General features: G+C 68.4%; 55 protein-coding genes. 25 read left to right on the forward strand and 30 right to left on the reverse strand.

Annotated features, from left to right (window positions below; genetic code table 11):
- Positions 1–144: 144 nt before the first annotated feature.
- Positions 145–1,071, reverse strand: a complete 927-nt coding sequence (locus tag BFF94_RS11485) for an AraC family transcriptional regulator (protein ID WP_128842958.1) — start codon at positions 1,069–1,071, stop codon at positions 145–147.
- Between the two features lie 466 nt (positions 1,072–1,537).
- Here BFF94_RS11485 and BFF94_RS11490 point away from each other — a divergent pair, with 466 nt between their 5' ends.
- From BFF94_RS11490 to BFF94_RS11515, 6 genes are all read left to right on the forward strand, one after another.
- Positions 1,538–1,999, forward strand: coding sequence for a (2Fe-2S)-binding protein (locus BFF94_RS11490; RefSeq protein WP_122947639.1), 462 nt, complete (start codon positions 1,538–1,540; stop codon positions 1,997–1,999).
- A 2-nt stretch (positions 2,000–2,001) separates the two neighbouring features.
- Entirely contained in the window at positions 2,002–4,212 is a 2,211-nt protein-coding gene (locus BFF94_RS11495) for a xanthine dehydrogenase family protein molybdopterin-binding subunit (RefSeq protein WP_219139344.1), read from the forward strand.
- Between the two features lie 455 nt (positions 4,213–4,667).
- Complete coding sequence (locus tag BFF94_RS11500; protein ID WP_128842959.1) at positions 4,668–5,066, forward strand: winged helix-turn-helix domain-containing protein; 399 nt, start codon at positions 4,668–4,670, stop codon at positions 5,064–5,066.
- Between the two features lie 318 nt (positions 5,067–5,384).
- On the forward strand, positions 5,385–6,539 hold the full coding sequence (gene sctQ, locus BFF94_RS11505; protein ID WP_219139345.1) for a type III secretion system cytoplasmic ring protein SctQ: 1,155 nt from the start codon (positions 5,385–5,387) through the stop codon (positions 6,537–6,539).
- Between the two features lie 3 nt (positions 6,540–6,542).
- Complete coding sequence (sctR, locus tag BFF94_RS11510) at positions 6,543–7,217, forward strand: type III secretion system export apparatus subunit SctR (RefSeq protein WP_128849306.1); 675 nt, start codon at positions 6,543–6,545, stop codon at positions 7,215–7,217.
- Positions 7,214–8,008, forward strand: coding sequence for a lytic transglycosylase domain-containing protein (locus BFF94_RS11515; RefSeq protein ID WP_219139346.1), 795 nt, complete (start codon positions 7,214–7,216; stop codon positions 8,006–8,008). Before sctR ends, BFF94_RS11515 begins: the two co-directional genes overlap by 4 nt.
- Positions 8,009–8,110: 102 nt before the next feature.
- On the opposite strand, the gene asnB is transcribed toward BFF94_RS11515, so the two are convergent.
- The 15 genes from asnB to BFF94_RS11590 all read right to left on the reverse strand — a co-directional run bounded on the left by asnB (position 8,111) and on the right by BFF94_RS11590 (position 24,505).
- Positions 8,111–10,078, reverse strand: coding sequence for an asparagine synthase (glutamine-hydrolyzing) (asnB, locus tag BFF94_RS11520; RefSeq protein WP_219139347.1), 1,968 nt, complete (start codon positions 10,076–10,078; stop codon positions 8,111–8,113).
- A 269-nt stretch (positions 10,079–10,347) separates the two neighbouring features.
- Entirely contained in the window at positions 10,348–11,379 is a 1,032-nt protein-coding gene (locus tag BFF94_RS11525; RefSeq protein WP_219139348.1) for an EscU/YscU/HrcU family type III secretion system export apparatus switch protein, read from the reverse strand.
- Between the two features lie 16 nt (positions 11,380–11,395).
- Complete coding sequence (gene sctT, locus BFF94_RS11530; RefSeq protein ID WP_128847181.1) at positions 11,396–12,205, reverse strand: type III secretion system export apparatus subunit SctT; 810 nt, start codon at positions 12,203–12,205, stop codon at positions 11,396–11,398.
- A complete protein-coding gene (locus BFF94_RS11535) occupies positions 12,199–12,897 on the reverse strand; it encodes a hypothetical protein (protein ID WP_219139349.1) in 699 nt (232 codons plus the stop codon). Before BFF94_RS11535 ends, sctT begins: the two co-directional genes overlap by 7 nt.
- Positions 12,890–14,269, reverse strand: a complete 1,380-nt coding sequence (locus tag BFF94_RS11540) for a FliI/YscN family ATPase (protein WP_219139350.1) — start codon at positions 14,267–14,269, stop codon at positions 12,890–12,892. Before BFF94_RS11540 ends, BFF94_RS11535 begins: the two co-directional genes overlap by 8 nt.
- Positions 14,266–14,895, reverse strand: coding sequence for a type III secretion system stator protein SctL (gene sctL, locus BFF94_RS11545; protein WP_027781117.1), 630 nt, complete (start codon positions 14,893–14,895; stop codon positions 14,266–14,268). The genes BFF94_RS11540 and sctL overlap by 4 nt, the downstream gene beginning before the upstream one ends.
- Positions 14,877–15,617, reverse strand: a complete 741-nt coding sequence (locus BFF94_RS11550; RefSeq protein ID WP_219139351.1) for a SctK family type III secretion system sorting platform protein — start codon at positions 15,615–15,617, stop codon at positions 14,877–14,879. Before BFF94_RS11550 ends, sctL begins: the two co-directional genes overlap by 19 nt.
- A complete protein-coding gene (gene sctJ / locus BFF94_RS11555) occupies positions 15,614–16,501 on the reverse strand; it encodes a type III secretion system inner membrane ring lipoprotein SctJ (RefSeq protein ID WP_219139352.1) in 888 nt (295 codons plus the stop codon). The genes BFF94_RS11550 and sctJ overlap by 4 nt, the downstream gene beginning before the upstream one ends.
- A 52-nt stretch (positions 16,502–16,553) precedes the next feature.
- Entirely contained in the window at positions 16,554–17,030 is a 477-nt protein-coding gene (locus BFF94_RS11560) for a hypothetical protein (protein WP_219139353.1), read from the reverse strand.
- Positions 17,031–17,181: 151 nt separating this feature from the next.
- Positions 17,182–17,394 (reverse strand): hypothetical protein, encoded by a 213-nt coding sequence (locus BFF94_RS11565; protein WP_034180511.1) that lies wholly within the window; start codon positions 17,392–17,394, stop codon positions 17,182–17,184.
- Between the two features lie 141 nt (positions 17,395–17,535).
- Positions 17,536–18,903, reverse strand: coding sequence for a type III secretion system inner membrane ring subunit SctD (gene sctD, locus BFF94_RS11570; RefSeq protein ID WP_219139354.1), 1,368 nt, complete (start codon positions 18,901–18,903; stop codon positions 17,536–17,538).
- The gene (sctC, locus tag BFF94_RS11575; protein ID WP_128843445.1) at positions 18,884–20,929 is read right to left on the reverse strand and encodes a type III secretion system outer membrane ring subunit SctC; all 2,046 of its coding nucleotides are present in this window, start codon (positions 20,927–20,929) and stop codon (positions 18,884–18,886) included. Before sctC ends, sctD begins: the two co-directional genes overlap by 20 nt.
- Complete coding sequence (gene sctS / locus BFF94_RS11580) at positions 20,929–21,207, reverse strand: type III secretion system export apparatus subunit SctS (protein WP_128843446.1); 279 nt, start codon at positions 21,205–21,207, stop codon at positions 20,929–20,931. Before sctS ends, sctC begins: the two co-directional genes overlap by 1 nt.
- Complete coding sequence (gene sctV / locus BFF94_RS11585; RefSeq protein ID WP_128843447.1) at positions 21,204–23,420, reverse strand: type III secretion system export apparatus subunit SctV; 2,217 nt, start codon at positions 23,418–23,420, stop codon at positions 21,204–21,206. The genes sctS and sctV overlap by 4 nt, the downstream gene beginning before the upstream one ends.
- Before the next feature lie 251 nt (positions 23,421–23,671).
- Positions 23,672–24,505, reverse strand: a complete 834-nt coding sequence (locus BFF94_RS11590; RefSeq protein WP_219139355.1) for a helix-turn-helix transcriptional regulator — start codon at positions 24,503–24,505, stop codon at positions 23,672–23,674.
- 283 nt (positions 24,506–24,788) lie between these two features.
- Between BFF94_RS11590 and BFF94_RS11595 the strand changes: the two genes are divergently transcribed.
- A complete protein-coding gene (locus BFF94_RS11595) occupies positions 24,789–25,694 on the forward strand; it encodes a helix-turn-helix transcriptional regulator (protein ID WP_128843449.1) in 906 nt (301 codons plus the stop codon).
- 123 nt (positions 25,695–25,817) lie between these two features.
- Here BFF94_RS11595 and BFF94_RS11600 read toward each other — a convergent pair whose 3' ends face one another.
- Both BFF94_RS11600 and BFF94_RS11605 read right to left on the reverse strand, forming a co-directional pair.
- Positions 25,818–27,464, reverse strand: coding sequence for an Nramp family divalent metal transporter (locus tag BFF94_RS11600; RefSeq protein WP_128843450.1), 1,647 nt, complete (start codon positions 27,462–27,464; stop codon positions 25,818–25,820).
- A 117-nt stretch (positions 27,465–27,581) separates the two neighbouring features.
- Positions 27,582–27,719: a hypothetical protein gene (locus tag BFF94_RS11605; RefSeq protein WP_164497738.1), complete on the reverse strand. Its 138-nt coding sequence runs from the start codon at positions 27,717–27,719 to the stop codon at positions 27,582–27,584.
- Positions 27,720–28,776: 1,057 nt separating this feature from the next.
- Here BFF94_RS11605 and BFF94_RS11610 point away from each other — a divergent pair.
- Together BFF94_RS11610 and BFF94_RS11615 are read left to right on the forward strand one after the other, a co-directional pair.
- Positions 28,777–29,046, forward strand: coding sequence for a hypothetical protein (locus BFF94_RS11610; protein WP_219139356.1), 270 nt, complete (start codon positions 28,777–28,779; stop codon positions 29,044–29,046).
- Between the two features lie 86 nt (positions 29,047–29,132).
- Positions 29,133–30,617 carry a carbohydrate porin gene (locus BFF94_RS11615; RefSeq protein WP_219139357.1) on the forward strand — a complete coding sequence of 495 codons (1,485 nt, stop codon included), beginning with the start codon at positions 29,133–29,135 and terminating at the stop codon, positions 30,615–30,617.
- A gap of 96 nt (positions 30,618–30,713) precedes the next feature.
- On the opposite strand, the gene treA is transcribed toward BFF94_RS11615, so the two are convergent.
- Positions 30,714–32,429: an alpha,alpha-trehalase TreA gene (gene treA / locus BFF94_RS11620; protein ID WP_128845145.1), complete on the reverse strand. Its 1,716-nt coding sequence runs from the start codon at positions 32,427–32,429 to the stop codon at positions 30,714–30,716.
- Positions 32,426–32,815 carry a hypothetical protein gene (locus BFF94_RS11625; RefSeq protein WP_219139411.1) on the reverse strand — a complete coding sequence of 130 codons (390 nt, stop codon included), beginning with the start codon at positions 32,813–32,815 and terminating at the stop codon, positions 32,426–32,428. The genes treA and BFF94_RS11625 overlap by 4 nt, the downstream gene beginning before the upstream one ends.
- On the opposite strand from BFF94_RS11625, the gene BFF94_RS11630 reads away from it, so the two are divergent.
- Together BFF94_RS11630 and BFF94_RS11635 are read left to right on the forward strand one after the other, a co-directional pair.
- A complete protein-coding gene (locus BFF94_RS11630; RefSeq protein WP_128845147.1) occupies positions 32,766–34,154 on the forward strand; it encodes an MFS transporter in 1,389 nt (462 codons plus the stop codon). The genes BFF94_RS11625 and BFF94_RS11630 overlap by 50 nt on opposite strands.
- A gap of 380 nt (positions 34,155–34,534) precedes the next feature.
- Positions 34,535–35,746 (forward strand): winged helix-turn-helix domain-containing protein, encoded by a 1,212-nt coding sequence (locus BFF94_RS11635; RefSeq protein WP_128845149.1) that lies wholly within the window; start codon positions 34,535–34,537, stop codon positions 35,744–35,746.
- Positions 35,747–36,086: 340 nt separating this feature from the next.
- Here the strand turns inward: BFF94_RS11635 and fabI are convergent, their stop codons facing one another.
- Genes fabI through BFF94_RS11655 form a run of 4 tightly spaced genes read right to left on the reverse strand, consistent with a single transcriptional unit; the run spans position 36,087 to position 40,197 of the window.
- Positions 36,087–36,848, reverse strand: a complete 762-nt coding sequence (gene fabI / locus BFF94_RS11640) for an enoyl-ACP reductase FabI (protein ID WP_219139358.1) — start codon at positions 36,846–36,848, stop codon at positions 36,087–36,089.
- A 28-nt stretch (positions 36,849–36,876) separates the two neighbouring features.
- Positions 36,877–37,998, reverse strand: a complete 1,122-nt coding sequence (locus BFF94_RS11645; RefSeq protein ID WP_128848010.1) for an alpha/beta fold hydrolase — start codon at positions 37,996–37,998, stop codon at positions 36,877–36,879.
- An 11-nt stretch (positions 37,999–38,009) separates the two neighbouring features.
- Positions 38,010–39,215, reverse strand: coding sequence for an acetate/propionate family kinase (locus tag BFF94_RS11650; RefSeq protein WP_219139359.1), 1,206 nt, complete (start codon positions 39,213–39,215; stop codon positions 38,010–38,012).
- 10 nt (positions 39,216–39,225) lie between these two features.
- Entirely contained in the window at positions 39,226–40,197 is a 972-nt protein-coding gene (locus tag BFF94_RS11655) for a phosphate acetyltransferase (RefSeq protein ID WP_219139360.1), read from the reverse strand.
- A 147-nt stretch (positions 40,198–40,344) separates the two neighbouring features.
- Between BFF94_RS11655 and atpG the strand changes: the two genes are divergently transcribed.
- Both atpG and atpC read left to right on the forward strand, forming a co-directional pair.
- Positions 40,345–41,214, forward strand: coding sequence for an ATP synthase F1 subunit gamma (atpG, locus tag BFF94_RS11660; RefSeq protein WP_219139361.1), 870 nt, complete (start codon positions 40,345–40,347; stop codon positions 41,212–41,214).
- A gap of 10 nt (positions 41,215–41,224) precedes the next feature.
- Entirely contained in the window at positions 41,225–41,683 is a 459-nt protein-coding gene (gene atpC / locus BFF94_RS11665; protein ID WP_128849672.1) for an ATP synthase F1 subunit epsilon, read from the forward strand.
- A gap of 23 nt (positions 41,684–41,706) precedes the next feature.
- Here atpC and BFF94_RS11670 read toward each other — a convergent pair whose 3' ends face one another.
- Positions 41,707–41,925, reverse strand: a complete 219-nt coding sequence (locus BFF94_RS11670; protein ID WP_006480837.1) for a DUF1653 domain-containing protein — start codon at positions 41,923–41,925, stop codon at positions 41,707–41,709.
- A 57-nt stretch (positions 41,926–41,982) separates the two neighbouring features.
- Entirely contained in the window at positions 41,983–42,426 is a 444-nt protein-coding gene (locus BFF94_RS11675; protein ID WP_128849674.1) for a GNAT family N-acetyltransferase, read from the reverse strand.
- 224 nt (positions 42,427–42,650) lie between these two features.
- On the opposite strand from BFF94_RS11675, the gene BFF94_RS11680 reads away from it, so the two are divergent.
- The 5 genes from BFF94_RS11680 (at position 42,651) to BFF94_RS11700 (ending at position 45,049) form a co-directional block, all read left to right on the forward strand.
- Positions 42,651–42,911, forward strand: a complete 261-nt coding sequence (locus BFF94_RS11680; RefSeq protein ID WP_011547275.1) for a type II toxin-antitoxin system Phd/YefM family antitoxin — start codon at positions 42,651–42,653, stop codon at positions 42,909–42,911.
- On the forward strand, positions 42,908–43,174 hold the full coding sequence (locus BFF94_RS11685; protein WP_011354451.1) for a Txe/YoeB family addiction module toxin: 267 nt from the start codon (positions 42,908–42,910) through the stop codon (positions 43,172–43,174). The genes BFF94_RS11680 and BFF94_RS11685 overlap by 4 nt, the downstream gene beginning before the upstream one ends.
- Positions 43,175–43,232: 58 nt before the next feature.
- Positions 43,233–43,430: a hypothetical protein gene (locus BFF94_RS11690; protein ID WP_128849676.1), complete on the forward strand. Its 198-nt coding sequence runs from the start codon at positions 43,233–43,235 to the stop codon at positions 43,428–43,430.
- A 17-nt stretch (positions 43,431–43,447) separates the two neighbouring features.
- Positions 43,448–44,071: an HAD hydrolase-like protein gene (locus BFF94_RS11695; protein ID WP_128849678.1), complete on the forward strand. Its 624-nt coding sequence runs from the start codon at positions 43,448–43,450 to the stop codon at positions 44,069–44,071.
- A 408-nt stretch (positions 44,072–44,479) separates the two neighbouring features.
- A complete protein-coding gene (locus tag BFF94_RS11700; protein WP_128849681.1) occupies positions 44,480–45,049 on the forward strand; it encodes a DUF4142 domain-containing protein in 570 nt (189 codons plus the stop codon).
- A 97-nt stretch (positions 45,050–45,146) separates the two neighbouring features.
- Here the strand turns inward: BFF94_RS11700 and BFF94_RS11705 are convergent, their stop codons facing one another.
- A complete protein-coding gene (locus BFF94_RS11705; RefSeq protein WP_128849682.1) occupies positions 45,147–45,746 on the reverse strand; it encodes a GNAT family N-acetyltransferase in 600 nt (199 codons plus the stop codon).
- A gap of 56 nt (positions 45,747–45,802) precedes the next feature.
- Complete coding sequence (locus BFF94_RS11710) at positions 45,803–46,717, reverse strand: LysR family transcriptional regulator (protein WP_128849684.1); 915 nt, start codon at positions 46,715–46,717, stop codon at positions 45,803–45,805.
- 108 nt (positions 46,718–46,825) lie between these two features.
- Between BFF94_RS11710 and lysA the strand changes: the two genes are divergently transcribed.
- Positions 46,826–48,064: a diaminopimelate decarboxylase gene (gene lysA / locus BFF94_RS11715; protein WP_128849687.1), complete on the forward strand. Its 1,239-nt coding sequence runs from the start codon at positions 46,826–46,828 to the stop codon at positions 48,062–48,064.
- A 265-nt stretch (positions 48,065–48,329) separates the two neighbouring features.
- Here the strand turns inward: lysA and BFF94_RS11720 are convergent, their stop codons facing one another.
- The gene (locus tag BFF94_RS11720; protein WP_128849689.1) at positions 48,330–48,551 is read right to left on the reverse strand and encodes a hypothetical protein; all 222 of its coding nucleotides are present in this window, start codon (positions 48,549–48,551) and stop codon (positions 48,330–48,332) included.
- A gap of 164 nt (positions 48,552–48,715) precedes the next feature.
- On the opposite strand from BFF94_RS11720, the gene BFF94_RS11725 reads away from it, so the two are divergent.
- The 5 genes from BFF94_RS11725 (at position 48,716) to BFF94_RS11745 (ending at position 52,663) form a co-directional block, all read left to right on the forward strand.
- Positions 48,716–49,516 carry a transporter substrate-binding domain-containing protein gene (locus tag BFF94_RS11725; RefSeq protein ID WP_128849692.1) on the forward strand — a complete coding sequence of 267 codons (801 nt, stop codon included), beginning with the start codon at positions 48,716–48,718 and terminating at the stop codon, positions 49,514–49,516.
- 67 nt (positions 49,517–49,583) lie between these two features.
- A complete protein-coding gene (locus tag BFF94_RS11730; protein WP_128849695.1) occupies positions 49,584–50,243 on the forward strand; it encodes an amino acid ABC transporter permease in 660 nt (219 codons plus the stop codon).
- Positions 50,244–50,285: 42 nt separating this feature from the next.
- Complete coding sequence (locus tag BFF94_RS11735; protein ID WP_128849698.1) at positions 50,286–51,011, forward strand: amino acid ABC transporter ATP-binding protein; 726 nt, start codon at positions 50,286–50,288, stop codon at positions 51,009–51,011.
- A 50-nt stretch (positions 51,012–51,061) separates the two neighbouring features.
- Complete coding sequence (metC, locus tag BFF94_RS11740; RefSeq protein WP_219139362.1) at positions 51,062–52,243, forward strand: cystathionine beta-lyase; 1,182 nt, start codon at positions 51,062–51,064, stop codon at positions 52,241–52,243.
- Positions 52,244–52,318: 75 nt separating this feature from the next.
- Positions 52,319–52,663, forward strand: a complete 345-nt coding sequence (locus BFF94_RS11745; protein WP_128849701.1) for a DUF3088 domain-containing protein — start codon at positions 52,319–52,321, stop codon at positions 52,661–52,663.
- A 291-nt stretch (positions 52,664–52,954) separates the two neighbouring features.
- Here the strand turns inward: BFF94_RS11745 and BFF94_RS11750 are convergent, their stop codons facing one another.
- A complete protein-coding gene (locus BFF94_RS11750) occupies positions 52,955–53,842 on the reverse strand; it encodes a DMT family transporter (RefSeq protein ID WP_128849703.1) in 888 nt (295 codons plus the stop codon).
- Positions 53,843–53,969: 127 nt separating this feature from the next.
- Between BFF94_RS11750 and BFF94_RS11755 the strand changes: the two genes are divergently transcribed.
- The gene (locus BFF94_RS11755) at positions 53,970–55,445 is read left to right on the forward strand and encodes an aminotransferase-like domain-containing protein (protein WP_128849706.1); all 1,476 of its coding nucleotides are present in this window, start codon (positions 53,970–53,972) and stop codon (positions 55,443–55,445) included.
- Positions 55,446–55,560 lie beyond the last annotated feature (115 nt).

The following is a 55,560-nucleotide window of genomic DNA, read 5'->3' on the forward strand; positions in this document are numbered from 1 at the left end:
ATTCCAGCGGCGCTGTGGCGCTATCCGCTGCTGAAGGCCGTGGTCTATTCCAACGCCATCGATACGCCCGGCGCACGATGTGCCGGACTGGTGGATCGCGCCGGCGTTCCTGCAGACGACGGTCGTCTGACGGCCGGCGGCGCGTCAGCCGAGCAATTCCTTTTTCCGCAGGTGCACGACGTCGCGCATCGGCGGCGCGCCGAACAGCCGGCTGTATTCGCGGCTGAACTGCGATGCGCTTTCGTAGCCGACGACGGCAGCCACCGACCCGACGTCGCCGCCCTGCCGCAGCAGCAGCAGCCGCCGCGCCTCGTGCAACCGCAGCTGCTTCTGGTACTGCAGCGGGCTCAGCGTCGTCACGTGCTTGAAATGATGGTGCAGCGACGACACGCTCATGTTGACCGCCTGCGCGAGCGACTCGACGCGCATCGGCTCCGTGAAGTGATCGCGGATCCATTCGATCGCGCGCGCGATCCGGTGCGTCTGGCTGCCCGCGATGGCCATGTGCCGCAGCCGCGTGCCCTGCCCGCTCGTCATCAGCCGGTACAGCAATTCCTTTTCGATCAGCGGTGCGACGACCGGAATATCGGCCGGCGTATCGAGCAGCCGCAACAGCCGCAGCGCGGCGTCGAGCAGCGGCGGCGTCAGCTCGGCGAGCGCGATCCCCTCGCCTTCCGGGCCCGCGTCGGGCTCGGGTAGCCGCATCTCGGCCGCGAGTTCGACGATGCGCTGCGGATCGAGCGTCAGCGACAGGCACAAATAGGGCGCATCCGGCGACGCGTGCGTCACGCGCGACAGGATCGGCAAGTCGATCGACGTAATCAGGCAATTCTGCGTGTCGTATTCATAAGCCTGGCCGGCCACGATCACGCGCTTCGCGCCCTGCGCGGCGATCACGAGCGCGGCCCGCGACACGCCGCAGCCGAGATCGACCGGGCGCGTGTGCCGATGCAGCATCAGGCCCGGCACGGCCGTCGAATGCGAGCCGTCCGCCGGTGCGAAACGGCCGATCAGCGACGCCAGTTCGCGCCGCCCGGATTCGCGCGACGCCACGATATCGGTCATGTCCATGACGCATCCTCGATTGATTTCCCCATGTCGCGGGAGCATAGCGAAACCGCCTGCGGCGTGCCGGGGATTTGCAGGATTGTTCAATAAATTTGCAGGATTGGGTAGACGCAAAAACCGACGTCTCGCGCACACTCAGGGCCTGCTCACGCTCATAGCGGGCTTGCGAACGTGCGTTGCCGGTCGTAGTGCAAGGAGAGAGGAGCGCCGTTTGGCCGCGCCAAACAAGCGACGATCGACGCCGCAATACGGCCGGCAACGCACGTTCCCCTGTTTGGAAAAATTCATTCGTGGGGCTGGTCCCCAGAAGGGCCGATCGCGGCGTCATGCTCCTCGCGAATACGTCGAGTATTCGCTTCGTCGCATTCCTTGCGCTCGGCCCTTCTGGGGACCAGCGCAAGCCCGCTATGAGCGTGAGCAGACCCTGTAACCGGGCGCATGCCGGGTTTTCCCCACGGAGACAATCACAATGCCTACCTCGTTTGTCCTGAACGGCAAGAACGTCACGCTCGACGCCGATCCGTCGATGCCCGTCCTCTGGGCGATTCGCGAACACGCGGGACTGACCGGCACGAAATTCGGCTGCGGCATGGCGCAGTGCGGCGCGTGCACCGTGCATCTCGAAGGCCAGGCCGTCCGCTCGTGCGTGCTGCCGCTCGCCGGCATCGCGGGCAAGCACATCACGACGATCGAAGGCCTGCAGAGCAAGCCCGCGCAGGCCGTGCAGGCCGCATGGGTCAAGCTGCAGGTGCCGCAATGCGGCTATTGCCAGTCCGGCCAGATCATGTCGGCCACCGCGCTGCTTGAACAAAACCCGAAGCCGACCGACTCGGACATCGACGCCGCGATGAACGGCAACCTGTGCCGCTGTGCGACCTACGCCCGCATCCGGGCCGCGATCCACGACGCGGCCGCGACGCTGGGAGCCTGACCATGACGATCGAACTCGACAACACCGGTTCGGTGCGCCCGTCGCGCCGCACGTTCCTGAAGACCGCGGGCGCCGCGGCCGCCGTCAGCCTGACCATCGGCTTCGAATGGGCCGGCCTCGGCCGCCGCGCGCTCGCCGCGACCGCGCCCGCCGCCGGCTTCGCGCCGAACGCATTCCTACGCATCACGCCCGACGGCACCGTCACCGTCATCGCGAAGCACGTCGAAATGGGCCAGGGCGCGTATACGGGCATCGCGACGATCGTCGCCGAGGAGCTCGACGCCGACTGGTCGAGCGTGCGCGTCGAAAGCGCGCCAGCCGATGCGAAGCGCTACGCGAACCTCGCGTTCGGCACGATGCAGGGCACGGGCGGCAGTTCGGCCATGTCGAACTCGTGGCAGCAACTGCGCGAAGCGGGCGGCAAGGCCCGCGCGATGCTCGTGTCGGCCGCGGCGGCCCGCTGGAAGGTGCCGGCCGGCGAGCTGACGACAGCGGGTGGCGTCGTCACGCACGCGAAGAGCGGCAAGACGGCCGCGTACGGCACGCTCGTCGCCGATGCGTCGAAGCTGCCCGTGCCGGACAAGGTCACGCTGAAGCAGCCGGCCGATTTCAAGCTGATCGGCCACCGGATTCCGCGCGTCGACGCATCGGCAAAATCGAACGGCACCGCGCATTTCACGCTCGACACGACGTTCCCCGGCATGCGCGTCGCGCTGCTGCAGCGCCCGCCGCGCTTCGGCGCGACGGTGAAATCGTTCGACGCGACGGCCGCCAAGGCCGTGCCGGGCGTCGTCTCGGTCGTGCGGGTGCCGGGTGGCGTCGCGGTCGTCGCGACGGGCTTCTGGGCCGCGAAACAGGGCCGCGACGCGCTGAAGGTCGAATGGGACGAAACGAACGCCGAAAAGCGCGGCTCGGACGAGATCATGCGCGAATACCGGCAGCTCGCCGACAAGCCGGGCACGTCGGCACGCAAGGATGGCGATGCCGACGCGGCGATCGCGGGCGCGGCGCGCAAGATCAGCGCAACCTACGAATTCCCGTATCTCGCGCACGCGCCGATGGAGCCGCTCGACGCGGTCGTCAAGCTCACGGCGAACAGCTGCGAGATCTGGGCCGGCGACCAGTTCCAGACGGTCGACCAGGGCAACGCGGCCAAGGTCGCGGGCCTGAAACCCGAGCAGGTGCAGATCCACACGCTGTATGCGGGCGGCAGCTTCGGCCGGCGCGCGAACGCATGGTCGGACTATGTGGTCGAGGCCGTATCGATCGCGAAGGCGCTCGGCGCGGACGGCAAGCCGGTCAAGCTGCAGTGGACGCGCGAGGACGACATCCAGGGCGGCTTCTACCGGCCGATGTACTTCCACAAGCTCGACGCAGGCCTGACCGCGGACGGCCGGCTGGTCGGCTGGCGCCACCGGATCGTCGGCCAGTCGATCCTCGCCGGCACGCCGTTCGAAGCGTTCATGGTCAAGAACGGCGTCGACGCGACGTCGGTCGAGGGCGCGGCGAACCTGCCGTACGCGGTGCCGAACGTGTCGGTCGAACTCGCGACCGCGAAGACGGGCGTGCCCGTGCTGTGGTGGCGCGTGGTCGGCAGCTCGCACACGGCCTATGCGGTCGAGGCGTTCATCGACGAAGCCGCGCACACGGCAGGCAAGGATCCGTACGCGTTCCGCCACGACCTGCTCGCGAAGGAACCGCGCATGCGCGCGGTGCTGGACCTGGCCGCGCAAAAGGCCGGCTGGGATCCGGCCAAGCCGTTGCCGAAGGGCCGCGGGCGCGGGATCGCGGTGGCCGAGGCGTTCAAGAGCTACGTCGCGCAGGTGGCCGAAGTGTCGGTCGACGCGGACGGCAAGGTGAAGGTCGAGCGCGTGGTGTGCGCGGTCGATTGCGGGATCGCGATCAATCCCGACATCGTCGCCGCGCAGATGGAGGGCGGCATCGGCTTCGGGCTCGGCGCGGCGATGCACAGCGCGATCACGCTGAAGGATGGCCACGTCGAGCAGCGCAACTTCGACGGCTACAACGTGCTGCGGATGGCGGAGATGCCGAAGGTCGAGGTGCATATCGTGCCGTCGGCCGAAGCGCCGACCGGGGTCGGCGAGCCGGGCGTCGCGCCGGTCGGTCCGGCTGTCGCGAACGCGATCTTCGCGGCGACGGGCAAGCGGCATTACGTGCTGCCGTTCGATTCGGCGGATAGCGCGAAGGCTTGACGGGCGGGTGGATACGCCGGCCGCGGGGCGAGGTTTGCCCCGCGGCCGGCGTTTTTTGTTGGACGCGGCCTGATGTAGGGTTCGATGTCGGCAAAAATCGCCCGCAACCCATTGATTCATATAGCCAGTTCGTCAATTCCGGTAGGGTTCGATGTCGGGTTCTCAGCCCGGCCGCGGCGATGTGCCGCCCGCCTCGAATCCCGCCTCCCCCACGCGTTACGCCAGACGTAACGCCCGTAACGTCGCCCGCCGATGCTACGTAACAATTCTTCAATATTGCTCCCCCCCCTTATTTACCCGTTCCGCGCCTGTCGTTAAAAATTCTTTTAAATTCAAGGCCGCCACGCCACCTGCGCCGGTTCCATCCCCCGTCGACACGTGACTATCCTCCCCCTGGCCCGGAAGTTGCAGCACAGGACCCGCAAACACTCCTTTAAGGACATGCGAGGGCCACCATGGATTGCAAATACCTGTACATCGACAACATAAAAATCAACTTCGTGCGCCGCACGATCGAAATCGACAACAAAATCGTTGACGTTACGCCGCGCGAATTCGACGTCGTCGAATTCCTGCTCGACAACATGAACAAGATCGTGCCGCGGCAGGCAATCCAGGAAGCCGTGTGGGGCCGTGAGCTCGGCGTGTCGTCGCGCACGCTCGACACCCATATCTCGCGGATCCGTTCGAAGCTGCAGCTCGACTACGACAAGAACCTGCGGATCATCCCGATCTACGCGGTCGGCTATCGCCTGGTGCTGTTCGGTGCGGCGATGACGCACGTCGAGCGCCACGAAGCCACGCCGATCCTGCGCGCGGCGCCGCAAGCCGTGATGGCCGCCGACTACGCCTGACGATTCACCCGCGCGCCGCCCGCTCGCGGCCCGCCCGTCGGGCGCGGCCTGCATGCCGCCCGGCCCGCCAGCCAGTCGCGACCCGACCGCCGCCTCCGGGCGGCGGTTGCTTTTGGCCGCCGGCCGCCGCGCAACCCCGCCGCCACGCTTCGTAGCGCCCCGCTCCCGCCGTCGCCGCACGATGCGCACGACTACGGATTCCGGCGCGGCACACGGCCATTGCCGTCCCTACAATCGACGCAGCAGCCGGGCGCCCCTCCGCGCCACCGGCCCCACAACAACCCGTCGAACCAACGCCGAATCCGCCCCGATCCCGCCGTGCCTGCGCTGTTCCTGACGAATGCCGACGCCGGCGACGCCGCGAACCGGGCCATGCCCGCCGCTTCCGTGCCGCCCGCCGCTGCGCCGGCCGCGGTCGCGCTCGACGCGTCGCCCTACCTGCCGCGCCTGTCCGCCGCCGCCGCGCGCGGGCTGTCGCACGCGTACGGCGCGACGGGCGCCGTCCCGGTCACGCTCGGCGAACAGGCATACGAAGTGCGCTGGCGCGTCGACGCCGAGCCGGCCGCCGATGCGCATGCGTACCGCTTCGTCGTCGGTCCGGCCACCGGCACGCTGTGGATCGATCCGGTCGCGGAAACGGAATGGCTCGGCGACGCGGCCGATCCGGCCGTGCCGGCCGTGATCCGCGCGGCGCTGCTCGCCGATCTGTGCACGCCGCTCGCGGCCGTGCTGCAGGCCGCGACGCGGCAGCGCGTGGAACTGCTGCCGCCGCCCGAAAGCGTGCCCGCATGGCGCGCGTCGCCGGCCGCGCTGCGCTTCGAGCTGCGGCGCGCCGACGCCGCATGGCGCTGCCACGGCGCGCTGCTGTTCGACGCGCCGGATGCGCTGGCCGTGTTCTTCGCGGCCGCGCCGGCCGCGCTCGCCGACGCGCGCGCGGCCTACGCGAACCTGCCCGTGCCGCTCGTGTTCGAGATCGGCCGCACCGAGCTGACGACGGCCGAACTGGCCGATGTCGTCGGCGGCGACATCATCGCGATCGAGCGCTGGCAGGCGCACGAGCAGAACCTGCTGTGCGTCGCGCGGCTGCCGGCCGCGCCGGCATGGGAGATCACCGGACGGCCGTCGGGCAGCCGGCTGACCGTCGAACGAATCAGGGAGATGCCTTTGGAACCGAACCGCACCGACACCGCGCCCGCAACGACGCACGACGCGCCGCCCGCCGATGCGCCACGCACGCTCGACGGCCTCGCGGTCGACCTGCGCTTCGAGCTGCCGCCCACGTCGATGCCGCTCGGCGAACTGGGCGCGCTGCAGCCGGGCGCCGTGATCGAGCTGCAGCAAGGCATCAACCAGAGCGTGATTCATCTCGTCGCGAACGGAATGTTGATCGGCACCGGGCACCTGATCGCGGTCGGCCAGAAGCTCGGCGTGCGCGTCGTCACGCTGACGCAACCCGTGCCGCGCGAGCGCTGAGCGATGGGCAACCTGCCGAATCCGGTCGCGCTGATCGCGGTGATCGCCGCGCTCGGCATCGCGCCGTTCGCCGCGCTGATGGTGACGAGCTACACGAAGCTCGTGGTCGTGCTCGGCCTGTTGCGCTCCGCGCTCGGGATCCAGCAGGTGCCGCCGAACCTGGTGCTGAACGGCATCGCGCTGATCCTGTCGCTGTTCATCATGGCGCCCGTCGGGATGTCGATCCGCGACGCGCTGCAGGCGCGCCATTTCGATGCGTCGGGACAACTGTCGACCGCCGACGTCGGCGCGCTCGTCGATGCCGCGCTGCCGCCGATCAAGGATTTCCTGGTGTCGCACACGCGGCAGCGCGACCGCGAATTCTTCGTGCACACCGCAACGTCGGTCTGGCCGAAGAACCGCGCGGACGGCATGAAGGACGACGACCTGCTCGTGCTGGTGCCGAGCTTCACGCTCGCCGAGCTGACGAAGGCGTTCCAGATCGGCTTCGTGATCTATATCGTGTTCATCGTCGTCGACCTGCTGGTCGCGAACATCCTGCTCGCGCTCGGGATGCAGATGATCTCGCCGACGACGATCTCGGTACCGTTCAAGCTGCTGCTGTTCGTCGCGCTCGACGGCTGGGCGCTGCTCGTGCACGGGCTCGTGCTGTCGTACCGCGTCGCGGGCGCGGGATGAATGCGCGCGGCCTGCGCACCGCCGCCGCGTGCCTGTGCACGCTGGCCGCGCTCGCGCTGGCCTGCATGCCGCCGCGTATCGCGCAGGCGGCCGGCGGCAGCGGCGCCGGTTTCGCGCAACTCGCGCGCGCGTGCGCGCCGAACGTCGACACCGATACGCTCGCCGCGCTCGTACGCACCGAGTCGGGCTTCAATCCATATGCGATCGGCGTGGTCGGCGGCCACCTGACGCGCCAGCCCGCGTCGCTCGACGAGGCGCGCGCGACCGCGCGCGAACTCTCGTCGCGCGGCTTCAGCTACAGCGTCGGCCTCGCGCAGGTGAACGAGCGCAATTTCGCGAAATACGGGCTAGACGAAGCGACGATGTTCGAGCCATGCCGCAACCTGCAGGCCGGCGGCGCGATCCTGACCGAATGCTTCACGCGCTCGTCGGGCAACGGCCGCGCCGCGCAGGCCGCGTTGCGCGCGGCGCTGTCGTGCTACTACAGCGGCAACTTCACGACCGGCTTCTCGAGCGGCTATGTGAGCCGCGTCGTCGCAAGTGCGCAGCGCAATGCGCGCGAAGGCGGCGTCGAACCGATTCCCGTCGTGAGCGACACGCCGCCGCCCGAGCGCCAACGGCGCATGGCCGCGGTCGCCGCCACGCCGCCCGAGCCCGCGCGCCGGCTGGCATCGCCCGCCGCGTCCGCCGATGCGCCGTCGTGTCATGCGCGCCCGGTGGTGATGATGTGCCGCGGGCTGCCGGCGAACCAGGCGAAGCGGCTGTGCGTGCGGTGTCTCGACCAGCAGTAAGCCCGTGCCCGCGATCCCGCCCACTTGCCGATCGGCACGCCGCTCGTCGTCGGCTGAAGGCCGGCCCGCCGCGCGCCATCGCCGGCGGGCGTGACGATTCCGTCACCCCGCCCGCTGCGCCTCCAGCCACGCCTGGAACATCAGCACCGTCCACAGCTGGTGCTGCCAGTTCATCCGGCCCGTCTGGTGCTGCCGCCACAGGCGCTCGACCGCCGCCGCGTCGAAGAAACCCTCCTCGCGCAAGCGCGACGGCCGCAGCAGCGCTTCGGCCCAGTCGCGCAGCGAGCCGCGCAGCCAGTGGTCGACGGGCGCGCAGAAGCCCTGCTTCGGCCGGTCGATCAGCGCGGACGGCACGTACCGGTCGAGCAGCCGGCGCAGCAGCGCCTTCGACTGCCCTTCCGGCAAGCGCACCGCCGCCGGCACCCGCCACGCGAATTCGACGACGTGATGATCGAGGAACGGCATGCGCGTTTCGAGGCTGACGGCCATCGCCGCGCGATCGACCTTCGCGAGGATGTCGGTCGGCAGGTACGTGAGCGTGTCGATCGCCATCGCCTGCTCGGCGAAGCTCAGGTGCGCGGGCCACGCGGACACCGTATCGAGCGGCGTCGGCGGCTCCTGCCCCGACAGCGCGATGCGCTCGGGATGATGCACCGACGACATCAGCAACCGGTACAGCCCGATGCGGCTCTCCGCCGTCATCACGTGGCCGAGCTTGTGCAGGCGATCGCCGATGCGCGACGCCGATTCGCGGGCCTCAACGCCGCCCCACGCCCCCTGCGCGACGGCCGCGAGCTGGTCCGCGTGATCGGGCCGCAACGCATGCAGCGCGGCGGCAATCCGCGCGCGCACGGCGGCCGGCACGCGATGCAGCTTGCGCCACAGGCGCGGCGTCAGGAAGTAGCGCGTATAGCCGCCGAACAGCTCGTCGCCGCCGTCGCCGGACAGGCTCACCTTCACGTGCCGGCGCGTCATTTCCGACACGAGAAAGGTCGGGATCTGCGACGCATCGGAGAATGGCTCGTCGTAGATCGACGGCAGCTTCGGCACGACGTCGAGCGCATGGTCGGCCGTCACGTAGAGCTCGGTATGGCGCGTGCCGAGATGGCGCGCGACGGCTTTCGCGTAACCGGCTTCGTCGTAGCCGGCTTCATGAAAGCCGATCGTAAACGTATCGACCGGCGTCGCCGATTGCGCCTGCATCAGCGCGACGATCGCCGACGAATCGACGCCGCCCGACAGGAACGCGCCGAGCGGCACGTCGGCTTCCATCTGCCGCGCGACGGCCTGGCGCAGGATCGTGTCGAGCTGCCCGACGGCCTCGTCGGCGCTGCCCTCGAACGGCTGCGCGCGACCGTCCTCGATCGCCTGTTCGAGCGTCCAGTACGCGCGCGGGCGCGGCGTGTCGCGCGCATGCTCGAACTGGATATACGTGCCGGGCGGCAGCTTGTGGATACCGCGGTAGATCGTGTAAGGCGCGGGTACGCTCGACTGGCGCAGGTACAGGCACAGCGCGTCGCGGTCGACCGTGCCGTCGAAGCCCGGATAGCCGCGCAGCGCCTTCAGCTCGGACGCGAACACGAGCGCGTCGCCGATCCGGCCGTAGTAGAGCGGCTTCTCGCCGATCCGGTCGCGCGCGAGCGTCAGCACCCGCGACTCGCGATTCCACAGCGCGAACGCGAACATGCCGGTCGCGCGCCGCAACGTTGCCTCGACACCCCACGCGACGATCGCCGCGATCAGCACCTCGCTGTCGGAGTGGCCGCGCCACGCCGGTGCGCGCCCCGCGCGCTCGAGCTCCGCGCGCAGTTCGCGATGGTTGTAGATTTCGCCGTTGAAGACCATGACGTAGCGGCCGCACGCAGATGCCATCGGCTGTCGGCCGTGCACCGACAGGTCGACGATCGCCAGCCGCCGGTGGCCGAGCGCAATGCCGGCTTCCGGGTCGACCCAGATCCCCTGCCCGTCCGGCCCGCGATGCGCGAGGCTCGCCGTCATGCGCGCGAGCGTGCCGCGCGCTGTCTCCTCATCGATGGCGACGCTATTCAAAAAGCCGTCGATTCCGCACATTTGATTTGTCTGCCCCTGTTGACCTGTTCCGTCACGCACGGCACAACCTCGCGGCCCGCCGTCCGGCGTGACCGGTCGGGCCATATTACGAAGAAATAAATCAGCAATAATTCACCGGTGAATGCCGACCACCGCCGAAAAAAAATTGTCGTCAAGCGCCGTGAGCGCATGATCGCGCAACGGGGTCATATCAGATCGGGGCGGATGGCAGGCCCGGCCTGCGGAGTGGAAAAAAGGGCAGCATGCCGGCGGGTCCGCCGCGACGCATGTCACCCCGCGCCGGTCGCCCATTTCAGCAACTGCGCGACCTCGCGGAAATGCTGCGGCTGGATCGTGCCGTTCTCGGGCGTCGTCTCGTACAGCGCCTGCGCGAGCCCGACGTTCGCGAGCGTCGGGCGCAGCGCGTCGCGGGCGAGCCGCACGATCCGCTCGGCCGCGTCGCCCTCGCCGCGCGCGAGCACCCACGGCAGCGAACCTATCCCGCCGTAGTAGAGCGCGACCGCGACGCGCGGCGAATAGACGACCACCGACGCGTAGCCGATCCGGTCGGGCAGCGACGCGAACTGCGCTTCGCGCGCGAGCTGCCGGCGCTTCGCCTCGATATGCGGATCGCCTTCGTCCTCCTTGTGCTCGCGCCGCACTTCGTCGATCGACATCTTCATCTTCTGGTTGAACTCGTGCCGCTGGTGCACGATGTCGATCAGCGCCATCACGATGTAGATCAGCGCGGCCCACCCGAACAGCAGCATCAGCAGCTTCACGATCAGCGCGAGAATCGAGATCGGCCGCGTGAAGCCCGACTGCACGGACGGATCGAGCGACTCGACGATCAGCCAGCCGAGCGTCGCGACGAGCAGCGCCGTCTTCAGCAGCATCTTCGCGAGATTGACGAGGTTGCGCAGCGACCACAGATTCTTCATCCCCTCGGCCGGGTTGAGCCGCGACAGCTGCGGCACGAGGCGGCTCCACGCCATCACGCCGCCCACCTGCACGAAACCCGCGAGCAGCCCCGCCAGCAGCCCGGCCGCGACGATCTGCGCGGACAGCGTCGCCCAGTCGCGCGCGGCGCCGTCGATCAGCACCGCGAGCCGCGCGGACGGATCGGCCGCGCCGACCGCGTCGAACACCAGACGGAACAGCGCCTGCAGCCGCGCGAACAGCGAACCGATGCCCACCGCGAGCGCAACGCAAACGCCGACGAAGAACGCCGACGAAACCGTTTCCGCGCTTTTCGGCACATCGCCTTTCTCGCGCGCCTCGCGCAGGCGCTTCGCGGTCGGCATCTGGTCCTTTTCGGCCATGTCGGCTCCGGTGCGCTCAGCCGCCGCCGTGCGCGGCGAACAGCGCGCGCAACAGCGCCATCAGCCCGCTGTCGGGGCTCAGCAGCGAATGCAGCGACGCGTACACCACCGGCAGGAACAGCATCATCATCAGCAGCGCGAGCGCGCTCTTCAGCGGCTGCGAGAACACGAAGATGTTGAGCTGCGGCACCGCGCGCCCGACGAGGCCGACGCCGAGCTCGACGAGCACCAGCACGATCGTGACCGGCGCGGCGAGCTTCACCATCCATTCGAAGATCGTGTCGGTCTGCCGCACGACGAAGGTCTGCAGCATCGACGAGAAATCGGGGCCGAGCGAGCCGATCGGCCACCATGCGTACGACTGCGCGAACAGTTGCACGAGCACCTGCAATCCGCCCGCCGTGACGAACAGCGCGATCGCGACGAAATTGAGGAAGCCCGAGGTCGGGCCGCCTTCGTGCCCGCCCATCGGATCGAAGAACGCGGCGCTGCCGCTGCCGGTCTGGAAATCGATCAGGTAGCCGACGCCCTGGATCGCGAACAGCACCGCGCTGAACGCGCCCGCGAGCAGCATGCCGACCACCGCCTCCTTCGCGACGAGCAAGCACCACATCAGGAACGGCAGCGCGGCCACCTGCGCGGCGTCGATCGCCGGCGCGACGAACGCGGCGATCACGACCGCGATCCCGTTGCGCACGAGGCCCGTGATGATCTGCTCGTTGAACACCGGCACGACGAACATGATCGGCAACAGGCGCGGCATCACATAGAGCAGCGGCCGCAGCATGCCGGCGACGTCGTTGAAACCCGCGGCCTGGTCTAGCATCGGCGCTCCGCGGCGGCAGGCGGTGCGCTATCGTCGGCATCGTCGGCCGGAGCGGCCGAGTCGTTCGGGTCGGCCACGCCGTTTTCCGCATCGGCCGGCTGCGCGGCCATCTCGGCATCGAACGCGGCGGCCGCTTCGGGCTGCGCGGCCGCGTGGCCGCCCGCGTCACCCGAGCCGCCCGCCGCGGCCCCGGCCGCCCATGCGCCGGCCGTCGCGAAGCGCCGCACCGCGTAGCCGTCCGCGACTTCGTCGGCATCGCGCTCGACCCGCGCGGCGCGCGCGTGCAGCGCCTTCTCGCCGGCCTTCTCCAGCTTGTCCTCGGCGGCCTTCGCCTTGCGCGCGGCACGCTGCAGGTCGGCGAGCGTCGCCTCGTGGCCGCGGTGCACGTGCGCGGCCTCGCTCACCGACGCATTCGCGGTGCCGATGTGCCGGTCGAAGGTGCGCGTGTCGGCCGCCGCGTTCTGCAGCGCGCGCGCTTCGCGCACGTCGTCGGCGAGCCGCGTCTGGATCGCGGCCTTCGCCGCGACCTGCTGCGCGAGTTGCGCCTGCGCGGCGGCAAGCGCATGACGGCTCTGCGCGGCGATGCCCTGCTGGCGCGCGGCCGCGACGCGCGCGATCTGGCTGCGCATCTCGCGCACGCGCTTCAGGCGCGCGAGCGTCGCGAGCACGAGGCGATCGTCGGCTTCAGACATGATCGTTCGCCAGCTTCGTCAGCTTCGCGAGCAGCGCGTCGAAGCGCACGTCCTCGTCCGACGCCTGCGCGCAGAACGCGCCGATCGCGTCGCGCGCGCGCAGCGCGAGATCGCCGAGCCGGTCGCTGCCTTCGCGATACTCGCCGATCTGCACGAGCAGCTCGATCTCCTGGTACTTCGCGATCAGCTCGCGCACGCGCGCGGCCGCATGCTGGTGCGCGCGGCCGGCGACGAGCGGCATCACGCGCGACAGGCTCGCGAGCACGTCGATCGCCGGATAGCGGTTCGCGAGCGCGATCTTGCGCGACAGCACGATATGGCCGTCGAGGATCGAGCGCACTTCCTCGGCGATCGGATCCGATTCCTCGTCGCCTTCGACGAGCACCGTGTAGAGCGCGGTGATCGACCCGCTCGCGCCCTGCCCCGCGCGCTCCAGCAGGCGCGGCAGCACCGCGAACGTCGACGGCGGAAAGCTGCGGCGCGTCGGCGGCTCGCCGCTCGCGAGGCCGACCTCGCGCTGCGCGCGCGCGAAACGCGTCAGCGAATCGACCAGCAGCAGCACGCGCTTGCCCGCATCGCGAAAGTGCTCGGCAATCGCGGTCGCGACCAGTGCGGATTTCACGCGCTCCATCGCAGGACGATCGGACGTCGACACGACGACGATCGAACGTGCGCGCACTTCCGGCGACAGGCTGTGCTCGATGAATTCGCGCACCTCGCGGCCGCGTTCTCCGACGAGCGCGATCACGATCACGTCGGCCTGCGCGCCGCGCGCGATCATCCCGAGCAGCGTACTTTTGCCGACGCCGGACGGCGCGAAGATGCCGACGCGCTGCCCGATGCCGAGCGTCATCAAGCCGTCGATCACGCGCACGCCGGTCGGAAACGGCGTGTCGATCATCTTGCGCGCGAGCGGATTCGGCGGGTCCTGCTGCGTCGACACCCACGCGGCGCCCGTCACGGGCCCGCGATCGTCGAGCGGGCGGCCGAGCCCATCGAGCACGCGGCCGAACAGCCCTTCGCCCACCGGGAATACATGTTCGCGCCCGGACGGCACGACGGTCGTCTCCGGCGACAGGCCGGCCACGTCGCCGAGCGGCGTGAGCAGCGTCGTCTGCCGCGAGAAGCCGACCACCTCGGCGAGCAGCGTCGGCTGGTTCGGCGTGCGCAGCTCGCAGATTTCGCCGAGCCGCGCGCGGATGCCCGTCGCGTTCAGGATCTGCCCGACCGCGTGATTGACGCGGCCCTGCACCGACACCGGCGAGAAGAACGCGAGCCCCGCGTCGAGTTCGCCGACGAGACGGCCGCGATCGAACGGCGCGCCGTCGTCGTCGCTACCGAACGGCTGCGGATCGTCGAGCGGCGCGTTCATCGCGCGGCGCCCTTCAGCGCGTCGCGGCGGATCGCTTGCCGCAGCGCGTCGATCTGCAGGTCGAGGCTCGCATCGATGCGCCCTGACGGCGTCTCGACCGTGCATGCGTGGCGTTCGAGCTGCGCGTCCTCGACGATGCGGATCTTCTGCCGGTTCGACTGCCCCGCGAACGCGCCGTCGAGCGCGTCGCGCATCTCGTCCGTGCGGCCGGGCGCGATGCGCACGATCAGGAACGCCTCGTCGCGCACGAGCGGCGCGATCCGCGCGAGCGCGGCCTCGTACAGCTTCTGCGTGCTCATCTCGCCGACGATCGCGCGCACGGCCTTCACGACGATATCGGCCATCGCATCCTTCATCGTCTCCATCGTGCGCGTGGCGGCGAGCGCCTGCGTGTAGGCCTGCGCGGCCTGCTCGCGCTGCGCGCGGCGCATGCCTTCGTCGTAGCCGGCCGCCTGGCGCTTGTCGAATTCGCGCTGCGCATCCGCGACGATGCGCGCGGCCTCCTCATGCGCGGTCGCGATCACCGCGGACGCGTCGAGCAGCGCCGCGTATTCGCGCTCCTTGAGCACCTTGCGCTCCGACAGCAGCTGCAGGTTGTCGCTCGTGATCAGAAAAGCCAGTCCCATGACGCAAGCCTCTCGGGAATCAGAAACAGGAACATCAGTTCGCCGAACTGATCGCGCTGCGCGCGGTTCAGCCAGTAAGGCGCTTCGTCGTCGATCGCGCGATTGAATTTCAGGCGCGCGCGCCGCGCGACCGCGTCGCCCGCCACGCCGATGAAATCCGCGAGCAGCCGGCCGCCGCGCGCGCGGATCACGGCCGGCAGCGCGACGGGATCGGCACGCCACGGCTCGAGCGTTTCGGCGAGCGCGCCGAATTCCGGCGCGCGTTCGAGCGCGAGTTCCAGCGCGTCGCCGCCCAGCCTCGCCGCGACTTCGGCGCGGATGCGCCGCACGGCCAGCGCGTCGCGCAGCCACGTGCGATGCAGCAGCAGCCCCGCATACGCGGCCAGTTGCTCGAGCGCCGCGCCCGGCAGCAGTGCGAGCCGCGCGCACGGGTTCGCGACGTCGAAGTCGTGCCGGCCGGCCACGCCGTTCGCATCGAGCAGGTGCCGCGCGAGCAGCTTGCGGCCGGCCGCGCCGAACGCGTCCGGCGAACGGTAGCGCGCGGGCCAGTCGGCCGGCACGCGCGTCACGTGCAGATAGCGGTCGGGCCGCAGGTTGAAGTCGCAGACGAGCGCATGAAACGCGACACGGCGTGCCGCGGGCGGCGGCCCGAGCGGCTGCAGCCACGGCAGCGGCGCGGCGTCGGGCATGTCGCCCGGCGGTGGCGCGTGCGGATCGCTCATGCGCCGTCGCGCGCGCCGTCCGGCGTGCGCAGCCCGCCGCCGGACGGCTGCGCGGACGCGCCGCCGGCGCCGTTCGACCCGCGCGGCGCGCCAAGCAGGCCCGCGAGCCGCGCGCCGAACATCCCGCGCCGCGCGGCCGACAGCGCGATCACCGCGCAGGTCAGCAGGATCAGCGCGAACACGAGCCAGCCGAGCGGCGAGCGCAGCCGCACGATATCGGTTACCGCGCTGCCGATCCCGTCCACGCGCGTCGCGCGCGCGGCGGCCGGCTGCAGGAACAGCGACACGTTGTCGTACTGCAGCCCTTCGATGCTGTGCGCGACGAGATCCTTGACCATCGGCGCCATCGCACGCAGGTCGACGCCCGGCCGGTAGCGGATATACACGGCCGCCGACGACGGCTTGATCTTGTCCGCGAGCGGATCGTTCTCCGGAATCACGACCTGCACGCGCGCGACGACCACGCCCTCGACGTCCTGCAGCGTGCGCGACAGGTCCTGCGACACGCCGTACAGGTAGCGCACGCGCTCCTCGGCCGGCGTCGATACGAGGCCCTGCTTCTGGAACAGTTCGCCGAGGCTCGCATAGCTCGGCTTCGGCAGCCCGTTCGCCTGCAGCACCGTGAGCGCCGACTGCATGTCGCCGTCCGCGACGCTCACCAGCCATGCGTTGCGGTCCGACGTGTCGCGCGCGTCGTTGTCCTTCGACGCGCTGATGCCCGCGTCGCCGAGCACCGCGACCATCTGGTTCGCATCGCGCTCCGACAGGCCCGAGTACAGCTCCTTCTGGCACCCGGCCAGCAGCACGAGCAGCCCCGCGAGCAGCGCACGCGCCGCCCGGCTGCGCCACGCATGCGCGCGCGGCGTCGAATCGATCGTCGTCATTGTTTGTCCGCTTCCGTGTGAGTGCGGCCGTATGCGGCACGCGCGCACGCCATCACTCCTGCGTCTTCAGCACCGTATGCGTGAAGCCGTTCGCCGCCTGCGCGACCGACAGGCTCAACTGGTATTCCGAAATCGTGGTGGTCGCCGTCCACTGGAAATCCATCGCCTTCACCATCGTCATCATCGGATCGCTGCGGTTGTCCGCCATCGACGTCAGCATCTCGCTGCGATGCTTGTCGATGTTCGCGTACCGCGTGTCGAGATCGTTGCCGTAGGTGCGCAACCGCTCGACGAGCGACGACTGGTTCGCCTGCGCGGGCGTCATCTGCACGGCCGGCGCCGCATCCGCCGGTGCGCGCGACATCGCGACGCCCGACGCGGACGGCGGCGCGGCCGGCGATGCGCCCGGCTGCATCAGCGCGTCGAACTGGCGCACCTGCGCCGGATCGGACGCCGTGCCCGTTTGCTGCGCGGCGCCCGCGAGCGCGGCCGCGCCCGGCGGCGCCGCGCCTACGCCTGTCACTGACATGTCCATGCCCTCCTTGAGAAGCGGACGCCGGACCGGATGATCGGTCGGGCCCGCCCGGAACGAGCCGGCCGGCACGCGCACAGCCGCCGCCGGGCGCCCTTCGCGGGCAGGCCCGGCGCGCGGCGTCGCACGGCGCGGCCGGCGGCCGGCGTCATGCGCGGCCGGCCGAGCTCAGGTGTTGCGCAACCTGGGCGTTCGCCGTCCCCTCCTGCGCGGTCACCGCGTTGCTGGTTTCGAACGTCGCGGTCGACTGCTGGACCTGGAAGTTGATCTTCGTCAGTTCGAGCTGCGTCTTGGTCAGGTCGTCGGCCTGCTGCTGGACCTGGTTCGTGTTGGTTGCACCACCTGCTGCCTGCGTACCCATGTTGCGCTCCTTAACGTGAACTTCATCCACCTTCCGGCGGCAGCCCCATGCCCCGCCGGCGACGTGAGCCGCCGCACCCTCGCGACGCCCCGCGTAATGCACGCACCGCGCGCCGCGCGATGCGCATGACCTGTCGCGGCGCTAGTGCGCCGCCTCCTTCGATGCGCCTGCCGCCGCGGCACCGGCCGTCGCCGCACCGGCCGCCGCCGCATCCGGCAACAGCGTCGGCCCCGGCACCGGCTGCGCGACCCCGGCCGCCGCGCCGCTCGCGAGCGGCGGCACGGGCGGCGCCGGCGCCTGCTCCGGTGTATTCGACGACGGGCCGCCGAGCGGCATCGTGATGCGCTGGCCGTTGCGCTGGAACACGACTTCGTCCGGGCCGATCGACACGACGGTCGCCCCCTCCTTCAGCCGCGCGCCTTCGAAATAACGGCTGCCGTCGGCCGTCTCGATGTAGCGCTGGTCGCCGTCGCCCGCGAATACGGTCGTGATCTCCGGAATTCCCGCCATCCCGCCGAGCGTCGTCGCCGTGCGCGGCGCGGCCGGATCGGCCTCGGCGTCGCGCACGTGATCGACCACTTCAAGCGCCGGGCGCGCGTCCTTCATGTAGTTGCGGATGCGCGGCTCGATCTGCGCGCGCGCGGCCGCCCCCGTCAGTTCGATCCTGCCGCGGCCGAGATACGCAACCGTCAGCGCCGTATCGCTGAAATAGGTCTGCGCGGTCGCGACCAGATCGCTGACCACGTAGATGTTGCCGAGCGCCGCGTTGTCGACGCCCGCGACGATCTGCGCGACGCGTTCGCGCGCGGCCGGATCGCTCACGTAGCCCGACACGATCACGCCGTCGTCGCGCGGCGCGACGGCCAGCTCCGGATACGCGTGCAGCAGTTGCTGCAGCCGGTGCGTGCGCGCGAGCACCGATTCGTGCTGCCACGGCAGGCGCCCCGACCACGTGACGAAGCCGTAGCCGAGCGCGCCGAGCAGCACGCCGAGCCACAGCGCGACCAGCGCGATCACGAGCCGCCGGCTGCCGAGGCGGCGCAGCCCGCCCGTGAGCCAGCCGAGCCACGCGGCCTCGCGCGCGGCATCCGGCGCGTCGGCTTCGTCGGGCAGCGCGACGCTCGCCTGCGCATGCCGCGCGATGCCGAGCCGGATCGAGCCGACCGTCACGACGTCGTGCGGCGTCATCGAGCGGCGGCCCGCGCCGAGCGGTTCGTCGTTGAACAGCACCGGCGCGCCGGTCGCGCCGCCGTGGTCCTGCACGGTCACCGCGAGCGCGCCGACCTGCAGGCACACCTGTTTCGCGCCGATCTCGCGATCGGGCAGGATCACTTCGCAATCGGCCGCCGTGCCGACCCAGTTCGCGCCGCGCGCGAGCGACATCGTGCGGCCATACATCGGCCCGCTCAGGAAGCACAGGTTCCACGGCGACGCGAGCGCGGCGGCGCCGCCTCCCGCGCCGCCGGGCAATGCGCCGTCGCCGTGCGGGTCAATGATGGTCGTCGACATGGGTGGAAGCTCCTGCGGTCGTCGCCGCCGGCTGCACTGCCGCATCCTTGGGCGGCGGCGGCAGCGCGGGCGGGCCGAACTTCGTGCCGGGCAGCGGCCTCGGCGTCAGCGGCACCGCGACGTCGTTGTCCGGCGGGCGGTACATCGACAGCCCTTCCGGATTGGCCGGCCCGTCGGCGCCCGGGTTCACGGGCGAGCCGTCCGGCGCGTACATCGACGCGGTCGTCACCACGCGCGGCGTCAGCAGGTAGAAACGCTCCATGTGGTTGCCCGACTTGTCGGTGTACTTGAACAGGTTGCCGATCAGCGGAATGTCGGACAGCCAGGGCACGCCGCTCTTGTTCAGCCTCACCTCGTCGTCGTTGAAGCCCGCGATCAGCAGGCTCTTGCCTTCGTCGATCATCGTCTTGGTGACGATGTTGCGCTGCTGGATCACCGGCACGTTCGACACGGCCTGCCCCGGCACGACGTTGCCGTCCTGGATGTCGATCGACATCATCACGCTCTGCGGATTGCCCGACACGGCGGCGGCGTTGCGGATCGCCTCGTCGACGATCATCGGCGTCACCTTGATGCTCGTGCCGGTCGTCACGCTGTACAGCGACGAATCCTGGTAGCCCTGCACCTGCACGTAGAACTGCGTGAGGTTCTCGAGGATCGCCTCGGTGTTGTCGAGCGCGAGCACCTTCGGCTTCGAACGCAACTGCGCCTGCCCCTTCTGCGCGAGCGCGTTCACGCGGGTGAGCAGGTAGTTGCGCAGCGAGCCGCCGATCGACGCGGTCAGCGCGATGCCGGTCGGCAGGAAGGTGCCCGTCTGCCCGGTTTCCGACGTGCCGACGCCGAACGTCAGCGGCGGATTGCCCGCGCCGTTGTACTGCGTGTTGCCGTTCAGCGGGTTCTGGCCGTTGCCGATCTGCACGTCGCCGTGCGTCGTGTGCAGGCGCCAGTCGATCCCGAGGCTGTCGAGCGAATCCTCGTTGATGTCGATGATCGTCACGTTGATCTCGACGATGCGCGGCCGCTCGTCGAGCTGGCTGATCAGCGACTGGTAACGGTACATGTTCTCCGGCAGGTCGCGCACGATCACCGCGTTGATCGCCGGATCGGCGACGATCTGCGGCAGCGTGTCGCCGCCGCCGGCGTTCGCGAACGGCGAGAACCCGCCGCCCGCGCTGCCGTCGCCGGAATAGCCGCCCGCACGCGGGCCGCCGGAGATATCGGGGAAGTCGAGGCGCGGCACCGCGATCGTCAGCCCCGAGCCGAGCTTCACCTGGCGTGCGGCCTGCCCGAGCGGCGTGCTCGACGGCGCCGCGGCCGTGCCGCCGCCCTCCCTGCCGAACAGACGGCGCAGGATCGTCGCGACGCCCGGCACCGTCACTTCCTTGCCCGAGCGGTTGATCGTGAAGTCCGACGCCCAGCCGTACCTCAGCCGGAACGCGCGGATGTCCGCATGCGCGCCGTTCGCCGACGGATCGCCGACCGAGCCGACCGCCTGCCGCACGAGTTCGACATAGCGGCGCGGGCCGGCCACGTACACGCTGTTCGCGCGGTCGTTGATCACGAGCGTGTAGCGCTTGTCCGGAATCTGCATCGCCTGCAGCGCGCGGCCGATTTCGCCGGACACATTCGGCGGGATCGGGATCATCTGCGTCTGCGACTGGTCGGCCGGATCGACATACAGGAACGAGCCGTCGTAGTACCACGTGAGCCCGTAGGTCGAGCAGATCGTGTCGAGCGTCTGCTGCGGCGTGCCCGAGAAGCGGCCGCTGATCACGCCGTCGACCTTCGGGTCGACCACCGCCGTCACGCCCTGCGACGACGCGAGCTCGCGGATGAAGTCGCCGATCCTCTTGCCGTTCGCGACGATCGTGAACGGCTTGTTGCGCCAGCGCAGGTCCGCGGCGCGCGCAGGCTGCGCGGGCGCCATGCACAGCGACGCCGCGAGCAGCGCGGTCGCGCACACGGCAAGCGCGGCCCGTTGCAGGCTGCGCGGTTGAAACCGGATCGAGGCGACGCGTCGACGCATCAAAGAACTCCTGTGGAAGAAACGAACGTGCGTTCCAGCGCCTGCTGCGCGAAGCGCAGCACTTCGCCGCCGAGCCATCCCGACAGCAGCACGAGTGCGATCATCACGGCGATCAGCCGCACCGCGATGCCGATGTTGGCGTCCTGCACCTGCGTGACGGCCTGCAGGATCGCGACGATGAGGCCCGTGACGGTGGCGATCAGCACGATCGGCAGCGACAGCAGCAGCACGAGCATCAGCGCCTGGCGCGTCAGGTCGAGGATCGTCGAGCTCGTCATTGCACGACTCCCGGCACGCGCACGTCGGCGCCCGCGCCGATCGAGCCGTCGTCCGGCGGGTTCTTCACCCAGCCGATCGTGTGCAGCTGCACGTCCTCCTCGACCTCCTGGTACGACAGCACCGCCAGTTCCGGCAGCACGGGCTGCAGGATCGTCTTCACGTAGCGGCGCGCGCCGAGCGCGACCATCACCGCGAGCCGCACGGCGCCCTGCGTATTGCCGTGGCCGCCATGGCCGCCGGCGCCGGCTGCCTGCGCAGCCTGCACGATCGCGCGCACCTGCTCGCCGATGTCCTGCTTGACCGCGCTCGACAGCGCGAGGAAATTGCCCTGCTTCGTGCGCATCACCGCGCTCTCGATCCGCTCCTGCAGGTTCTGCTCGAACAGCACGACCCGCAGCTGGCGCGTCGTGCCCGCATGGCGGTCGGTAATCATCCGGCGCAGGTCGACGCGCACCAGCTCGACCAGCGCGATCACGTCGTCGGGTTCGTTCGGCGCCCACGTGATCAGGCTCTCGAAGATCACGCGCAAATTGCGGATCGGCACCTGCTCGGCGAGCAGCCGGCGCAGCACCTCGGTGATGCGCTGCAGCGGCACCAGCCGCGTCAGCTCGCCCACGAGCTCCGGATGGTCGCGGCGCACGAGATGCACGAGCGCCTGCGTCTCCTGGATGCCCAGCAGTTCGTCCGCGTGCTGGCGCACGATCTGCTCGACGTGCGCGGCGAGCGCGCTTTCGCTCGACAGCCACTTGCCGTCCGGCGCGGCGCCGTCGGGCTTGATCCACAGCGCGGTCGCGAACGGGCCGAACGCCTCGGCCGGCTGGCGCTCCGCGCGCTCGGGCAGCGGCGCGACGCCGTCCCACAGCAGCCAGCCCGGCTTCAGCGCGCCATGCGCGGCGAGTACGTCCTGCAGGTAGATGCGGTACGTGCCGGCCGCAACACCTTCGTCGTCGCTCAGCGTGATGCGTGGGAACACCGTGCCGATGTCCGCGTCGACGCGCGCCTTCGCGCTCGACAGCGCGGCCTGCAGTTGCGCGAGGTTCAGCGTGGTGCGCAAGTCGTCGGACAGCGACACCGCGATCAGCGACGTGACGCCCGCCGCGTGCGACACCTTCGCGGGCTGGCCGTCGTCGGACGAACCGATGCGTCCCGCGACATGAATCAGGTTGAAGCTCGGCGCGGTCGTCTTGCGTTTGAGCTGCGAGAACGCGAACGCGCCGAGGCCGAACGCGATCAGCGCGAACGACCATTTCGGGAAGCCGGGCACGACGAGAAAACCGGTCAGCACGAACGCCGCGATCAGCAGCGCGCGCGGATGCGCGCCCAGTTGCTCGCCGAGCTGTTCGCCGAGCTGGCGCTGCCGCGCATCGCGCGTCGCGACGCGCGTCGTCACGATGCCGGCCGCGATCGACACGAGCAGCGACGGAATCTGCGACGCCATCCCGTCGCCCACCGTCAGGATCGCGTAACGCTGCAGCGCCTCGCCGATATCCATCCCGTGCATCAGCGTGCCGACCGCGATCCCCGCGACGATGTTGATGAACGCGATCACGAGGCCCGCGATCGCGTCGCCCTTCACGAACTTCATCGCGCCGTCCATCGCGCCGTGCATCTGCGATTCCTGCTCGAGCTTCTCGCGGCGCTCGCGCGCTTCGTCGGCGCTGATGATGCCCGCGCGCAAGTCCGCGTCGATGCTCATCTGCTTGCCCGGCATCGCGTCGAGCGAAAAGCGCGCACCGACCTCGGCCACCCGCTCCGACCCTTTCGCGATCACGATGAACTGCACGACGGCGATCACGAGGAACACCACGCCGCCCACCACGACGTTGTTGCCGACCACCAGCCGCCCGAACGCGTCGATCACGTGGCCCGCGTTCGCGTGCAGCAGGATCAGCTTGCACGACGCGATGTTCAGCGCGAGCCGGAACAACGTCGTGAACAGCAGCAGCGCGGGAAACGACGAGAAGCTGACCGCCGACGGCACATAGGTCGACACCGTCAGCAGCACGACGCTCGCGGCGAGATTCAGCGAGATCATCCCGTCGAGCGCGGTCTGCGGCAGCGGCAGGATGAACAGCGCGACGACCGAGACGATGAACGTCGCGAGGAACAGGTCGGCGCGCGGCGACGCGCCCCCGAGACGCCGCCCGGACACGCCGCGGCCGGCGGAAAACAACCGCTGCCAGTCGCGGGGGAGCGCCTTCGGTTCTGCCATCGTGCCGTTGTCCTGTCGTGTTATCGCCGGCTGGCACGGGCAATCCTGCCCCTGCCTCGCGGACCGTTGAATGCGATGAGTGTAGCGACGGGTAACGATGGAAAAAGGGATGCACCTCGTAGCGTGAAAGCGCGTTTCCCGGCGACGATCGGATCGGACTACGAAACCCGGCGGCACGTTCGGGCACGCGTCGCCGGAACCGCTTCCATCGCGCGCCGGGCCGCCGGCGCGCGCGTCAGGTGCGCGTCAGGTCAGGACGGCAGCCGCCGCGCGGCGAGGTACGCGAGCTGCGCGCGGTTCTGCACGTTGAAGAGTTTTTCGAGCGAGCGGATGTGGTGGCCGACCTTGTGCAGCGACGTGCGCAACGCGCTCGCGATCTCCTGGTCGGACAGCCCGTGCACGAGACGGTCGAGCACCTGCTGCTGCTCGTCGCCGAGCGCGAAGCCGCGCATGCGCGCGATGCGCGCCTCGAGGAACGGCAGCGCGACGCGATGCACCGCGAGGCTCACCGACAGCGCGCCGCCAATTACGCGGTCGTCGATCCAGTCGGTGCCGTGCGTCTCCGACGTCACGTTCACCGCGACGCGCAGGTCGAGGCGCGGCGCCGACAGGCCGAAGATCACGCCGCTGTTCATCGCGTGCGCGCGCAGATGGCCGGCGAGCGCCAGCACCTTGCGGTCGCCGCTGCCCTGCGCGGCCGACTCGATCTCGTCGAGCCGCCACGCGACCGGAAAGCCGCTCTGCCGCACCTGCGCGAACCGCGGATCGCTCTCGTACAGCATGCCTTCGATAAACGGCTGCATGAACGTCGCCGGCGCGAGGTCGCGCAGCAGATGCGCGCACAGGATGCGCCGCCCGATCATTTCATAGGCGCCGTAACCGAGCGTGCTGAATCCGATTTGCCGCAATCGCGCATGGCATTGCGTGAAATCGACCGGAGCAAGGTCGGTTTTACCGAATCCGATTTGAATGCCGGTAAGAACGTCGCGCTCGATTGCCTGATATTCGTTCGAATAAGCGGCAGCGGCCGTTATATCGGCTTGTGAGAACCACTCGACGCGTGGTGCGCCGTCAGCATGTGTCATGAGGAGCCCGCCCTTTCCCAATATGTGAAACTGCGCCCCGTCACGATCTGGTCTTTTCTTTATGATTTTCTGGTCATCGTTATATGCGTGCGAATATGAAACTTTCGCCGCAATTAGTATTACGGCATATTACGCGTACACAGGCATTTTTGTACAATGCCCCCGCGTTTCGTCAGGGATGACGATCGGCGCATATCAAAACGAAGCTCGATCGCACCGCCGCGAATGCCGTGAACGATACGGCCGCCGCCAGGCGATGCGCGTCGATTCCGAGGGATGTCTCATGTCCGATATTGCATTGCATGAAGAAGCGGTCGCCCCAAGCTTTTCCCGCCCGCCGCGCGGGTTGAACACATGCGCGGATGCGCTGCGGGAGCGTACCGTGCAGGTCGTCTGGTGCGACGACGTGAAGCGCGGCGACGTCACGCAGCCGCACGCGCCGAAGCTCGGCGTCGCCGATACGCTCGCGGATGCGCAGAGCACGGCCGAGCGCAACCGGATCGTCGCGAGCCTGCTGCACCTCACGGGCTTCTCGACGTTCGCGTACTTCGCGCTCGAATTCGCGCGCGAACGTGTCGAAAGTCTCTACCTGCACGAAGCGTTCACGCCGGCCACCTATCGCGGCGACTACGTGCGGCACAACCATCACGACGTCGATCCGCGCACGCTCGGCGCACGCGTAGGCAACATGCCGATCGTATGGGACCTGCAGCAGTTGCGCCGCGAGCATCGCGAACGCGGCGACGGCCCGCGCGTGAGCCCGGCCGCGCTCGACGGCTTCCTGCAGACGATGCAGGACGACGGGATGTGCAGCGGCATCATGTATTCGATGGCCGTTCCCGGCACGCGGCTGCATGCGTTCACGAGCTTCACCGCGCCGCGCCGCACGCGCGAATGGATCACGCCGGCGACGATCGAGCAGGCGCTGTCGATCGGGCTGTCGGTGCACAAGTTCGCGTCGCCGCAACTGATCTCGACGTCGCGCGAGCGTGCGGTGAACGGGCTCACGCCGTTCGAGCAGGAACTGCTGCTCGGCATTGCCGAAGGCGCATCCGACAAGGAGATCGGCCGGCGCCTCGACACCAGCGCGCACAACGTCGACTATCACCTGCGCAAACTGCGCAAGCGCTTCGGCGTCGCGAACCGGATCCAGCTCACGTACCTGACGTCGAAGCTCGAGCTGATCTGACGGCGGCGCATCGCTGCTTCCGGAAAACGGACGCGTATACGCACATGCCGGCCTCGCGGGCCGGCATGTGCGGGTTGCGGCGCGGTGCTGGGTCCGGCGCCGCTTCCTGTCAAACGCGCTGCGCTACTTCAGCAGCGTCATCTGCACGACCTTGACGATCACGAGACCGACCGCGATCACGAGATAGCCGCGCAGCACGGCCATCCAGATCCGCGTCGCGAGCGTCATGTTCCGCGGCTCGAGCGTTTCGAGCGGCGGCATGCGCCACGTGTCGCGCAACGAGCGATCGACGGCCGGTTCGACGACGCGCTTGTTGCGGCGAATCAATACCGTTGCGAGATAGCCCGCGATCGCAAGCACGGTGCCGCCCACCAGCACGTCGACGATCGCTTCGCCGCTGATATCCGGATACATCACCGACGCGGTCAGGATGATCGACAGCAGCACCAGCACCCAGATCACCGCACCGGTGAACACGTTGAGCTTCGTCGAGTTGATCCACGGGCCGAGCACCTGGCGGTCGTTGCACAGCACCAGCAGAAATACCGTCGCGCTCGGCAGCAGCACGCCCGCGAGCGTCTGCACGGCTTCGGTCAGCAGGCCGAGCGGGCTGCCCGGAATCAACACGAGCGTGGCCGCGGCCGCGACGATGCCGAAGTACACGAGATAGAAGCCCTTCGCATCGGACACGCCGCGGTGCAGCGAGTGGCGGATCTTGAACACGTCGCCGATCGCATAGGCGGTGGACAGCGACACGGCCGCCGCGCCGATGATGCACGCGTCGAGCAGCGCCACCGCGAACAGCGTCGCGCTCGTGCGGCCCGCATATCTCTCGAGGCCCGCGATGATGCCGCCCGCGTCGGTGAAGTTGCCGGCTTCCGGATGCCCGCCGAACAGCGCGGCGCTGAAGCCGATCATCGCGACCGCACCCACCAGCACGAACGCGATGCCGATCCACAGGTCGGCCTTTTCATACTTCATGAAGCGCGGCGTGATGCGCTTGTCGATCACGTAGCTCTGCTGGAAGAACAACTGCCATGGCGCGACGGTCGTCCCGACGATGCCGATCACGAGCAGCATCACGTCCGACAGCTTCGCGTGCGCGGGCCAGTTCGGCACGAAGAAATCGCTCGTCATCTGCGCGACGGGCGGATGAATCGATACGAGCACCGGCACGAGCAGCAGGCTCATCACGCACAGCCCGATCGCGAACCGCTCGAAGCGCCTGAAATCGCCGGTACTCACCGCGGCCATCGTCAGCGCGGCGGCCACGCACACGCCGGCCACCTTCGGAAGCCCGAAGAAATCGAGCACGAACGTGATGCCGATGAACTCGGTGACGATGGTGAGCGCATTGAGCAGGAACAGGTCGATCACGCTGAACGCACCCCAGAACTTGCCGAAGCGCTCGAAGATCAGTCGCGCATGGCCGACGCCCGTGACCGCACCGAGGCGCAGCACCATTTCCTGGTTCACGTACAGCACGGGCACGAGCAGCAGCAGCGTCCACAGCAGCGTCGTGCCGTAGTTCTGGCCGGCCTGCGTGTAGGTGCCGAATGCGCCGGCATCGTTGTCGCCGACCATCACGATGAGGCCGGGGCCGATGATCGCGAGCAGCGTGCGCAGGCGCGCCCACCACGTGCCGCGCGCGGCGGTGTCGTGATGCGCGATCGTGCCGAGCGCGCCGCGGATGTCGCCGACGTGCGCTTCGTCGAGCACGGCGCTGCGTTCGGCGGCGATCGGTGGAGAAACGTTGGATGGCGTGGACATGATGTGTTCCGTACGGCTAAGGGTTATCCGATGAGCATGCGACCTTGGAATGCGCGCGGGGCAGCCGCTCGAAGGCGGCGGCGCGTGCGCATGCCGAGGCGCGCTCGGCGGTTCTTTTCAGCGGATCAACGATTTCAGCCGGCTCAACAGGCGCGAGAACACCCGCGGACGGACGTCGAACGTCAGCATCGCGTCGTAGTGGTTGCGCGAATCCGTGACGTGCGGAAGATTCGACAGCAGAAGGCCGAAGTTCATGGTCTGGCTCCGTGCGGCGACGGCAGGCGTGCCGGCCGCGTGGTGGGCGCCGGGCCAGTCCGGGGCCTGAACGACGTGTCAGGCTAGTCGGCCGGATTGTCCCTGCGACCCGGGTTCAAAAGGGTCTGTGTGCAACGGGCATAAGGGACAACTGTCACTGTCGTTCATCACGGCTCCTGTGCGGTGTTCCAGAGAACACGGTTGGCCACCGTCAGCTTGCGGGCCGGCATTCGCGATGCCTGAACGAGGCATGCGCGAACGCGGCCGCCTGCCTGGCGGCGGTGAAACCGGACGGCGCATGCGAAAACGCATCACGCTAACCGGCGCGAATCAGGGTGCACGTAGGGAGTTGCTGCGGAGTACTGCTGCGCGCACCGTTTGCCCGGGAGACAAACGGCGGCTTCGATGAGGCGCGGACGTCGGTCGCTCAGGCGGAAATTTCGTTCGAAGATCGACTACTGCAGGCGTCCAAGGCGGCGGCCCCAAGAGTGAAGATGGCGGATTCTATGGATCGCCCGAAAGTGAAGTCAACCCCTTGAAACCCCATTTCCCGAAATAAATTTCCCGCTTTACGCGACTGAAAGATTTGCCCTTGAAACGACGCGCCGAAACCTTTCAGCGCGTCACGGCGCGATCACTGGCCGATGTGTGCGAACAACGGCGCGGCGGCCTGCGCTCCGCTCCTCCTACCCGTCCCGTGCCGCTGCGACGTGCACGCCACATGCCTCATCTTTTATGCGTTTTTTACTTGCACCGCAGCAAAAGTCGCGACTACAATCCGCCCCAATTCATCAAGGGAGTCCCTCCGTGGACACATGCTCTAGTTGCAGTTCGATGCCGGCCCAGGCCGGCCAAGCCATCGCGAGATAGCAGCCAGACGCATGTCTTTCGCCGCTAGCTCGCATTCGTCGGGTTAGCGCGCCTCCTCCCGGGCCGGCCATTGCCGGTTCGTCCGTCGCACGCTCCGTTATGTTCCACCCTCCGATCGCAGGCCGCGTCATGCGCCCGCGCTCGATCACGTCGTCCGGCCTCCGCCGGACCGGACGGAGGCAGTGTCATGTTCTTCCAATCGTTCGCGGTCAGACTCAAGCGCATCGTGCACGTCGCGTGCGACCATTCGTTCGCATCCGGCCTCTCGCCGCTCGCGCACGCATTCAGCAACTGGCGCGGCACGGCGCTCGCCTGCATGCCGGCAGCGCCCCGCCCGCTCGACTGCGTGCTGGTCGCCGCGACGGCGGCCGCGGTCGCGCTCGCCGCGCTGCTGTGCGCGGCGGCGTCACGCCTCGGCTTCGCGCAGGTGTGGCGCGTCGGCGGCTGGCTGTCGTAACCCCGTCGCCGCGCGGCCGTGCCACGCTTCCCGAATCACGTTTGCACTTCGTCAGCCTAACTAATCAAACCGTCAACGGAACCCGCATGAAGAATGACCTCGACTCCGTCCCGCGCAAGCTCCGCCTCGATGCGCTCGCCACGCTGCTGCTGTCGCTCGCCGTCGCGCCCGCGTTCGCGCAAGCGCCATCGCCGGCCGCGGCCGAACCGGCGGCCGGCGCCAGCGACGCCGCCGCTCCCGCACAACAGGCCGCCGATGCTGCCGCGCCCGCCCCCACCGGCTTCTGGGAGCGCTCGAACCTGCTCGGCAACATGGGCGGCCTGCGCGACCTGCTCGGCGATCACGGCGTCACGCTGAGCCTGCAGGAAACCAGCGAGTACCTGTACAACACGTCCGGCGGCACGAATCGCGGCGGCGCGTACCAGGGGCTCACGCAATTCGGTTTCAACGTCGACACGGGCAAGGCGATCGGCCTGCCGGGCGGCACGTTCAACGTGTCGGGGCTGCAGATTCACGGCACCAACCTCACGCAGCGCTATCTGCAGACGCTGCAGACCGCGACCGGCATCGAGGCGAATTCGACCACGCGCCTGTGGGAGCTCTGGTACCAGCAGGCGTTCCTCGACGGCAAGGCCGACGTGAAGGTCGGCCAGCAGAGCGTCGACCAGGAATTCATGGTGAGCCAGAACGCGGCGACCTTCATGAACGCCACGTTCGGCTGGCCCGTGCTGCCGGCCACCGACCTGCCGGCAGGCGGCCCCGCGTATCCGCTGTCGTCGCTCGGCGTGCGGCTGCGCGTGCAGCCGGCCGACGCGTGGACCGCGATGGTCGGCGTGTTCGACGGCAACCCGGCCGGCCGCACCGACGGCGACGCGCAGCGACTGAACGCGCACGGCACCAACTTCAACCTGCGCAGCGGCGCATTCGTGATCGGCGAAGTGCAGTACGCGCTGAACGCGCCGCCCGCCGATCCGAAGGCGCCGCAGCCGGCCGGCCTGCCGGGTACGTACAAGCTCGGCTTCTGGTATCAGTCGCAGCATGCGAACGACCCGCGCTTCGGCACCGACGGCCTGTCGCTCGCGAATCCGGCGAGCAACGGCATGCCGGCCACCCATCGCGGCAACTACGGGTTCTATGCGGTCGCGGACCAGATGGTGTGGCGGTCGGCCGACAGCCCGCGCTCGGTCGGCGTGTTCGCGCGCGTGATGGGCGCGCCGGGCGATCGCAATCTCGTCGATTTCGCCGCCAATGCAGGCGTCACGCTGAAGGCGCCGTTCGCCGGACGCGACAACGACGTCGCGGGCCTCGCGGTCGGCTACACGAAGATCGGCTCGCATGCGCGTGGCCTCGACGGCGACACCGGCGCGTACACGACGCCCGGCTATCCGGTGCGCCGCGCGGAGACGGTCGTCGAGGCGACCTACCAGTACCAGGTCACGCCGTGGTGGCAATTGCAGGCCGACCTGCAGCACTTCTTCCGCCCGGGCGGCGGCATCCCGAACCCGAACGCGGCGGGTGCGCGCATCGGCAACGAAACGGTGGTCGGCGTGCGCACGACGATCACGTTCTGACGCAAGCCGCATACGAAAACGGGCCGGACGGCCGCTCGCGCGACAGTCCGGCCCGTGCTTTTTCTTGCAGCGCGAGCGCGCGGCCCGCGCCGCGCGTCACTCGCCGTACAGCCCGAGCAGTTTCAGCGTGACGCCGTTGGTCCAGCCGAAACCGTCCTGCAACGGATATTCGCCGCCACCGCCGCCGCCCGTGCCGGCGCCTTCGACCACGTACTTCTCGACGAGCTTGCCTTCGGTCGCATACACCTGCTTCACGTCGGACAGGAAACGCGTGCCGATGTCCTTCGCCAGCGCCGGTTCGCCATAGCGGCGCAGCCCGTCGATCGCGATCCACTGCAGCGGCGCCCAGCCGTTCGGCGCGTCCCACTGCTGGCCCGTGTTCTCGGTCGTCGTCGCGAGGCCGCCCGGCTGCAGCAGCGTCTTGCGCACCTCGCGCGCGGTCGCCTTCGCACGCTCGGGCCACGCGACACCCGCGAACAGCGGATACAGCGCGGCCGCCGTCACGCCGTCGCGCGGCTTGCGCAGTTGCCAGTCGTAGTCGCCGTAATAGCCGCGGCGGTTCCACAGATAGCGGTTGATCGCGGCCGCGCGCCGCGCCGCGCGCGCTGAAAAATCGGTCACGCATCCGATATCGCGCGTGACCGTGCAGCCCTTCACGATCGTCGTCTCGAGATGGAACATCAGGCTATTCAGGTCGACCGGCACGATCGACGTCGTGCGGATCGTCGCGAGCGTCTTGCCGTCGCCGAACCAGCGCGAGCTGTAGTCCCAGCCGCTTTCGGCGCCCGCGCGCAGGTCGCGGTACACGTCGTTCGCCGGGCGGCCGGGCACCGACTTCGCGGTCGTCACGTCCTCGAGATACGACTCGTCGCGCGGCGTATCGCTCGCGTCCCAGTAGCGGTTCAGCACCGCGCCGTCGGGCATCGCGACCACGTGGCGCGTGGCCTGCCCGCGCGGCGTCGTGGTTTCGCCCTGCATCCAGTACGCATGCTCCTTGCGCAGTTCCGGCAGGTATTTCTGGTAGACCTTGTCGCCTTCCACCTGCGCGGCGAGCGTGACCATGTACGCGAAGAACGGCGGCTGCGAGCGGCTCGCGTAGTACGTGCGGTTGCCGTTCGGGATGTGCCCGATCGTGTCGATCAGATGCGCGAAGTTGTCGAGCATGTCGTCGACGAGATCCTCGCGCCCCGACACCTGCAGCCCGAGCATCGTGAAATAGGTATCCCAGTAGTAGCCTTCGCGGAAGCGGCCGCCCGGCACGACATACGGCTTCGGCATCGCGATCAGCGAACCGTACGGCGGCACCGTCGTACTCGTGCGCGTGAGCTGCGGCCACAGCCAGTCGATATGCTGGCGCAGCGTCTGGTTCGGCGGCGGCGTCACGCCGCCTTCCGGTGGCGGCGTGAAGTGCTGGCCGACGAACGTCTTCAGCGAGAAGCCCGGCTGCGATTTCTGTTGCTGATACAACTGCAGGATCGTCGCGGGATCGGTATCGGGCGTCGCGTCGACGAAGGTCTTCTGGTCGGGATAGAGCTGCGCGGTCTGCACCGCGACGAACAGGTCGCCGTAGAGCTGGCTCGGCGGCGGCAGCAGCGTGCCTGACGCGGGGCCGGCAACCGCGGCCGCGGGTGGCGCGGCCGCCTGAACGGCGGCCTGGTTCGCGTTGTCCGCCTGTGCGGCGCAGCCGGCGACCGCGAGATACGCGACGACCAGTGCGGCGGCCCAGCGAAGACGCGGCGCGGGCGGTGCGAGATGAGACGAGAGACGAACCGGGAAGCGAGATGCAATCGATGCGGCACGACGTGACGTCATGGCGTGTCCCCTCCTTTCGATGGTGAGTGGATCGGCACGAGGTCTCGTTCGCGCGCGCGCTCGTCTCGATGGTTTTCGATCGATGCGCGTCGTTGTGTCCGGAATGCGAGTGAGGTCCGACTGTCGCATGAAACGCGCACCGCACGCAAGTTTCGCGGCCGCGACGGCACACCGCTGTCATGTGTCATGTCACGCATCGCAGCCGACGCGGCAGTCGTCTCTTCTTCCGCGCACGCAAACAGGAACGACTGTTGCAACATGCGGAACAACCGTTGTCGCACGTGACGCAACGACCACATTGTGGGCATAATGACGCCTTTACCGCGCGCCCAGCCCATGTCGCCCGTCTTTCTAGCACCGCTCATCGTTGCCTGTGCGTTGTTCATGGAAAGCGTCGACGCGAACATCATCGTCACCGCATTGCCCGCGATGGCGAGGGACTTCGGGCACAACCCCGTCACACTGAACATTGCGATCACGGCCTACGTGGTCGGGCTCGGCGTGTTCATCCCGATCTGCGGCTGGCTCGCCGATCGCTTCAGCGCACGCTCCGTCTTCCGCACCGCGATCGGCATCTTCGTCGTCGGCTCGCTGATGTGCGCGGCCTCCAATTCGCTCGGCGTGCTCACGTTCGCGCGCTTCATACAGGGTGTCGGCGGCGCGATGATGGTGCCGGTCGGCCGCATCATCATCTTCCGCGCGGTGCCGCGCTCCGATCTCGTGCGCGCGATGAACTACCTCGCGATTCCCGCGCTGTTCGGGCCCACGGTCGGGCCGCTCGTCGGCGGCTTCATCACGACCTACCTGCACTGGCGGATGATCTTCTTCATCAACGTGCCGATCGGCATCTACGGGATCTATCTCGCCAGCAAGCACATCGCGAACACGCACGAGCCCGATCCGGGCCCGCTCGACTGGTTCGGCTTCCTGCTGTCGGCCAGCGGCGCCGCGCTGCTGCTGATGGGCCTCACGCTGATCGACGGTGCGCTCACGTCGCGCTCGAACGCCATCGCCATGTGCGTGGCCGGCACCGTGATGCTCGCGCTGTACGTGCCGTACGCGCGCCGCAAGGAGCGCCCGGTGCTCGACCTCAGTTTCCTGAAGATCCCGACCTACCACGCGAGCGTCGTCGGCGGGTCGCTGTTCCGCATCGGCCTCGGCGCGGTGCCGTTCCTGCTGCCGCTCGCGCTGCAGGAAGGGCTCGGCATGAGCGCGTTCCATTCGGGGCTCATCACATGCGCGTCCGCGCTCGGCGGCGCGATGAGCCGCTCGACGGCCACGCATACGCTGCGCCGCTTCGGCTTTCGCACGGTGCTGATCTACAACGCGGCATTCGCGGGCCTCGCGATCGCCGCGTACGGCGTGTTCCATCCCGGCATGCCGACCTGGGCGATCTGGCTGATCGTGCTCGTCGGCGGCATCTTCCCCGCGCTGCAATTCACGAGCCTGAATTCGATGATCTACGCGGATATCTCGCCGCGCGACGCGGGCCGCGCGACGAGCCTCGGCAGCGTCGTGCAGCAGATGTCGCTCGGCCTCGGCGTGACGGTGGCCGGCCTCGTGCTGCATCTGTCGCACTGGCTGCAGGGCCATCAGACGATGGTGTGGTCGGATTTCTGGCCCGCGTTTCTCGTGGTCGGGCTGTGCTCGTTCGCGTCGATTCCGATCACGCGGCGGCTGCCGCCCGGCGCCGGCGACGAAGTCGCGCGCGGCAAGCGGCAGTAGGCAATAAGCAATAAGCAGACGAGCGGGAAAAGGCGGAGCGGGCGGAAGGAAAAGCGGCCCGCGACGCGAACCGGAAAAACAAAAAAATCAGCGGACATCCACACGGGGCCGGTGCACAGCCGCATGGATGTCCGCTCAGGGCTCCGGGTCTCCCGATGGGGGTTGAGAATCCCGGATTCGCTTCCTGCGTGCCATTGACATATGTGCGTCGGAAGCGGAATCGTTGCGCGCACTTGTCGTCGCGCCATGAACTGCACTATAGGGAAACTTGCGAAACGCATCTGTCAAGCATTGTCAGACGCGTTGCATCGGCGCGTCGCACGCGCCCGCCGCTTTCGCGCTAAAGTGATCGCCGACCGCCACCCTCAGCCGCCATGCCGATGCTTACGCTCTCGCCCGCCGCCGCCCGCGCGCTGCATCTCGCCGCGCAGGGCCTGCTGACGCCGCCGCGCCGCAAGGCGACCAAATCCGACGTACTCGATACGATCCGCCGGATGGCGCAGTTGCAGATCGACACGATTCACGTCGTCGCGCGCAGCCCGTATCTGGTGCTGTTCAGCCGTCTCGGCGATTTCTCGCCGCAGTGGCTCGACGAACATCTCGCCGAGGCGCGCCTGTTCGAATACTGGTCGCACGAAGCCTGCTTCCTGCCCGTCGAGCAGTTCGGGCTGATGCGCTACAAGATGCTCGATCCGTCGGGGATGGGCTGGAAATACGCGGCCGAGTGGCATGAGCAGAATCGTCCCGACATCGAGCGGCTGCTCGCGCGGATTCGCGACGAGGGCCCCGTGCGGTCGGCCGATTTCGCGCGCGAGGATGGCGTGAAGGGCAACGGATGGTGGGATCGCAAGCCCGAGAAGCGGCACCTGGAGGTGCTGTTCACGACCGGCGACCTGATGGTGTCGGAACGCCGCAATTTCCAGCGCGTGTACGACGTGCGCGAGCGCGTGCTGCCCGGCTGGGACGACACGCGCGACCTGCCGCCGCGCGAGGCCGTGCTGCCCGCGCTGCTCGACTACACGTGCCGCGCGCTCGGCGTCGTGCGCGCGGACTGGGTGGCCGACTATTACCGGCTGCCGCGCCGTTCGTACCACGCGGAACTGGAGCGGCTCGCGGACGCGGGCGACCTGGTTCCGGTGCAGATCGCCGGCTGGAACGAGCCGGCCTACGTGCATCGCTCGCTCGACGCGTTGCTGCCGGCCGCCGAAGCCGACACGCTGCGCTCGACGGTCACGACGCTGCTGTCGCCGTTCGATCCGGTCGTCTGGGACCGGCGGCGCGCATCGACGCTGTTCGGATTCGATTACACGATCGAGTGCTATACGCCCGGGCACAAGCGGCGCTACGGTTATTTCTGCCTGCCCGTGCTGCATCGCGGCCGGCTGGTCGGCCGCATCGATGCGAAAGCGCATCGCGCGCTCGGCACGTTCGAACTGAAGGCCGTGCATGTCGAGCCGGGCGTGCGGTTCGGCACGGGGCTCGCGGCCGACGTCGCAAAGGCCGTGAAGAAACTCGCGGCGTGGCACGGCACGCCGGAGGTGACGGTCACGCACGCACCGCCGGCCCTCGTGCAGGCATTCGCGCGCACCTGACGGTCGCGTGCCGCCGGCATAGGGCCTAGGGCCTGTTCACGCTAATAACGGGCTTGCGCTGGCCCCCAGAAGGGCCGAGCGCAAGGAATACGACGAAGCGAATACTCGACGTATTCGCGAGGAGTATGACGCGGCGATCGGCCCTTCTGGGGGCCAGCCCCACGAATGATTTTTTCCAAACAGGGGAACGTGCCTTTCCGCCCGCATTGCGGCGTCGTTCGTCGTTGCAATAGCTACGGCTATTGCGCCTCCTCTCTCCTTGCACGCGCCCCGAAGGAAGTCCCCTTGGGGGACGGGCGGAAAGGCACGTTCGCAAGCCCGTTATTAGCGTGAACAGGCCCTAGCCGAGCATGTGCATGCCGGCGTCGATATAGTGCGTGCCGCCCGTGATCGCCCGTGCGCCGTCGCCGGCAAGGAACGCGCAGAACGCGCCGACGTCGTCGATGTCCAGCGCGTGATGCAGCGGCGCCCGGCGCGCGGTATCGTCAAGCAGCCGGTCGAAGTCCGGCAGGCCCGACGCCGCGCGCGTCGGCAGCACGCCCGGCGAAATCGCGTTGACGCGAATGCCCGTGCCGCCGAGTTCGGCCGCCAGGTACCGCACGCTCGCTTCGAGCGCGGCCTTGACCGGCCCCATCACCCCATAGTTCGCGACGACCTGGTCCGCGCCGAGATAGCTCATCGCCATCAGGCTGCCGCCTCGCGTCATCAGCGGCTCGGCGAGCCTCGCCATCCGGATGAACGAATGGCACGAGGTATCCATCGCCAACGCGAAGCCTTCCGGCGAACTGTCGACCACGCGGCCGTGCAGATCGGCCCTCGGTGCATACGCCACCGAATGCAGCACGAAGTCGATCGCGCCCCATTGCACGGCGATCGCGTCGAATACCGCCGCCATCTGGTCGGGCCGCCCGACGTCGAGCGGCATCCGGATCGGCGCGTCGAGTTGCGCGAACAGCGGCTCGACGTGCGGCAAGGTCTTCTCCGACTGCCAGGTCACCGCGAGCGTCGCGCCCGCCCGGCAAAACGCACGCGCGCATCCCCACGCGATGCTCTGCTCGTTCGCGATGCCGACGACGAGCCCACGCTTGCGTCGCAACGTCATGTCGTTTCCCCTGTCGAGCCGCACCGGCCTACTGCTGCGCCGCGATCCACCGGGCGATGTCCGGCCACACCGTCGTCAGCGTGCGCGACCCCATGAACAGGCCGATATGGCCGCCCGGCACGAGCCGGCTCTCGATCCGCGACGCCGGCGTCCCGAGAAGGTCTCGCGCCCCGAACACCTGCTCCGGCGTCGTGATGTCGTCGGCCTCGCCGGCGAGCAGATACACCGGGCACGCGACGTCCTTCAGGTCGAGCGTGCGCCCGAGCGCGACGAACGTGCCCTTCGCAAGCCGGTTCTCCTTGAAGATCTGCGCGATCGCCTGCAGGTACCAGCGCCCCGGCAGGTCGATCGGGCTCTCGTACCAGTTCGCGAACACCTCGCGCTTGCGCAGGTATTCGGGATCGTCGAGATGCTCGTACAGGTCGACGTGCTCGGTGAGATAGTGCTGGTCGGGATGCATGTTCTTCCAGCCGCGCAGCATGAAGCGCCCGCGCATCAGCCCGCCGCCCATCGCGACGAGTTCCTCGTAGAACGACGTCGGATACGTGTGCACCATCCGCTTGATCGGGCCGTCGCCCGCGTCGGTGTCGATCGGCGAGCCCGCCAGCACGAGGCTCGCGACCTTGTGCGGGAAACGCGCCGCATACATCGCGGACATCCAGCCGCCCTGACACAGCCCGACGAGATTCACGCGGCCGCCGAGCTCGTCGACGCACACATTCAGCTCGGCCAGATACTGGTCGATCTCGAGGTCCTTCATGTCCTCGGTGGCCGAGCGCCAGTCGGTCAGGTACAGACGCGTGAGGCCGTGCTCGCGCAGCGTCTGCATCAGGCTCTGCCCCGGCTGGTAGTCCGCGATCATCGCGCTGTGCCCCGCATACGGCGCATCGACGATCGTCGGCAGCCCGTGCGCCGGCGCGGCGGAATAATCGCGAAACGTCATCGTCCGCAACTCCAGCAACGGCCGGTTCGTCGATGCCAGCGCCGGATGCACCTCGAAATGGAGCTTCTCCTCTTCCGCGAGGAAGCGCAGATTGCGCGCCGCGATCTCGGAGCCGGCCGCAAACATCGCCGTGGCGGCGGCCATCGGCCAGAAAATCGGCAGCGCGGGGGCGCTGGCGGCAGGGAAAGACGTGTCGCGTGCTGTCATCGAAGGTCTCGTCAGGTCGGATACGGTGTGGAAGGGACCGCGTCGTCCAGCACGCGGCGCGTGTGCCGCGCGATCATCAGGTTCTCGTCGGTCGGGATCACGCGCACTGTCACGCGTGACGCGTCGCTCGAAATCACCGGCAGGCCGGCGGCGTTCGCCGCGTCGTCGAGCACGACGCCGAGCCACGCCGCACGGCTGCAGATCCGTTCGCGCACGCGCGGCGCGTGCTCGCCGATGCCCGCCGTGAACACGAGCGTGTCGAGACCACCGAGCACGCCGGCCAGCGCGGCGAGTTCGCGGGCCGCGCGATACGCGAACAGCTCGACCGCGTGCGCGGCCGACGGTGCGTCGCTCGCGAGCAGCGTGCGCATGTCGCTCGACACGCCGGACACGCCGAGCAAGCCCGATTCCTCGTAGATCAGATGCTCGACCTCGTCGAGCGACCGGCCCTCGTGACGCTGCAGGTACAGGATCACGCCCGGATCCAGCGCGCCCGTGCGCGTGCCCATCGGCAGCCCGTCAACGGCCGTGAACCCCATCGTCGTCGCGACGCTGCGGCCGTTCGCGAGCGCGCACAGGCTCGCGCCGTTGCCGAGGTGCGCGACAACCGTCCGGCGCTGCACCCACGACGGATCGAGCCCCGCGAGCGCCGTCGCGATGTACTCGTACGACAGCCCGTGGAAACCGTAGCGCACGATCCCCTGCTCGGTCAGCGCGCGCGGCAACGCGAACTCCCGTTCGAGCGCCGGCACCGTCGAATGGAACGCGGTGTCGAAACACGCGACCTGCGGCAGGTCCGGCGCAACCGCGGCGACCGCGCGAATCGCCTCGACGTGATGCGGCTGGTGCAACGGCGCGAGCGGCGAAAGCGACGCAATCGCATCGAGCACGCGCGCGTCGATCCGCACCGGCGCGGTGAAATCCGGGCCGCCATGCACGACCCGGTGCCCGACGCCGTCGAACGCGGCCTCCCGCCCGACGTGAGCCGCGAACCACGCGTGCAGCGCTTCGATCGCGCCTTGATGCCCCGGTCGCGCGACGGGGCTGTCGGCGAGCGTCGCGCCATGCGCGTCGGCCACGAACAGATGCGGTGCGCCATGCAGGCCCTCGACCTGCCCGTGCAGGCCCGCATCGAGCGAGCGATCCTCGCGCGTGTCGTAGACCGAGAACTTGAGGCTCGACGAGCCGGCGTTGAGCACCAGGACGGGATGTCGCATCGCAGCCCCGTCAGTGTGCGTCGGCCGCAACCGCCGGCGCGGCCACGGGCGCCGCCGTGGCGCGCGCCGCCTCCGCGACGAGCGCTGCGACCGCGCAGCTCGCCAGGCGCGTGCGTTCGCTGTCGGCGCGACTCGTCAGGATCACCGGCACGCGCGCGCCGAGCACGATGCCCGCCGCATCGGCATTCGCCAGGTACGTCAACTCCTTCGCGAGCATGTTGCCGGCCTCGAGGTCGGGCGCGAGGAGGATGTCCGCATCGCCCGCGACCGCGGAACCGAGATGCTTGAGCCGCGCGGCTTCCGGGCTGATCGCGTTGTCGAGCGCGAGCGGCCCGTCTAGCAGCGCGCCGGTGATCTGGCCGCGCTCGGCCATCTTGCACAGCGCGGCCGCGTCGAGCGTCGACGGCAGCTTCGAGCTGACCGTCTCGACCGCCGACAGGATCGCCACCTTCGGCCGGGCGACGCCGAGCGCGTGCGCGAGATCGATCGCGTTCTGCACGATATCGGCCTTCTGCTCGAGCGTCGGACGGATATTGACGGCCGCGTCGGTGATGAACAGCGGCTTGTGGTAAGTCGGCACGTCCATGATGAACACGTGGCTCAGGCGCCGCCCGGTACGCAACCCCATGTCGGCGCGCACCACTTCCTCCAGCAACTCGTCGGTATGCAGGCTGCCTTTCATCAGCGCCTGCGCGTCGCCCGCGCGCACCAGCTCGACGGCGCGCGCGGCCGACGCGTGACTGTGCGGCGCATCGACAAGCCGATAACCGGACAGGTCGATGTCGAGCGTCGCGGCGAGCGCCGTGATCCGCGCCGTCGGACCGACCAGGATGGGCACGACGATACCGGCCCGCGCGGCGGCGACGGCCGCGTGCAGCGATACCTCATCGCAAGGATGCGCGACCGCGACCGTCACCGGGCGTAATGCACGGCAACGCGCAATCAGCGCTTCGTATTTCTGATGCGTACGGAAATCGGTCATCGACTACCCCTTCGCAAGGATCACGTGAACGCATTCTGGTGCGTGACGGGACGAGATCGTTTGATTCTCGTCAATCGTTTCAGGTGAAGTCCCGATAGCATGAAACCGCACGATGACATTCGGATGGCCACGACGCCCCCCCCTGACATGCACACACGCGAAATCCGCTCGAAGATCGCCAGTACCTCGTCCACGCGCAAGATCACCAAGGCGATGGAAATGATGGCGCGCACCAAGATGGCGAGCGCGCAGCGGCGCGCGCGCGAGTTCCGCCCGTACGCGGCGCGCATCGGCGCGATGGCCGAACGCGTGCTGCGCGACCGGCCCGACCACGCATCGGCGCTGATGGCGCGACGTGAGACCGTGCGCCGCGTCGGCCTGATCGTCGTCAGCACCGATCGCGGGCTGTGCGGCCCGCTCAATGCGCGGCTGCTCGTCGAATGCGTGGATGCGCTCCAACGCTGGGACCAGGCCGGCGTCGCATGCGAACTGAGCGTGATCGGCGCGCGCGGCATCGCGCCGCTGCTGCGCCACGGCGCGACCATCACGGCACGTGCGAGCGGCCTGGCCGCCGAGCCGCACTTCGAGCAGTTGCTCGGCGCGCTGCTCGTGCCGTTGACCGCGTTCGTCAACGGCGAGCTCGACGAAGTGCACGTCGCGTACAACCGGCTGACGAGCCCGCTCGCGTACGAGCCGCGAATCGATGCGATGCTGCCGATCGCGGGGCTCGACACCGGCACACCGTCCGACGGCGCGATCGCGTCCGACTATCTGTACGAGCCCGCGTCCAAACCGGTCGTGGACACGTTGCTGCTGCGCTACGTCGAGGCGACGCTCTATCAGGCCGTCGTCGAAAACTACGCGTGCGAGCAATGTGCGCGGATGTTCAGCATGCAGACCGCGACGGACAACGCCGACCGCGTGTTGCGCGAACTGCGGCACCTGTACCAGAAGACGCGACAGGCGCAGATCACCACCGAGCTGTGCGAAATCGTCGCCGGCGCGGCGGCGGTCTGAAGGAGTGCAAATGAAGACGTCGATGAGGCTCGACATCGTGAGCGTGGAAGCGGTGCTGTATGCCGGCGACGCGCATTTCGTCGTCGTCCCGGGGGAAAGTGGAGAACTGGGGATCTACCCGCACCACGCGCCGCTGCTCACGCGGATCCGGCCGGGGGTCGTGATGCTCGTCGACGCGCCGACCGGCGAACATCGCCGCCTCCTCGTCGCGGGCGGCGTGCTGGAGGTCAGCCGCGACGGCGTGACGCTGATCGCCGATCACGCGCTGCGCACGCCCGAACTCGACGATCTGCGCGCACGCGAAGCGCGGCATGCGGCCGACGACTGGCGCCAGCGCTACGCGCACGAAAACCGGCGCGCATTCGATTTCGCGTCGGCCCGCGCGGAATTGATGGATGAAATCCGGCGCTTCTTCGCGATGGCGATGCGGCACCAGGCGCCGCACGACAAACCGGGCAGCGCCGGCTAGACACCGGCTCCGGTGCCGCCCGCTCAGTCGCGCAGCTTGCGAAAACGCGGCGTGCCGTCTTCGAGATTGCCGTTGAACATCGCTTCCGGCCGCACCCACAGGCCGCGTGCATGCGGCCACAAGTGCTCGTACACGACCACCGATTCCTCGGTTTCGGAATGGCGGGCAACGCCGATGTAGCGGTACAGCCCGCCCTTGTAGTGGCGATGCGTCGCGAGTTGTTCGGCTTCCTGTTCGGTCATGGTGTGCTTCTCTTCGGCAAAAACGGAAAACGCGTATTGTATGCGCTGCGCCGCGCGTCAGCGTTTCGCGTAGATGTCGGGGCGGCGAATCTCCATCAGCCGCTCGGGATTCGCGGACGGCCCGAAGCCGACCGGCCGGTACAGCGCGTGCGCGTCGGTCGTCACGAGCATGATGCGGCGCAGCCGCTGCACCATCTCCTGCGCGAACACGTGATCGATCAGCGCGCGGCCGTAGCCGTGGCCGCGTTCGGCCGGCAGCACGAATACGTCGCACAGGTACGCGAACGTCGCATGATCGGTGACGAGCCGCGCGAACCCGACGAGCCGGTCGCCGACATACGCGCCGAAGCACAGCGAACCCTCGATCGCCCGCTCGACCACGTCACGCGGAATGCCCTGCGACCAGTACGCGTCGCGATGCAGGAACTCGAAGATCGCGTCGACGTCGAGTTCGCGCTTGTCGGTGGAAAATCTCAGCGTGGCGGGGGTGGCTGCGGGCACGTCTGTTCTCCGGTCGGGGGCGGAAGGCGGAGCGTTGACGATACCGCGCCGGGCGGAGGGTTACAAGGGACACCGCCAATCCGCCGCGGCCAAACGGATGCGCATCGTCTTGCCGGATGGCGACGAGCAACCGCGCACGGCCATTACAAGACTCGTACAACAACCCGTACACGTTTTTCGACAGTGCTATACTTGTACCGTTATATGTACAAGTGAGGCAAATCATGCGCACGATTCATTTTTCGGATGCTCGCGGCAATCTGAAGACCGTCATCGACCAGGTCGTCGACGACGCGGACGTGACGCTCATCACGCGTCGCGATGCACCGAACGCCGTCATCATGTCGCAGGACTACTACGACAGCCTGATGGAGACGGTTCACTTGCTGCGCTCGCCCGCCAACGTCGCCCATCTCGAACGCTCGATCGCACAACTGCGCAAGGGCAAGGCGAAAGAACACAAGCTCGCCGAGGATGATGAATGAGCGTACGCCGCGTGCTCTTTACTTCCGACGCGTGGGACGACTATGTCTATTGGCAGGGGCAGGATCGCAAGACGCTCAAACGCATCAATCAGCTCATTCGCGAAGCGCAGCGAACACCGTTCGAAGGCATCGGCAAACCCGAACCGTTGAAGGCCAATCTCTCCGGCTTCTGGTCGCGCCGTATCGACGACACGAACCGCCTGGTCTATGAAGCTGACGACCTTCAGATCAGCATCGTGTCCTGCCGCTACCACTACGAGTAGCGTCGCCCCACGCCTGCCGCCCTCCCCGACTCACGGCGCCCGCAACGCGCGGCCGGCCTTGCAACGCTTTAGCGGCAGCGGCTGGGCCGCCACGCCGCCGGCCGAAGCGACGGAGTTGCGCGTGATGACTTCCGGCGGCTTCACGGCCGCATCCGGCGACCCGCTCGACACGATCTCCGGCCCGTCGATGAGCCAGCCGAAGGAAGCCGTGCAGGCGACGGGCCTCGATTCGGCGACAATGTCGCTCACCCGATAAACCTGCCACGCCGCTTCATGCCCTATCGTCTCATCGCATTCGACTTCGACGGCACGCTCGCCGATTCGCTCGACAGTTTTCTCGCGGCGCTGTCGGAAGCGTCACGCATGCACGGCTTTCGCGACGCCACGCCCGAATTGCGCCCGGCACTGCGCGGGATGTCGGCGCGCGACATCATCCGCGCGCTTGAGGTGCCGATGTGGAAAGTGCCGCGCGTGACGATCGACATGCGCCGCCTGATGCGGCCGCGCGTTGCGCAAGTGATGCTGTTCCCCGGCGTCGACGAAACGTTCGACGCGCTCGCCGCGCGCGGCGTCCGCATCGCGATCGCCACGTCGAATACCGAAGACATCGTGCGCGACAGGCTCGGCCCGCGCGCTTGCCGCCGCGTCGATCATTTCGCATGCAGCATTCCGCTGTTCGGCAAGGCTCGTCGCCTGCGCGCGCTCGTTCGCGAGGCCGGCGTGCGCGCCGATGAAGTGCTGTATGTCGGCGACGAAATCCGCGACGCCGATGCGGCACGACGCGCGCACATCGCATTCCAGGGCGTCGCGTGGGGCTACACGGCGCCCGACGCGTTGCAGGCGCATTGCGCGACGCCGTTGCTGCCCCGCCTCGACGCACTGCTCGATCGCGTGTGACGCTTTCACGCGCATCGCACGCTCGCGTCGGCACGTCGCTCGACGCGCACGACACGGCAACAGCCGCGACAACGGCACGCCGATGAAATGCAGATGACACGCACGCGCATCTCATGCATTGCACGCGCCGCATGCGCGCAAAAATTGCCGACACCGCACGTGCATCAGGTACGCAATACCTGTCCGCGCGCGTGCCCACCGAATCGTCTTACCAACCGTTACACAAACCACAGCGCGGTTGCACCTGCTACCCGACCGCTCTCCTAGAATCAGTCGGGCCGGGAAACACTTCGACCGGCGCCGCGGCAGAGCGGCGGTCGAATCCGGCCCGGGCGCGCCCGGTCTCTCGCACAGCGACGGATCACTTGATCCGTTTTTTAACCAGAGCCCCGATCGAAAGGAGGTCACATGAACCGCTTTCCCCACATCTCGCGCCTTGCTTTGTCTGCCGCTGGCCTGCTTCTCGTCGCCGTGACGGCGACCGCGCAAACCGCACAGCCAGCGCCCGCCGCGCCGGCCGCCGCCGCGACGCGCATCCACGAAGCCGACCAGGCTTTCATCACGGACGGCACGAAAACCATGTCGACGCAGCACGACGCGGCGCGCATCGCCGATGCGCGCACGTCGGACAGCCAGGTCAAGGCCTTCGCGCAACGCGTGTCGACCGACGATGAAAAGATCATCCAGGCGATGCGCGCGGCGAGCCCGCGCGGCGTCGACGTGCCGGCCAACGACCCCGACACGGCCATGCTGAGCAGCATCAAGAGCCTGCGCGGCGCCGAGTTCGACAAGGCGTATATCGAGCAGGTTGCGCTCGCCGGCCAGCAGAAGGCGATCTCGGCATTCCAGGCCGAAATCGCATCGGGCCGCGACACGAAGCTGAAGGAAGTCGCACGCCAGTCGCTGCCGATCCTGCAGGCGCACTATGCGGACGCGCAGAAGCTCGCGCAGCGTCACCACCTCGCATCGGCGCAGTAACGCGATGCAGCGCCGCGCCCCGCGCGCGGCGCACCGCTTCCCTTCCGGCGGCGCGACGCACGTCACGCATCACGCGTCACACGTCACACGTCACACGTTACGTCGCAAGCTTCGCCATCAACCGCGCACTCACCTCGGGCCATTCGTCGTCGATGATGCTGAAGCGCACCGAATTGCGCTTGCGGCCATCCGGCATGATCCGTTCGTGACGCACGATCCCTTCCTGCTTCGCACCGAGCCGCAGGATCGCCGCGCGCGATTTCTCGTTCAGCTCGTCGGTCGTGAACTGCACGCGCACGCAGTGCAGCGTATCGAACGCATACGCCAGCAGCAGCCACTTCGCTTCGGTATTCGCGCGCGTGCGCTGCGCCGATTCGCTCAGCCACGTATGACCGATCTCGAGCTTGCGATTCTTGCGATCGATCTTCCAGAAGCGCGTGCTGCCGATCACACGGCCCGATGCGCGATCGACGATGACAAACGGCATCACGGTGCCGGCCGCGCGCCCCTGCAAGGCTGTATCGATGTACGCATCGATCGTCTCCGCGCCGGGCACGACCGTCACCTTCAGGTTCCACAACCGGCCGTCCGCGGCGGCATCCAGCAGCGCCTGCCGGTCGGACGCTTCGAGCGGCCGCAGTTCGACGCGCGCGCCGGCGAGGGTCGGGGGTTCGAGGGAAGACGAAGCGTCGGTCATGACGAGGTTCCGGAAAATGAGGACAACGGCGGCGAAACGCCCATCATACGGCTGCGTCAGCCGAGGAGCGCGGCGAGCCGGCGGCGGATCGCCTTCGCCTCGCCGCGCAGCGCATCGGCGAACGCATCGACGAGCAGGTTCTTCGGCCGGTGCTCGGGCACGACGATGCTGACCCGGTACGGAAACGACCGCGTGAGCGGCCGCACGTGCAGGTCGCGCCCGACGAAATCGAGCGCGGTCAGCGGATTGACGATCGCGGCGCCGAGCCCCTGCCGCACGAACGCGCACACCGACACGGCCGACGGCGTATCGATGACCGAGCGCGGCGCAACGCCCAGCTGCGCGAACGCCTCGTCGATCAGGATGCGGTACGGATCGTTCAGCGACAGGCTCACGAACGGACGATCGGCAAGATCCAGCAGGTCGATCGCATCCTGCGCGAGCAGCGGATGGCCGCCGGGCAGCACGCACACTTCGTCGACTTCGAGCAGCGGCGTGAGCACGGTGCCGGCCGGCGCGACATCGCGCTCGGTCAACCCGAGGTCGTAACGCTGCGCGGTCAGCCACTCTTCGAGCACCGGCGATTCCTGCGTCGCGACCGACACGCTGACACCCGCGTGCGCGGCATGAAAGCGCCGGCACGCGCCGGGCAGGATCGCGTGCGAGAACGCCGGCAGCGCGATCACCGACAGTTGCCCGTCGCGGAACTCGCGCAGGCGCGCGGCGGTTGCCGCGACGCGTTCAAGCCCCACATAGGCGAGCCGCACGTCATCGAACAGCGTGAGCGCGGCCATCGTCGGCCGCAACCGGCCGTGCGTACGCTCGAACAGCGCGAAGCCGACGACCTGCTCCATCCGCACGAGCTCGCGGCTGATCGTCGGCTGCGACGTGTAGAGCATCTCGGCCGCGCGCGTCGTGCTGCCGGTGACCATCAGCGCACGAAAGACCTCGATATGACGGTGCGTGAGCATGGCTATGTATATCAGAAATGAATCGAATGCCGACAAACAGGCATTTTACTGCATAGCCAATCAGGCGCATCATTCAGCTATCCGTTCATTCGACCCGATTCATCCGCCATGTCCCCCGATTCCCGCCAGCTCGCGACGCTCGCGCAGCAATACGGCACCCCGCTGTGGGTGTACGACGCCGACACCATCCGCGACCGCATCGCCCAACTGCGTCAGTTCGACGTGATCCGCTATGCGCAGAAGGCGAACTCGAACGTCCATATCCTGAAGCTGATGCGCGAGGAAGGCGCGTGCGTCGATGCCGTGTCGCTCGGCGAGATCGAGCGCAGCCTCGCGGCCGGGTTCAGTCCGGCGGGCGAACCGGAAGGCGTCGTGTTCACGGCCGACCTGATCGACCGCCCGACGCTCGCGGCCGTGCTGAAGCACGGCGTGACCGTCAACGCCGGTTCGCTCGACATGCTCGCGCGCATCGGCGAGCACGCGCCGGGCCACCGCGTGTGGCTGCGCGTCAACCCCGGGTTCGGCCACGGCCACAGCAACAAGACCAACACCGGCGGCCCGCAAAGCAAGCACGGCATCTGGATCGACGACGTGCCGCGCGCGATCGAGATCGTGCGCCAGTACGGGCTGAAACTCGTCGGCATCCACATGCACATCGGTTCGGGCGTCGACTACGGCCACCTGTCGCAGGTGTGCGATGCGATGGTCGATCTCGTCACGTCGCTCGGCCACGACATCGACGCGATCTCGGCCGGCGGCGGCCTGTCGATCCCGTATCGCGACGGCGAGCCGCGCGTCGACGTCGGTCACTACTTCAGCCAGTGGGACGCCGCGCGCAAGCGGATCGAACGGCATCTGGGCCACCCGGTGCGCATCGAGATCGAACCGGGCCGCTTCCTCGTCGCGGAGGCCGGCACGCTCGTCACCGAAGTGCAAGCCGTCAACCGCCGGCCGAAGCACGATTTCGTGCTGGTCGACGCGGGCTTCAACGACCTGATGCGCCCGTCGATGTACGGCAGCTACCACGCGGTGTCCGTGCACACGCACGATGGCGCGCTGCCCGCCGGCCGGCCGCTCGTCGAGCTCGCGATCGCGGGGCCGCTGTGCGAATCGGGCGACGTGTTCACGCAGGACGCGGGCGGCGTGGTCACGCACCGCAAGCTGGCGCAGCCGCAGATCGGCGACCTGCTGTTCCTGCACGACGCGGGCGCGTACGGCGCATCGATGTCCTCGAACTACAACAGCCGGCCGCTCGCGCCGGAAGTGCTCGTCGATCGCGGCACGCCGCGGCTGATCCGCCGCCGGCAGACGATCGGCGAACTGCTCGCGCTCGAGACGTTCGAGTAACACGCGTCCGGCGTGACGAAGGCCAACGGCCAGGCTTGCCGCTACCGGCAGCCTGGCCGTTTTGCTTTTCGGCGCGCCGAGATCGCCGTGTCGCGGCTCGGAGCAACCGCCCCGCCGCACCGTAGCACCTGATGCTTCGCATCGAGGGCAACCGCAGCAGATCGCTTGCGCCACCTTTCGCACGCAGAGAAAAACATTCCACATCGCGTAGAAAGTGCGTGCATCTTTGGAAACACTTTCCCTTTTGACAAAACTAAGATTGCCCTCAGTCGCTCAGCATTCTTGTCACCGGATACGCATCGACGATGCACCGGTCCACAACACTCGCAAAGCAGCACGGGCAATCATGAACAACAGGCTTGAACCCTTCGCCGCGCACCGGAACACGTTCGACGCGTTCGACACGTATGCCGCGCGGCCCGTCGTGCGCAGCGTCGCGCACGCGCCCCTTTGCGATTGCTCGCGCATCCCCGTTCTCGATCCGCACGCACGGCGCTCCTCCACAGCGCGCGTACGCATGCCGTAACGCACCGCACGGCGGCGAACGACACGCGCCGCCGCCCGCTCCACCGACTTCCCGCCCACGGCGACGCCGCCCGTCGCCGCGGCTTCGCACACCCTGCATTTTCGAAAACAACCCCGGAGACAACCATGAAGCACTTCACCCCGACGCTCAAGCAAGGCCTCGCCGCGGCCCTCCTCTGCATCGCGGCCGCCACGTCGCATGCGGCGGACCTGCTCGACACCGTCAAGCAGGCCGGCACGCTGAAGATCGCGCTGGAAGGCACTTACCCGCCGTTCGACTATCGCAATGCCGACGGCCAGCTCGAAGGCTTCGACGTCGACGTCGCGAAAGCAGTCGCCGCCCGCCTCGGCGTGAAGCCGCAGTTCGTGACGACCGAATGGAGCGGGATTCTTGCCGGCCTGCAGGCCGGCAAGTTCGACGTGATCGTCAACCAGGTCGCGATCACGCCGTCGCGCCAGCAGGCGCTCGACTTCAGCGCGCCGTACGTGTATTCGTCCGCGCAACTGCTGCAACGGCAAAACGATGCGCGCGCATTCAAGTCGCTCGACGAGCTGAAAGGCAAGAAGGTCGGCGTGACGATGGGCAGCAACTACGTCGATCTCGTCAAGACCGTGCCCGCGATCGACCTGCAGGTCTACCCGGGCACGCCGGAAAACCTGCGCGACCTCGCGGCCGGCCGTATCGACGCGGCGGTCAACGACCGCCTGATGCTCAACTACCTGATCAAGAACTCGCATCTGCCGCTGCGCCCCGGCTCCGTGCTCGCGGGCGGCGAGGACCGGATGGGCATCCCGTTCCGCAAGGGCAATCCGAAATTCGCGAAGGCGATCGACGACGCGGTCGCGTCGCTGCAGCAGGACGGCACGCTGAAGAAGATCTCGATGCAGTGGTTCGGCACCGACACGACCAAGCCGGTAACGCAATAACGCATCACCCACCGCGCCCGCGCGCACGAACGCGCGGGCCGATCCGCACACAATCAGGAGACACGTGATGGAAGCACTCGAACTGGTCGTTCATACGCTGCCCGTGATGGTCAGGGGCGCGATGCTCACGCTGAAGTTTGCCGTCGCATCGATGGCGCTCGGCCTCGTCGTCGGGCTCGTGATCGCGATCATGCGCATCGGCAGCAACCGGCTTGCCGCTGGCCTCGCGCAGGGCTACGTCAGCCTGATGCGCGGCACGCCGCTGCTCGTGCAGATGTTCGTCGTCTACTACGGGCTACCCGATCTCGGCATCACGCTCGACCCGACCACGGCCGGCATCTTCACGCTGACGCTCAACGCAGGCGCCTATCTGTCGGAGAGCATGCGCGGCGCGATTCTCGGCATCGGCCGCGGGCAATGGGCGGCCGCGCACAGCCTCGGCCTCACGCATGTGCAGACGCTGCGCCACATCGTCTGTCCGCAGGCGCTGCGCCTCGCGGTGCCGAGCCTCGGCAACACGCTGATCAGCCTGATCAAGGACACGTCGCTGGTCTCCGTGATCACCGTCACCGAACTGCTGCGCTCGACGCAGGAAGTGATCGCCGCGACGTTCCAGCCGCTGCCGCTCTATCTCGCCGCCGCCGCGCTCTACTGGGTCCTCAGCACGCTGCTCACGCGGCTGCAGGGTCGCGTCGAGACGCGCCTCGCGCTGCCGTCCACGCATTGAACGCGAGCCCGGCATTCATACGAACCCAACGACGGACAGAACATGATTACGCTCGACAACGTATCGAAATGGTATGGCAAGCACCAGGTGCTCTCGGCATGCAGCGCGGCGGTCTCGAAAGGCGAAGTGGTCGTCGTGTGCGGGCCGTCGGGCTCCGGCAAGTCGACACTGATCAAGACGATCAACGGTCTCGAGCCGTTCCAGAAAGGCAGCATCACCGTCGACGGCACGCGGCTCGGCGATCCCGCCGCGAAGCTAGCGCAACTGCGTGCCCGCGTCGGGATGGTGTTCCAGCACTTCGAGCTGTTTCCGCACCTGTCGATCACCGAGAACCTGACGCTCGCGCAGATCAAGGTGCTCGGCCGCCGCAAGGACGAGGCCATCGAGAACGGCATGAAGCTGCTCGAGCGCGTCGGCCTGAAGGCGCACGCGCACAAGTATCCGGGGCAGTTGTCCGGCGGACAGCAGCAGCGCGTCGCGATCGCACGCGCGCTGTCGATGAATCCGGTCGCGATGCTGTTCGACGAACCGACCTCCGCGCTCGACCCCGAGATGATCAACGAGGTGCTCGACGTGATGGTCGAGCTCGCGCGCGACGGGATGACGATGGTGTGCGTGACGCATGAAATGGGCTTCGCACGGAAGGTCGCGCATCGCGTGATCTTCATGGACCAGGGCGCGGTGGTCGAGGACGCGGCCAGCGACAGGTTTTTCGCCGCGCCGCGCTCCGAACGCGCACGCGACTTCCTCGACAAGATTCTGCATTGACCGTGCGACTGCCGCCCTGCTTCGATTGATTGACGCTCAAAGGAGACATCTTGAACCACCTGCATTCGACCGACACCGTTCTCGCCCACGAAGGCCGCTCGCACGGCCAGCCCGGTTCGCCCGTGAACCCGCCCGTCTACCGCCAGTCGACGCTGCTCTTTCACGGCACCGACGCGCTCGACGCCGTGCGCGGCACCCCGCTCGCGTACGGGCGCCACGGCAGCCCGACCACGCGCGCGCTCGAGAAGGCGCTTGCGCGTCTCGAAGGCGCGCACGCCGCGCTGCTGACGCCGAGCGGTCTCAGCGCGATCACGACCGCGCTGCTCGCGGTGCTGAATCCCGGCGACCATCTGCTGATGGTCGATTCCGTGTACGACCCGACCCGCTCGTTCTGCGACGAGACGCTTGCGCGCCTCGGCATTGAGACAACGTACTACGATCCTTCGATCGGCGCGGACATCGCGTCGCTGATGCGACCGAACACGCGCGCGGTATTCGCCGAATCGCCGGGTTCGCTGACCTTCGAAGTGCAGGACATGCCGGCCATCAGCCGCATCGCGCACCGGCACGGCGCAGTCGTGCTGCTCGACAACACGTGGGGCACGCCGCTGAATTTCCGCTCGTTTTCGCACGGCGTCGACGTGTCGATCCACGCCGCGACCAAATACATCGCCGGGCACTCGGATGTGCTGATGGGTGCGATCCTGACGACCGAGGCGCTCGCACCGAAAGTCACGCGCTTCTATCGGCAACTCGGGATGACCGTCAGCGGCGACGATGCGTATCTCGCGCTGCGCGGCCTGCGTACGCTGTCGGTCCGGCTCGAGCGGCACCAGCGCAACGCGCACCTGCTGACCGAATGGCTCTCGCAGCAGCCGGAAGTCGCGCGGATCCTGTATCCGGCGCGGCCCGGCGACCCCGGCCATGCGCTGTGGCAGCGCGACTTCACAGGCGCGTGCGGGCTGTTCGGCGTGGTGCTGCATCCGCAGGCCGACGACGCGGTGCGCGCACTGCTCGACGGAATGACGTGCTTCGGCATGGGGTATAGCTGGGGCGGCTTCGAAAGCCTGATCGTCCCATCCAATCCGTCGCGCCACCGCATCGCCACGCAATGGGCAGCGGCAGGCCCGCTGCTGCGGATTCATGCCGGGCTCGAGCACCCCGACGACATGATCGCCGACCTCGCCGCCGGCTTCGCGAGGATGCGCGCCGCCACGCTTGCAGAAGCGTGAAATCCGGCGACGGCGCGCACGCTCCCCGCATTACGTTTTCTTCGACGTTCTTCCCTCTCTCATAGCGAGATCATCATGAAAGACACGCTGTTCATCCTCCGCCCCGGCTTCTTCAAGGACTCCGAAGGTCCGTTCTACTGCGGCGATTCGGTTGCCGTCGAAGGGTTGCTGAGTTTCTACCCTCAGTTGCGCGATGCCGTCGACGTCGAATACATCGACGCGCCGCGGCCGCGCCAGCCGATCGTCGCGCTGATCGGCGCGGACAACCAGTCGGCGCCCGTGCTCGTGCTCGGCGACGGACAGGCGCCGAGCGACGGCACACTCTCGATCCGCGAGCACAACGGCCGGCGCTTCATCGATTCGCCTGCCGATATCCGGCGGTACCTGTCGGCGCAGTATGGCGTGGCGCACGTCGCATAAGCTCGCCGGCGCGTGCCGTCGCGCGGAGCCGGCGTTCATAGTCGACGACGACTGCGAAGTCGAACGCCGGTACGAAGCATGGAACGCGCTCGGCATGTCGTTCGCGCAACCGCCGACTGCGGCCGTGTCAGGACCGGCGCTCGTCGCGCTCGCCCCGGACGGCCATCGGTTGCCCGCGTGCACGCCGGACGATTGAGCGCGAGCGGAGCGACGCGGTAAACGGCATGCGCGCGACGGCAGACGGCAAACTCCGTCGCGTCGTCGCGCGCAGGCCCCGCTACGGAAAGCGCGTCACCCCGCGCGCTGTACCGGCGCCATCTTCGAGAAGTACTTCGCGCCCGCCACGCAGCCGACCACGATGACCGTCACGACGACCATCGACGGCGGCACCGTTTCGTGCAGCAGGCCGGCCGCCAGCAGGAAGCCGAAAAACGGCTGCAGCAGCTGCAACTGGCCGACGCCCGCGATCCCGCCGAGCGCGAGCCCGCGATACCAGAACACGAAACCGATCAGCATGCTGAACAGCGACACGTAGGCAAGCCCCCACAGCGCGGCGGCATCGACGCCGTCGAACGAAGCGGGCCACGTGAGCCATGTGAGCGGCAGCATCAGCGGCAGCGACAACACGAGCGCCCACGAGATCACCTGCCAGCCGCCGAGCTGGCGCGACAGGCGCGCGCCTTCCGCGTAGCCGAGCCCGCACGCGACGATCGCGGCCAGCATCAGCGCATCGCCGACCACCGACGCCTGGCCGCCGTTGCGCAGCGCGAACGCGGCTACCGCGGCGCTGCCGACGATCGAAAAGATCCAGAACGGCAGCCGCGGCCGTTCGCCGCCGCGCCAGACGCCAAACAACGCGGTCGCGAGCGGCAGCAGCCCGACGAACACGATCGCGTGCGCGGACGTCACGTGCTTCAGCGCAAGCGCCGTCAGCAACGGGAACCCGACCACGACCCCGAGCGCGACGATGCCCAGCGATACGGCCTCGGCACGCGTCGGCCGCTTTTGCTTCAGCACGACGAGCAGCAGCAGGCCGAGCGCGCCGGCGATCGTCGCGCGCGCGAACGTGAGGAACAGCGGGTCGAGCCCCTGCACCGCGACACGCGTCGCCGGCAGCGAGCCACTGAAGATGATCACGCCCAGCAGGCCGCTGAGCCATCCGTCGGTCGTCTTTTGCACGGGAAATCCTGAGAGGGGGAAAGTGGATGACCGATGATCCGCCGCCCGCGAAAAGCGCGTAAGCTACAGCGCAATACAATTCGGACAAACTGTACTGGACAACCGGCCGTACAGTTCATTCTTCGCCATGAGCCACGCCGCCTCGCCGCCCGTTCCGCCCGCCCCGTCGCGCACGCGCGTGGAAACCGTGATGGATACCTTGCGCGCGCGGATCGCGAGCCGCGCGCTGATGCCCGGCGCACGCGTGCCGTCGATCCGGATGATGGCCGACGGGCTGAGCGTGTCGAAATCGACGGTCGTCGACGCGTACGAGCGGCTCGCGAGCGAAGGCGTGCTCGTCGCGCGGCGCGGCTCGGGCTTCTACGTGTCGGGCCATGCGCCGCCGCTCGCGCTCGCCGATCTCGGCCCGCGCCTCGACCGCGAGCTCGATCCGCTGTGGCTGTCGCGCCAGTCGCTCGAAGCGGCGCCGACGTCCGTGAAGCCCGGCTGCGGATGGCTGCCGTCGTCGTGGCTGCCGGACGAGAGCCTGCGCCGCGTGCTGCGCGCCGTGTCGCGCGACGAATCCGACGCGCTGACCGACTACGCGACGCCGCTCGGCCTGCCCGCGCTGCGCCAGCAGCTCGCGTGGCGGCTCGCGCAGCACGGCGTCCACGCGGAACCCGCGCAGATCATGCTGACCGACGGCGGCACAAACGCGCTCGATCTCGTGTGTCGGCTGCTGCTGGAGCCGGGCGACACGGTCGTGCTCGACGATCCGTGCTACTTCAATTTCCAGGCGCTGCTGCGCGCGCACCGCGCGCGGATCGTCAGCGTCCCGTACACGCCGAACGGCCCCGACCTCGCACGCTTCGAGCAGGTGCTCGCCGAGCACCGGCCGCGCCTGTACATCACCAACGCGGCGCTGCACAACCCGACCGGCGCGACGCTCGCGCCGCCCGTCGCGCACCGGCTGCTGACGCTCGCGGCCGAGCACGGGCTGCTGATCGTCGAGGACGACATCTTCGCGGATTTCGAGAGCACGCCCGCGCCGCGTCTCGCGGCGTTCGACGGGCTGTCGCGCGTCATATCGATCGGTAGCTTCTCGAAGACGCTGTCGGCCGCGATCCGCTGCGGCTATATCGCCGCGCGCCCGGAGTGGATCGAGGCGCTCGTCGACCTGAAGCTCGCGACGTCGTTCGGCAATGCGCAGATCGGCGCGAACGTCGTGCACCGGCTGCTCATCGACGGCACGTACCGGCGCCACCTCGACAGCCTGCGCGCGCGCCTCGCGGATGCGATGGGCGAAACGATCCGGCGCCTCGCGCGCGCCGGGCTCGGAATCTGGACGGAGCCGCGCGGCGGCCTGTTCGTGTGGGCGGAGTTGCCCGACGGGCTCGATGCCGCGCGCGTCGCGCGCCACGCGCTGGATCACGATGTGGTGCTCGCACCCGGCAACGTGTTCAGCGTGTCGCGCAGCGCGACGTCGTACCTGCGCTTCAACGTGTCGCGCTGCAAGGGGCCGGCGGTGTTCGATGCGCTTGCGCGGGCGATGGAGGCGGCGCGCGCGGCAGAGCGCAGCGGCGTGCACGCGGATGCGGGTGGCAATGTGCTGGCGGGGGAATGATCGAAGCCGGCAAAAACGCAATCTGTTGCTGAACGGATCGGTAATCTGCCTCCCTCGGCCCGGTTGAACGGATCGGCGCCGAGTGGATTGCGTCAGTCGAGATACCCCGATTCGC

The sequence above is a fragment of the Burkholderia catarinensis genome (genome assembly GCF_001883705.2).
Classification (GTDB): Bacteria; Pseudomonadota; Gammaproteobacteria; order Burkholderiales; family Burkholderiaceae; genus Burkholderia; species Burkholderia catarinensis.

Bases quoted from the DNA above. Each gene is read 5' to 3' on its own strand.
- BFF94_RS11755 (WP_128849706.1), top strand. From the start codon at position 53,970: ATGAGCCACGCCGCCTCGCCGCCCGTTCCGCCCGCCCCGTCGCGCACG.
- BFF94_RS11525 (WP_219139348.1), bottom strand. From the start codon at position 11,379: ATGGCCGAAAAGGACCAGATGCCGACCGCGAAGCGCCTGCGCGAGGCG.
- BFF94_RS11565 (WP_034180511.1), bottom strand. From the start codon at position 17,394: ATGGGTACGCAGGCAGCAGGTGGTGCAACCAACACGAACCAGGTCCAG.
- BFF94_RS11550 (WP_219139351.1), bottom strand. From the start codon at position 15,617: ATGAGCGATCCGCACGCGCCACCGCCGGGCGACATGCCCGACGCCGCG.
- BFF94_RS11540 (WP_219139350.1), bottom strand. From the start codon at position 14,269: ATGAACGCGCCGCTCGACGATCCGCAGCCGTTCGGTAGCGACGACGAC.
- BFF94_RS11600 (WP_128843450.1), bottom strand. From the start codon at position 27,464: ATGTCCACGCCATCCAACGTTTCTCCACCGATCGCCGCCGAACGCAGC.
- sctC (WP_128843445.1), bottom strand. From the start codon at position 20,929: ATGCGTCGACGCGTCGCCTCGATCCGGTTTCAACCGCGCAGCCTGCAA.
- BFF94_RS11680 (WP_011547275.1), top strand. From the start codon at position 42,651: ATGCGCACGATTCATTTTTCGGATGCTCGCGGCAATCTGAAGACCGTC.
- sctR (WP_128849306.1), top strand. From the start codon at position 6,543: ATGGGCAACCTGCCGAATCCGGTCGCGCTGATCGCGGTGATCGCCGCG.
- BFF94_RS11590 (WP_219139355.1), bottom strand. From the start codon at position 24,505: ATGACACATGCTGACGGCGCACCACGCGTCGAGTGGTTCTCACAAGCC.
- BFF94_RS11650 (WP_219139359.1), bottom strand. From the start codon at position 39,215: ATGCGACATCCCGTCCTGGTGCTCAACGCCGGCTCGTCGAGCCTCAAG.
- sctT (WP_128847181.1), bottom strand. From the start codon at position 12,205: ATGCTAGACCAGGCCGCGGGTTTCAACGACGTCGCCGGCATGCTGCGG.
- BFF94_RS11615 (WP_219139357.1), top strand. From the start codon at position 29,133: ATGAAGAATGACCTCGACTCCGTCCCGCGCAAGCTCCGCCTCGATGCG.
- sctS (WP_128843446.1), bottom strand. From the start codon at position 21,207: ATGACGAGCTCGACGATCCTCGACCTGACGCGCCAGGCGCTGATGCTC.
- BFF94_RS11635 (WP_128845149.1), top strand. From the start codon at position 34,535: ATGCTTACGCTCTCGCCCGCCGCCGCCCGCGCGCTGCATCTCGCCGCG.
- BFF94_RS11670 (WP_006480837.1), bottom strand. From the start codon at position 41,925: ATGACCGAACAGGAAGCCGAACAACTCGCGACGCATCGCCACTACAAG.
- BFF94_RS11535 (WP_219139349.1), bottom strand. From the start codon at position 12,897: ATGTCTGAAGCCGACGATCGCCTCGTGCTCGCGACGCTCGCGCGCCTG.
- BFF94_RS11605 (WP_164497738.1), bottom strand. From the start codon at position 27,719: ATGAACTTCGGCCTTCTGCTGTCGAATCTTCCGCACGTCACGGATTCG.
- BFF94_RS11630 (WP_128845147.1), top strand. From the start codon at position 32,766: ATGTCGCCCGTCTTTCTAGCACCGCTCATCGTTGCCTGTGCGTTGTTC.
- BFF94_RS11485 (WP_128842958.1), bottom strand. From the start codon at position 1,071: ATGGACATGACCGATATCGTGGCGTCGCGCGAATCCGGGCGGCGCGAA.
- BFF94_RS11515 (WP_219139346.1), top strand. From the start codon at position 7,214: ATGAATGCGCGCGGCCTGCGCACCGCCGCCGCGTGCCTGTGCACGCTG.
- BFF94_RS11560 (WP_219139353.1), bottom strand. From the start codon at position 17,030: ATGTCAGTGACAGGCGTAGGCGCGGCGCCGCCGGGCGCGGCCGCGCTC.
- BFF94_RS11645 (WP_128848010.1), bottom strand. From the start codon at position 37,998: ATGACAGCACGCGACACGTCTTTCCCTGCCGCCAGCGCCCCCGCGCTG.
- BFF94_RS11725 (WP_128849692.1), top strand. From the start codon at position 48,716: ATGAAGCACTTCACCCCGACGCTCAAGCAAGGCCTCGCCGCGGCCCTC.
- lysA (WP_128849687.1), top strand. From the start codon at position 46,826: ATGTCCCCCGATTCCCGCCAGCTCGCGACGCTCGCGCAGCAATACGGC.
- treA (WP_128845145.1), bottom strand. From the start codon at position 32,429: ATGACGTCACGTCGTGCCGCATCGATTGCATCTCGCTTCCCGGTTCGT.
- BFF94_RS11705 (WP_128849682.1), bottom strand. From the start codon at position 45,746: ATGACCGACGCTTCGTCTTCCCTCGAACCCCCGACCCTCGCCGGCGCG.
- BFF94_RS11595 (WP_128843449.1), top strand. From the start codon at position 24,789: ATGTCCGATATTGCATTGCATGAAGAAGCGGTCGCCCCAAGCTTTTCC.
- BFF94_RS11625 (WP_219139411.1), bottom strand. From the start codon at position 32,815: ATGAACAACGCACAGGCAACGATGAGCGGTGCTAGAAAGACGGGCGAC.
- sctV (WP_128843447.1), bottom strand. From the start codon at position 23,420: ATGGCAGAACCGAAGGCGCTCCCCCGCGACTGGCAGCGGTTGTTTTCC.
- BFF94_RS11685 (WP_011354451.1), top strand. From the start codon at position 42,908: ATGAGCGTACGCCGCGTGCTCTTTACTTCCGACGCGTGGGACGACTAT.
- BFF94_RS11710 (WP_128849684.1), bottom strand. From the start codon at position 46,717: ATGCTCACGCACCGTCATATCGAGGTCTTTCGTGCGCTGATGGTCACC.
- BFF94_RS11735 (WP_128849698.1), top strand. From the start codon at position 50,286: ATGATTACGCTCGACAACGTATCGAAATGGTATGGCAAGCACCAGGTG.
- sctJ (WP_219139352.1), bottom strand. From the start codon at position 16,501: ATGACGACGATCGATTCGACGCCGCGCGCGCATGCGTGGCGCAGCCGG.
- BFF94_RS11500 (WP_128842959.1), top strand. From the start codon at position 4,668: ATGGATTGCAAATACCTGTACATCGACAACATAAAAATCAACTTCGTG.
- fabI (WP_219139358.1), bottom strand. From the start codon at position 36,848: ATGACGTTGCGACGCAAGCGTGGGCTCGTCGTCGGCATCGCGAACGAG.
- atpC (WP_128849672.1), top strand. From the start codon at position 41,225: ATGAAGACGTCGATGAGGCTCGACATCGTGAGCGTGGAAGCGGTGCTG.
- BFF94_RS11730 (WP_128849695.1), top strand. From the start codon at position 49,584: ATGGAAGCACTCGAACTGGTCGTTCATACGCTGCCCGTGATGGTCAGG.
- BFF94_RS11610 (WP_219139356.1), top strand. From the start codon at position 28,777: ATGTTCTTCCAATCGTTCGCGGTCAGACTCAAGCGCATCGTGCACGTC.
- BFF94_RS11495 (WP_219139344.1), top strand. From the start codon at position 2,002: ATGACGATCGAACTCGACAACACCGGTTCGGTGCGCCCGTCGCGCCGC.
- sctL (WP_027781117.1), bottom strand. From the start codon at position 14,895: ATGGGACTGGCTTTTCTGATCACGAGCGACAACCTGCAGCTGCTGTCG.
- BFF94_RS11700 (WP_128849681.1), top strand. From the start codon at position 44,480: ATGAACCGCTTTCCCCACATCTCGCGCCTTGCTTTGTCTGCCGCTGGC.
- BFF94_RS11655 (WP_219139360.1), bottom strand. From the start codon at position 40,197: ATGACCGATTTCCGTACGCATCAGAAATACGAAGCGCTGATTGCGCGT.
- sctD (WP_219139354.1), bottom strand. From the start codon at position 18,903: ATGTCGACGACCATCATTGACCCGCACGGCGACGGCGCATTGCCCGGC.
- atpG (WP_219139361.1), top strand. From the start codon at position 40,345: ATGCACACACGCGAAATCCGCTCGAAGATCGCCAGTACCTCGTCCACG.
- BFF94_RS11695 (WP_128849678.1), top strand. From the start codon at position 43,448: ATGCCCTATCGTCTCATCGCATTCGACTTCGACGGCACGCTCGCCGAT.
- BFF94_RS11745 (WP_128849701.1), top strand. From the start codon at position 52,319: ATGAAAGACACGCTGTTCATCCTCCGCCCCGGCTTCTTCAAGGACTCC.
- BFF94_RS11490 (WP_122947639.1), top strand. From the start codon at position 1,538: ATGCCTACCTCGTTTGTCCTGAACGGCAAGAACGTCACGCTCGACGCC.
- asnB (WP_219139347.1), bottom strand. From the start codon at position 10,078: ATGTGCGGAATCGACGGCTTTTTGAATAGCGTCGCCATCGATGAGGAG.